Origin of the sequence: Micromonospora sp. C51, assembly GCF_018070435.1 — a bacterium.
GTDB lineage: Bacteria > Actinomycetota > Actinomycetes > Mycobacteriales > Micromonosporaceae > Micromonospora > Micromonospora sediminimaris.
In genome coordinates, this window is record NZ_JAGPXQ010000013.1 from 1 (window position 1) to 57113 (window position 57113).

General features: G+C 70.9%; 55 protein-coding genes (1 of these 55 running past the window's edge). 28 read left to right on the forward strand and 27 right to left on the reverse strand.

Features of this window, described 5'->3' with window-relative positions; translation table 11 throughout:
• Positions 1–147: 147 nt before the first annotated feature.
• Positions 148–945, reverse strand: coding sequence for an alpha/beta fold hydrolase (locus KBX50_RS15720; protein WP_210937773.1), 798 nt, complete (start codon positions 943–945; stop codon positions 148–150).
• Positions 946–1056: 111 nt separating this feature from the next.
• Here KBX50_RS15720 and KBX50_RS15725 point away from each other — a divergent pair, with 111 nt between their 5' ends.
• The 5 genes from KBX50_RS15725 (at position 1057) to KBX50_RS15745 (ending at position 4855) form a co-directional block, all read left to right on the forward strand.
• A complete protein-coding gene (locus KBX50_RS15725) occupies positions 1057–1713 on the forward strand; it encodes a helix-turn-helix transcriptional regulator (protein ID WP_210937774.1) in 657 nt (218 codons plus the stop codon).
• A gap of 2 nt (positions 1714–1715) precedes the next feature.
• On the forward strand, positions 1716–2492 hold the full coding sequence (locus KBX50_RS15730) for a hypothetical protein (protein ID WP_210937775.1): 777 nt from the start codon (positions 1716–1718) through the stop codon (positions 2490–2492).
• Between the two features lie 70 nt (positions 2493–2562).
• The gene (locus tag KBX50_RS15735) at positions 2563–2877 is read left to right on the forward strand and encodes a DUF2516 family protein (RefSeq protein ID WP_093403419.1); all 315 of its coding nucleotides are present in this window, start codon (positions 2563–2565) and stop codon (positions 2875–2877) included.
• Complete coding sequence (locus tag KBX50_RS15740) at positions 2874–3761, forward strand: alpha/beta fold hydrolase (RefSeq protein ID WP_210937776.1); 888 nt, start codon at positions 2874–2876, stop codon at positions 3759–3761. Before KBX50_RS15735 ends, KBX50_RS15740 begins: the two co-directional genes overlap by 4 nt.
• Positions 3762–3940: 179 nt before the next feature.
• The gene (locus tag KBX50_RS15745) at positions 3941–4855 is read left to right on the forward strand and encodes an SDR family oxidoreductase (RefSeq protein WP_210937777.1); all 915 of its coding nucleotides are present in this window, start codon (positions 3941–3943) and stop codon (positions 4853–4855) included.
• Between the two features lie 62 nt (positions 4856–4917).
• Here KBX50_RS15745 and KBX50_RS15750 read toward each other — a convergent pair whose 3' ends face one another.
• The 5 genes from KBX50_RS15750 to KBX50_RS15770 are packed head-to-tail and all read right to left on the reverse strand — an operon-like array spanning position 4918 to position 9556.
• Positions 4918–5919, reverse strand: a complete 1002-nt coding sequence (locus KBX50_RS15750; protein ID WP_210937778.1) for a YafY family protein — start codon at positions 5917–5919, stop codon at positions 4918–4920.
• 6 nt (positions 5920–5925) lie between these two features.
• A complete protein-coding gene (locus KBX50_RS15755) occupies positions 5926–6576 on the reverse strand; it encodes a response regulator transcription factor (protein WP_210937779.1) in 651 nt (216 codons plus the stop codon).
• Complete coding sequence (locus KBX50_RS15760; RefSeq protein WP_247673801.1) at positions 6573–7898, reverse strand: sensor histidine kinase; 1326 nt, start codon at positions 7896–7898, stop codon at positions 6573–6575. Before KBX50_RS15760 ends, KBX50_RS15755 begins: the two co-directional genes overlap by 4 nt.
• A 4-nt stretch (positions 7899–7902) precedes the next feature.
• Entirely contained in the window at positions 7903–8637 is a 735-nt protein-coding gene (locus KBX50_RS15765; protein WP_210937780.1) for an ABC transporter permease, read from the reverse strand.
• Positions 8638–8647: 10 nt separating this feature from the next.
• Positions 8648–9556: an ABC transporter ATP-binding protein gene (locus tag KBX50_RS15770; protein ID WP_210937781.1), complete on the reverse strand. Its 909-nt coding sequence runs from the start codon at positions 9554–9556 to the stop codon at positions 8648–8650.
• Between the two features lie 128 nt (positions 9557–9684).
• Between KBX50_RS15770 and KBX50_RS15775 the strand changes: the two genes are divergently transcribed.
• Together KBX50_RS15775 and KBX50_RS15780 are read left to right on the forward strand one after the other, a co-directional pair.
• On the forward strand, positions 9685–10506 hold the full coding sequence (locus KBX50_RS15775; protein ID WP_374224647.1) for an EI24 domain-containing protein: 822 nt from the start codon (positions 9685–9687) through the stop codon (positions 10504–10506).
• A 1-nt stretch (position 10507) separates the two neighbouring features.
• Positions 10508–11023: an O-acetyl-ADP-ribose deacetylase gene (locus tag KBX50_RS15780; protein ID WP_210937783.1), complete on the forward strand. Its 516-nt coding sequence runs from the start codon at positions 10508–10510 to the stop codon at positions 11021–11023.
• Here the strand turns inward: KBX50_RS15780 and KBX50_RS15785 are convergent.
• Positions 11020–11940 carry a GNAT family N-acetyltransferase gene (locus tag KBX50_RS15785; RefSeq protein ID WP_210937784.1) on the reverse strand — a complete coding sequence of 307 codons (921 nt, stop codon included), beginning with the start codon at positions 11938–11940 and terminating at the stop codon, positions 11020–11022. The genes KBX50_RS15780 and KBX50_RS15785 overlap by 4 nt on opposite strands.
• Before the next feature lie 329 nt (positions 11941–12269).
• Here KBX50_RS15785 and KBX50_RS15790 point away from each other — a divergent pair, with 329 nt between their 5' ends.
• Positions 12270–13502 (forward strand): ricin-type beta-trefoil lectin domain protein, encoded by a 1233-nt coding sequence (locus tag KBX50_RS15790; RefSeq protein ID WP_210937785.1) that lies wholly within the window; start codon positions 12270–12272, stop codon positions 13500–13502.
• Positions 13503–13639: 137 nt separating this feature from the next.
• Positions 13640–15235, forward strand: coding sequence for a hypothetical protein (locus KBX50_RS15795; protein WP_210937786.1), 1596 nt, complete (start codon positions 13640–13642; stop codon positions 15233–15235).
• Here KBX50_RS15795 and KBX50_RS15800 read toward each other — a convergent pair.
• Positions 15214–17187 (reverse strand): hypothetical protein, encoded by a 1974-nt coding sequence (locus KBX50_RS15800; RefSeq protein ID WP_210937787.1) that lies wholly within the window; start codon positions 17185–17187, stop codon positions 15214–15216. The genes KBX50_RS15795 and KBX50_RS15800 overlap by 22 nt on opposite strands.
• Positions 17188–17420: 233 nt before the next feature.
• Between KBX50_RS15800 and KBX50_RS15805 the strand changes: the two genes are divergently transcribed.
• Positions 17421–18896 (forward strand): S8 family serine peptidase, encoded by a 1476-nt coding sequence (locus KBX50_RS15805; protein ID WP_210937788.1) that lies wholly within the window; start codon positions 17421–17423, stop codon positions 18894–18896.
• A 77-nt stretch (positions 18897–18973) separates the two neighbouring features.
• On the opposite strand, the gene KBX50_RS15810 is transcribed toward KBX50_RS15805, so the two are convergent.
• The gene (locus KBX50_RS15810; protein WP_210937789.1) at positions 18974–20596 is read right to left on the reverse strand and encodes a ricin-type beta-trefoil lectin domain protein; all 1623 of its coding nucleotides are present in this window, start codon (positions 20594–20596) and stop codon (positions 18974–18976) included.
• A 385-nt stretch (positions 20597–20981) separates the two neighbouring features.
• On the opposite strand from KBX50_RS15810, the gene KBX50_RS33380 reads away from it, so the two are divergent.
• The 11 genes from KBX50_RS33380 (at position 20982) to KBX50_RS15865 (ending at position 32993) form a co-directional block, all read left to right on the forward strand.
• A complete protein-coding gene (locus tag KBX50_RS33380) occupies positions 20982–21551 on the forward strand; it encodes a sigma-70 family RNA polymerase sigma factor (protein ID WP_210937790.1) in 570 nt (189 codons plus the stop codon).
• 68 nt (positions 21552–21619) lie between these two features.
• Positions 21620–22450 carry a zf-HC2 domain-containing protein gene (locus KBX50_RS15820; RefSeq protein WP_210937791.1) on the forward strand — a complete coding sequence of 277 codons (831 nt, stop codon included), beginning with the start codon at positions 21620–21622 and terminating at the stop codon, positions 22448–22450.
• Positions 22451–22685: 235 nt separating this feature from the next.
• Entirely contained in the window at positions 22686–23240 is a 555-nt protein-coding gene (locus tag KBX50_RS15825) for a hypothetical protein (RefSeq protein WP_247673802.1), read from the forward strand.
• Positions 23237–23923, forward strand: a complete 687-nt coding sequence (locus KBX50_RS15830) for a hypothetical protein (RefSeq protein ID WP_210937792.1) — start codon at positions 23237–23239, stop codon at positions 23921–23923. The genes KBX50_RS15825 and KBX50_RS15830 overlap by 4 nt, the downstream gene beginning before the upstream one ends.
• Before the next feature lie 68 nt (positions 23924–23991).
• Entirely contained in the window at positions 23992–24342 is a 351-nt protein-coding gene (locus tag KBX50_RS15835) for a hypothetical protein (RefSeq protein WP_210937793.1), read from the forward strand.
• A 49-nt stretch (positions 24343–24391) separates the two neighbouring features.
• A complete protein-coding gene (locus KBX50_RS15840; RefSeq protein WP_210937794.1) occupies positions 24392–25135 on the forward strand; it encodes a hypothetical protein in 744 nt (247 codons plus the stop codon).
• Position 25136: 1 nt separating this feature from the next.
• On the forward strand, positions 25137–26444 hold the full coding sequence (locus KBX50_RS15845) for a hypothetical protein (RefSeq protein WP_210937795.1): 1308 nt from the start codon (positions 25137–25139) through the stop codon (positions 26442–26444).
• 45 nt (positions 26445–26489) lie between these two features.
• On the forward strand, positions 26490–27968 hold the full coding sequence (locus KBX50_RS15850; RefSeq protein ID WP_307870968.1) for an SCO6880 family protein: 1479 nt from the start codon (positions 26490–26492) through the stop codon (positions 27966–27968).
• On the forward strand, positions 27965–29761 hold the full coding sequence (locus tag KBX50_RS15855) for an ATP/GTP-binding protein (protein ID WP_307870969.1): 1797 nt from the start codon (positions 27965–27967) through the stop codon (positions 29759–29761). Before KBX50_RS15850 ends, KBX50_RS15855 begins: the two co-directional genes overlap by 4 nt.
• Complete coding sequence (locus KBX50_RS15860; protein WP_210937797.1) at positions 29758–31521, forward strand: type IV secretory system conjugative DNA transfer family protein; 1764 nt, start codon at positions 29758–29760, stop codon at positions 31519–31521. Before KBX50_RS15855 ends, KBX50_RS15860 begins: the two co-directional genes overlap by 4 nt.
• Positions 31522–31526: 5 nt before the next feature.
• Positions 31527–32993 carry a glycoside hydrolase family 19 protein gene (locus tag KBX50_RS15865; protein WP_210937798.1) on the forward strand — a complete coding sequence of 489 codons (1467 nt, stop codon included), beginning with the start codon at positions 31527–31529 and terminating at the stop codon, positions 32991–32993.
• Between the two features lie 70 nt (positions 32994–33063).
• Here the strand turns inward: KBX50_RS15865 and KBX50_RS15870 are convergent, their stop codons facing one another.
• Positions 33064–33507 carry a DUF4913 domain-containing protein gene (locus KBX50_RS15870; protein ID WP_247673803.1) on the reverse strand — a complete coding sequence of 148 codons (444 nt, stop codon included), beginning with the start codon at positions 33505–33507 and terminating at the stop codon, positions 33064–33066.
• Positions 33504–34307 carry a hypothetical protein gene (locus KBX50_RS15875; RefSeq protein WP_210937799.1) on the reverse strand — a complete coding sequence of 268 codons (804 nt, stop codon included), beginning with the start codon at positions 34305–34307 and terminating at the stop codon, positions 33504–33506. Before KBX50_RS15875 ends, KBX50_RS15870 begins: the two co-directional genes overlap by 4 nt.
• Positions 34308–34550: 243 nt before the next feature.
• Here KBX50_RS15875 and KBX50_RS15880 point away from each other — a divergent pair, with 243 nt between their 5' ends.
• Entirely contained in the window at positions 34551–35093 is a 543-nt protein-coding gene (locus KBX50_RS15880) for a sigma-70 family RNA polymerase sigma factor (RefSeq protein WP_307870970.1), read from the forward strand.
• A gap of 3 nt (positions 35094–35096) precedes the next feature.
• On the opposite strand, the gene KBX50_RS15885 is transcribed toward KBX50_RS15880, so the two are convergent.
• From KBX50_RS15885 to KBX50_RS15935, 11 genes are all read right to left on the reverse strand, one after another.
• The gene (locus tag KBX50_RS15885; RefSeq protein WP_210937800.1) at positions 35097–35606 is read right to left on the reverse strand and encodes a hypothetical protein; all 510 of its coding nucleotides are present in this window, start codon (positions 35604–35606) and stop codon (positions 35097–35099) included.
• 126 nt (positions 35607–35732) lie between these two features.
• Complete coding sequence (locus KBX50_RS15890; protein ID WP_210937801.1) at positions 35733–36401, reverse strand: response regulator transcription factor; 669 nt, start codon at positions 36399–36401, stop codon at positions 35733–35735.
• The gene (locus tag KBX50_RS15895) at positions 36389–37594 is read right to left on the reverse strand and encodes a sensor histidine kinase (protein ID WP_210937802.1); all 1206 of its coding nucleotides are present in this window, start codon (positions 37592–37594) and stop codon (positions 36389–36391) included. Before KBX50_RS15895 ends, KBX50_RS15890 begins: the two co-directional genes overlap by 13 nt.
• Before the next feature lie 9 nt (positions 37595–37603).
• The gene (locus KBX50_RS15900; protein ID WP_210937803.1) at positions 37604–38374 is read right to left on the reverse strand and encodes a hypothetical protein; all 771 of its coding nucleotides are present in this window, start codon (positions 38372–38374) and stop codon (positions 37604–37606) included.
• Between the two features lie 260 nt (positions 38375–38634).
• Positions 38635–39642, reverse strand: coding sequence for a LacI family DNA-binding transcriptional regulator (locus tag KBX50_RS15905; RefSeq protein ID WP_210937804.1), 1008 nt, complete (start codon positions 39640–39642; stop codon positions 38635–38637).
• A 19-nt stretch (positions 39643–39661) separates the two neighbouring features.
• On the reverse strand, positions 39662–41032 hold the full coding sequence (locus tag KBX50_RS15910; protein ID WP_210937805.1) for a GH1 family beta-glucosidase: 1371 nt from the start codon (positions 41030–41032) through the stop codon (positions 39662–39664).
• Entirely contained in the window at positions 41029–41862 is an 834-nt protein-coding gene (locus KBX50_RS15915; RefSeq protein ID WP_210937806.1) for a carbohydrate ABC transporter permease, read from the reverse strand. The genes KBX50_RS15910 and KBX50_RS15915 overlap by 4 nt, the downstream gene beginning before the upstream one ends.
• A complete protein-coding gene (locus KBX50_RS15920) occupies positions 41859–42023 on the reverse strand; it encodes a hypothetical protein (RefSeq protein ID WP_210937807.1) in 165 nt (54 codons plus the stop codon). Before KBX50_RS15920 ends, KBX50_RS15915 begins: the two co-directional genes overlap by 4 nt.
• Entirely contained in the window at positions 42020–43027 is a 1008-nt protein-coding gene (locus KBX50_RS15925) for a carbohydrate ABC transporter permease (RefSeq protein WP_210937808.1), read from the reverse strand. Before KBX50_RS15925 ends, KBX50_RS15920 begins: the two co-directional genes overlap by 4 nt.
• A 112-nt stretch (positions 43028–43139) precedes the next feature.
• Positions 43140–44447 carry an ABC transporter substrate-binding protein gene (locus KBX50_RS15930; protein ID WP_093403442.1) on the reverse strand — a complete coding sequence of 436 codons (1308 nt, stop codon included), beginning with the start codon at positions 44445–44447 and terminating at the stop codon, positions 43140–43142.
• Between the two features lie 228 nt (positions 44448–44675).
• Entirely contained in the window at positions 44676–45440 is a 765-nt protein-coding gene (locus KBX50_RS15935) for a maleylpyruvate isomerase family mycothiol-dependent enzyme (protein WP_210937809.1), read from the reverse strand.
• Positions 45441–45510: 70 nt separating this feature from the next.
• Between KBX50_RS15935 and KBX50_RS15940 the strand changes: the two genes are divergently transcribed.
• Positions 45511–46593, forward strand: coding sequence for a UDP-N-acetylmuramate dehydrogenase (locus KBX50_RS15940; RefSeq protein WP_210937810.1), 1083 nt, complete (start codon positions 45511–45513; stop codon positions 46591–46593).
• Positions 46594–46678: 85 nt separating this feature from the next.
• Here KBX50_RS15940 and KBX50_RS15945 read toward each other — a convergent pair whose 3' ends face one another.
• Together KBX50_RS15945 and KBX50_RS15950 are read right to left on the reverse strand one after the other, a co-directional pair.
• On the reverse strand, positions 46679–47476 hold the full coding sequence (locus KBX50_RS15945; RefSeq protein WP_210937875.1) for a class I SAM-dependent methyltransferase: 798 nt from the start codon (positions 47474–47476) through the stop codon (positions 46679–46681).
• Complete coding sequence (locus KBX50_RS15950; RefSeq protein ID WP_210937811.1) at positions 47473–48237, reverse strand: SDR family oxidoreductase; 765 nt, start codon at positions 48235–48237, stop codon at positions 47473–47475. Before KBX50_RS15950 ends, KBX50_RS15945 begins: the two co-directional genes overlap by 4 nt.
• A 184-nt stretch (positions 48238–48421) precedes the next feature.
• Between KBX50_RS15950 and mshA the strand changes: the two genes are divergently transcribed.
• The 3 genes from mshA (at position 48422) to KBX50_RS15965 (ending at position 51487) form a co-directional block, all read left to right on the forward strand.
• Complete coding sequence (gene mshA / locus KBX50_RS15955) at positions 48422–49771, forward strand: D-inositol-3-phosphate glycosyltransferase (protein WP_210937812.1); 1350 nt, start codon at positions 48422–48424, stop codon at positions 49769–49771.
• A 185-nt stretch (positions 49772–49956) separates the two neighbouring features.
• The gene (locus tag KBX50_RS15960) at positions 49957–50490 is read left to right on the forward strand and encodes a YbjN domain-containing protein (protein ID WP_093403448.1); all 534 of its coding nucleotides are present in this window, start codon (positions 49957–49959) and stop codon (positions 50488–50490) included.
• A gap of 106 nt (positions 50491–50596) precedes the next feature.
• Complete coding sequence (locus KBX50_RS15965; RefSeq protein WP_210937813.1) at positions 50597–51487, forward strand: hypothetical protein; 891 nt, start codon at positions 50597–50599, stop codon at positions 51485–51487.
• Between the two features lie 370 nt (positions 51488–51857).
• Here the strand turns inward: KBX50_RS15965 and KBX50_RS15970 are convergent, their stop codons facing one another.
• The gene (locus KBX50_RS15970) at positions 51858–53132 is read right to left on the reverse strand and encodes an MFS transporter (protein ID WP_210937876.1); all 1275 of its coding nucleotides are present in this window, start codon (positions 53130–53132) and stop codon (positions 51858–51860) included.
• A 109-nt stretch (positions 53133–53241) separates the two neighbouring features.
• Positions 53242–54549 (reverse strand): MFS transporter, encoded by a 1308-nt coding sequence (locus tag KBX50_RS15975; RefSeq protein WP_210937814.1) that lies wholly within the window; start codon positions 54547–54549, stop codon positions 53242–53244.
• A gap of 151 nt (positions 54550–54700) precedes the next feature.
• Between KBX50_RS15975 and KBX50_RS15980 the strand changes: the two genes are divergently transcribed.
• Positions 54701–55468, forward strand: coding sequence for a phosphoglyceromutase (locus KBX50_RS15980; protein ID WP_093403711.1), 768 nt, complete (start codon positions 54701–54703; stop codon positions 55466–55468).
• Positions 55469–55532: 64 nt separating this feature from the next.
• Here the strand turns inward: KBX50_RS15980 and phoU are convergent, their stop codons facing one another.
• Complete coding sequence (phoU, locus tag KBX50_RS15985) at positions 55533–56183, reverse strand: phosphate signaling complex protein PhoU (RefSeq protein WP_210937877.1); 651 nt, start codon at positions 56181–56183, stop codon at positions 55533–55535.
• 199 nt (positions 56184–56382) lie between these two features.
• Between phoU and KBX50_RS15990 the strand changes: the two genes are divergently transcribed.
• A protein-coding gene (locus KBX50_RS15990) for an ATP-binding protein (RefSeq protein ID WP_210937815.1) crosses the window boundary here: on the forward strand, positions 56383–57113 show its 5' portion. It continues 499 nt past the right edge of the window; 731 of the gene's 1230 nt are visible here — the first part of the coding sequence; its start codon is at positions 56383–56385; its stop codon lies beyond the right edge, outside the window.

Here is a 57113-nt window from a genome sequence, read left to right on the forward strand (position 1 = left end):
CCCCCACCCCACCCCCACGCCACCCCACGCCGCGGCGATCATGCAGTCGTGGCACCTGTTATGTGCCGAAAATGGACTTCGTCCAGTACCACAACTGCATGATCGGCGGACCTGCCGCGTGGGACGCGTGGGGTGGGGCGTACGGGGTCAGGGGAGGAAGGTGAGGAGTTGCTGGTTTACCTGGGTGGGGTGTTCCAGGGGGAGTAGGTGGGCGGCGTTCGGTACGTCGGGCAGGCGCACCGCGTGCGGTGCCTCGGCCGCGATCCGATCGGCCAGGTGGCGGATGTCTGGCACGTCCGCCGCTCCGGCGGCGACCAGCACGGGCATGGTCAGCTCGGCGAGTCGCCCGATGGCCGGCGGGTCGAGCTCGGCCACGTCCACGGCGCTGAGCGCCAACTCGGCGGCGAGCGCGCGTTCGTCCATCGCGGTCGCGAAGGCGACCAGCTCAGCGTCGACGTCTGCGGGCTCGCGGTCCGGACCGACCACCCAGAACCGCACTTCACCTGCGGCGGTCGCGGCGAAGTCCTCCGGATCGACGTCGCCGACCAGGTGCTCCCACAGCTCGTTCGTCTGCTCCGACCACTCGTGGCCGGAGACCGCGGCGCCGAGCAGGGCGAGCGCGCTCACCCGGTGGGGGTGGGCGAGTGCGGTGTCGATCGCCACCGCCCCACCGAAGGAGCAGCCGACCAGTGCCGCGGTGGCCAGCCCGAGAGCGTCGAGCAGGCCGACCACGTCATCGTGGTGGGCGAAGGCGCTCGGTGGCAGCTCGGACTCTCCGTACCCGCGTAGGTCGAGGGCGATCACCCGGTGCCGGGTCGCGAGTGGGGCGATCTGGTCCCGCCACATCCGGCGGTCGGCGATACCGGCGTGCAGCAGGACGACCGGCGATCCGCTGCCGGCCTCGTCGTACGCCAGCAGGGCGCCATTTACCTGGATCTTGGTCACCGCAGGACGGTACGACCGGGCGGGAGCGGCGCGCAAGCCGGCGATGAGACATCGCTAACTTCGGCTAGCACTTTGCTTGCAGCTGCTAGCAGCGCGGGCTAGCGTTGAGTCATGGCCACTCCCAAGGACCTTCCCGACGTCGGCGGGTTCATTCGTGACCTGCGGCGGAACGCGAAGATTTCGCTCCGGCAACTGGCCGAGCAGGCGGGGGTCAGCAACCCCTACCTCAGCCAGATCGAGCGCGGCCTGCGCCGCCCGAGCGCGGAGGTGCTCCAGCAACTCGCCAGCGCGCTGCGGGTCTCCACTCCGGCGATGTACCTGCGGGCCGGCCTGCTCGACGACAAGGAGGGGCAGGGTGTACTGGCCGCCATCGCCGTCGATCCGGACCTGACGATGGCCCAGAAACAGTCCCTTACCCAGATCTATGAGACATTCCGCCGGGAGAATGCGCGGCTGGCCGAAGCGACCGCGTCGGTGCCCGGCGCGAGCGGGGAGACCGGCAGCCCGGCCATGGGCGACCAAACCGGTGAATCCGGCGCGAGTGGCGAGCCCGGCTCCTCCGACGCCGAAAACGTCACCGCCCCCGACGTGGCCAATCTGGCCGCGACCGGGCCCACCACCGCGGCGGGTACCCCGACCGAGGCGGTGCTCGAATCGGTCGCCGTGACCGAGGCAGGTTCCGCTCCCGCCCCGAACAGCACCCCAGCCAGGAAGGCCGCCCGCAAGGTGGTCCGCAAGACCGCGACCGCGGTCCAGGAGGAGAAGTAACGATGACCCAGCCGAAGACCAATCGCATCCCCGCCCCGATCTACGCTGCGGCCGGCGCCGGTGAACTGGCCCTGCAGCAGCTGCGCAAACTGCCCACCGTGGTCGGTGAGCTGCGTGACCGCGTTGTCGCCGATGGTGGGCGGGTCGTCAACGAACTCGGCGGCAAGGCCGTCGTCACCGGTTTCGAACTGCGCCAGAAGGCCAACGACACGCTGCGCAACGCCAACCGGACGGCCGAGTCACTGCGGCAGAAGGCCGCCCCGACGACCGACCTGAACCGGCTGCGTGAGCACGCCGACCTGGCCAAGCTCCGCGAGGCTGCGGACCTCAACAAGCTGCGCGAGACGGCCGACCTGAACAAGCTGCGGGAAGCGGCCGACCTGGACCGGCTGCGCGAGCTGGCCAGCCGCAACGCGGCGGTCGTCGTCGCCGGCGCCCAGGCCGCCCAGGTGCGGGCGCTGGCCGCGTACGGTGCGCTGGTGGCGCGGGGCGAGCGTGTCGTGGGTGCCGGTGTGCTGGAAGCCGCCGACACGGTGAACGCCGACATCGAGGCGACCGGGACGACCACCCCGACGGCGATGGTCGAGCAGACCGCGACCGTCGAGCAGACCGCGTCGGCCGAGGTACCGAGCCCGGCGGAGGTGGCCGAGATCGTGGAGGCCAAGCCGGCCGCCGCGAAGAAGACCACCCGGGCGAAGTCGACCACCCGGCAGACCGCCGCCAAGCGGACCGACAGCCCGTCGGCGAAGTTGCCCCGGGGCACCAAGCGGAGCCAGTGAGTCAGCAGCCGGCGACCCCGGGACCGTCCCATCGCCACGGATCCGGGGTCGCCGGCATAAGCTTGCCGTCATGGCCAACGCCGCGCCGATCTTCGTCTTCGACGTCCGCTACGTGATCGAGCTGATCCTGTTCGTCTTCGCACTGATCGTGCAGGGGGTGGCTCTCGTGCACGCAGTCACGCAACGCTCCGATGCCTTCCCGGCGATCGGGACCCTGCCGAAGGGCGGCTGGATCGCGATCCTGGCGGTCACTCTCCTGCTCACCCTGCTCACCCGCTCCACCCTCAGCATCTTCGGGCTGATCGGTGTGGCGGCGGCTCTGATCTATCTGCTCGACGTCCGGGTCGGGCTACGTGACCTGGGCGACAACAGAGGGTCCTGGTGAGATCTTTCCGCTGGCCACCACCGCCGGACGGCGGGCCACGCAGCTGGGGTCCCGGCCCGGGTGCCCCACGGACCGGCCGACCGCCGTTACCCGATCCGGAAACGGAACTGGTCGCCACCCCGCACGGCGTACGTCTGGAGCGGCTGGTCACCGGCGTTGGTGACCCGGTCACCGTCTTCGCTCACGGGCTGGCCAACGGCATCGCCACCACCCGACCCTTCGGCAGCGGGGTCACCGGTCGCCGGGTCTTCTTCCAGTTCCGTGGCCACGGCCGCTCCGACGCGCCCGACGGGCCGTGGAGCTACCTCGACCTGGCCCGCGACCTGCGGGCGATCGCCGACCTCAGCGGCGCGACGCGTGCCTTCGGGGCCAGCCTGGGCGCCGGTGCGCTGTGCCGCCTGCTCGCTGAGAGCCCGGAGCGGTTCGAGCGGCTCGTTTTCTTCCTCCCCGCCGCGCTCGACCGGCCGCGCGGACCGGTCGCCCGGGCGCGGCTGACCGAGCTGCTGGCGGCCGTGGAGGGTGGGGACGCCTCGGCGGTGGCGGAAGCCGTCTCCACCGAGCTGCCGCCCGCGGTACGCAACACGCCGGCCGGCTGGGCCTATCTGCGGCAACGGCTGGACCATCTGCTGCGCGACGGCCTCGCCGCCGGGCTGGCCGACCTGCCCGAGCAGGCGCCGCTGCCCGACGCCAGCGTGCTCGCCCGGGTGACCGCGCCGGCACTGGTCATCGCCGCCGAGGGCGACGAGCTGCATCCGGTGGAGGTGGCCGAACAGCTCGCCACCACGCTGCCCCGAGCCACCCTGCACCGCTACGACCGCCCCGGTGTCCTCTGGACGGAGCGCGCCGATCTCCGCAGCCGAATCTCCGACTTCCTCAACGGCTAGCCCGTCGCGTGCTGCCGCGCGAGTTGCGGTATGTCGGGTCCTCCCGCGCGCCGGATACCCCGACATGCCGCAACTCGCGAGCCAGATTGTGGCCCTCCCGGGTCGATCAGCCGGCGCTCCTGCGACGAGTCGCGAATACCTGCCACCAGATGGCAGGTATTGCTGGCAGCGTGGGGCGCATGACGAAACCGCTGATCGGAAAGGTGGCGCTGGTCGCCGGGGCGACTCGGGGCGCCGGCCGGCAGATCGCCGTGCAACTCGGCGCCGCAGGTGCCACCGTTTACGCGACCGGCCGCAGCAGCCGCGCCGGCCGCTCCGAACTGGACCGCCCGGAAACCATCGAGGAGACCGCCGAACTGGTCACCGCCGCCGGCGGTACCGGCATCCCGGTCCGGGTCGACCACCTGGTACCCGACGAGGTGCAGGCCCTGGTCGCGCGGATCGACGCCGAGCAGGGCCAGCTTGACGTGCTGGTGAACGACGTGTGGGGTGCCGACCCACTGATCACCTGGGAGAAGCCGGTGTGGGAGCAGTCACTCGACGCCGGCTTCCGGATGCTGCGGCTGGCGGTGCACACCCACGTGATCACCAGCCACTTCGCGTTGCCCCTGCTGATCCGCCGGCCCGGCGGACTGGTGGTGGAGGTCGGTGACGGTACGAAGGCGTACAACGACGAGAACTACCGGCTGTCGGTCTTCTACGACCTGGCCAAGACCTCGGTCAACCGGCTCGCCTTCAGCTGGGCCCACGAAGTCAGGCCGCACGGTGGTACGGCGGTCGCGCTCACCCCGGGCTGGATACGCTCCGAGGCGATGCTGGAGCACTTCGGCGTCACCGAGGACAACTGGCGCGATGGCGCGGCCAAGGACCCGCACTTCCTCATCTCGGAGACTCCGGCGTTCGTGGGCCGAGCCGTCGCCGCGCTCGCCGCCGACCCGGACCGGGCACGCTGGAGCGGTCGGTCCGTCTCCGCCGGAGAACTGGCCAAGGTGTACGGCTTCACCGACGTCGACGGCTCCCAACCGGACGCCTTCCGCTACATCAGCGAGGTGGTTGACGCCGGCAGACCCGCCGACGTCACGGGTTATCGCTGATCCTCCCGCCCCGGCGTCCGCCCGTCTGAGCGGCCCGACCGGCACTCTCCCGGCCGGCCGTACTACGCCGGCCGGTCGGGAGACCGGTCGTCGGCGGTGGAGTACAGCGCGGCGGCCCTGATCGCCGCCTCGGCCAGCCGCGACCGTAGCTCCGGCGGCTCGATCACCTCCACCTCCGGCCCCAGCGCGAGCAGTTGGGTGTACGCCACCTCGACGGACTCGACGGGCAGGCGGGTGCGCACCCAGCCCTGCCCATCGGGTTCGTCCGCGGCGGCGACCGCCGTCTCGTACCCGAACGGGATCTCGGCGAGGTGACGGAGTCGGCGCAGGCCGGCGGGGCTCAGCCGGATGGTCACCTCGGCCCGCAGCATGCCGCGCAGGAACGCCTCGGCCTGGGCCCGCCAGTGGCCGGCCAGGTCGAACCCGGGATCCCGGTCGAAGCCCTCCTCGTGCTGCTCGACGGCGGTGACCCGGTCCACCCGGTAGGTGCGCATGTCCTCGCCGACCCGACCCACGAGATACCAGGTCCCGCTCTTGAGGACCAGGCCGTACGGGCAGACCCGGCGGGTGACCTCGTGCTCTCCGCGCCGGTAGCGCAGTGTCACCACCCGGTCCCGCCAGACCGCGCCGGCCAGCTCGGCCAACCACTGCGGCGGCGTGGTCTCGCGGTACCAGCCCGGCACGTCCAGGTGGAACCGCTGGCCGGTGCGCGCGGGGGCGTCGCGCAGGCTCGGCGGTAGCGCCGCGAGGAGCTTCAGTTCCGCCGCCGCGACGGCGTCGGCGAGTCCCATGTCACCGGCCGGGCCGGGCAACCCGGCCAGGAAGAGCGCCTCCGCCTCGTCCCGGGTCATCCCGGTCAGCCGGGTCCGGTAGCCGCCGAGCAGCCGGTAGCCGCCGGCCCGCCCCCGGTCGGCGTAGATCGGCACCCCGGCGGCGGAGAGCGCGAGCACGTCCCGGTAGACCGTCCGCTCGGAGACCTCCAACTCGCGAGCCAGCTCCGCCGCCGTCAGCGCCTCACGGGTCTGCAACAGCAGCAGCAGGGAGAGCAACCGTGACGCCCGCATCGACGCTCACCGGCCACCGGGGGTCAGCAACCCCCGGTCGTACGCGGTGGCCACCGCGGCGGCCCGGTCGTTGACCCCGAGCTTGGCGTAGACGTGCAGCAGGTGGGTCTTCACTGTGGCCTCGCTGATGAACAGGCGCGCGGCGGCCTCGCGGTTCGACGAGCCACGGGCCACCAGGGTGAGCACCTCCAACTCACGCTGGCTCAGCGGTTCCCCGGCCGGCTGGTGTGGCGTCCGGAGGCGGCCCATCAACCGGCCGGCCACGCTTGGTGAGAGCACCGACTCGCCTCGGGCGGCGGCCCGTACCGCCCGGACCAGTTCGTCGCGGGGCGCGTCCTTGAGCAGGTAGCCGGTGGCACCGGCCTCGATCGCCGGGAGCACGTCCGCGTCCGTGTCGTACGTGGTCAGTACCAGCACCTTCGCCGGGCTGTCCGTCGCGACGAGGCGACCGATCGCGCTCACCCCGTCCATCCCCGGCATCCGCAGGTCCATCAGCACCACGTCGGGGTGGTGCCGGGCAGCCATCGTCAGCGCCTCGGCACCGTCCGCTGCCTCGCCGACCACCTCGAACCCCGGGTCGCCGGCGAACATGCCGCGCAGTCCGTCCCGTACCACTGGATGATCATCCACGATGAGCAGGCGTACCGGATCGGTCATGCGGCGGCTCCGGGCAGGGCCGGCACGGAGGCCGAGACGGCGGTCCCGCCACCCGGTTCGGACTCCACGGCGAGCTGGCCACCGACCCGGTTGACCCGCTGCCGCATCGCGGTCAGGCCGTAGCTTCCGTCCTGATCCGGGATGGTCGACCGGTTGGCCACGTCGAATCCCGATCCGTCGTCGCGGACGTCGAGGGTGACCACGTCCGACATGTACGACAGGGTGAGCCCGACCCGGGACGCGGCGGCGTGCCGGGCCACGTTGCTCAGCGCCTCCTGCGCGGCCCGCAGCAGCGTCACCTCGATCTCCGGGTGCAGTGGGCGGGGCGTCCCGGTGGTGCTGACGCTGGCCGTCACCCCGTGCACGGCCGACCAGCGTTCACCCAGTTCGGAGAGCGCGTCTGGAAGGCGGGCCGTCTCCAGCGGCTCGGGGCGCAGCGCCCGGACCGACCGGCGGGCGTCGGTGAGGCTCTCCCGGGCCAGCGCCAGGGCGTTGTCCATGTGGCGTCGCCAGTCGGCGGAGCGGTCCCGGGTCTGCTCAGCCGCCTCCAGCTGGGTGATGATGCCGGTCAGGCCCTGGGCCAAGGTGTCGTGGATCTCCTGGGCCATCCGCTGCCGCTCGTCCAGTACGCCGGCCTCACGGGCCTGGGTGAGGAGCTGGGCGTGCAGTCCTTCGTTCTCCCGTACCGTCTCGGCGAGCTGGCGGTTGGTGGCGGCGAGTTCGGCCATCAGCCGCTTACGCCTGGCGTCCTCCCGTTCACCGACGAGGTTGAACCAGCTCACCGCACCGGCCAGGACCAGATTGACCAGCACCAACACCAGCCACAGCGGCCAGTTCGACCACGAGGACGGCAGACCGCCGCCCTGCGCGGTGGCGACCAGCACGGCTGTCGCGGCCATACCGACGAACCGCCATCGTCCGTTGAGCACGAGGAAGGCGTGCAGAAAGCCAACCCAGGCGAAGAAGCCGTACCACGGGCTCGCGGCCACCAGGACGGCGGCGAATGCGAGCAGCCCGATGTAGTAGACCGTCATCGACCGCTGCCGTCCCCGCCACTGCGGAGACAGGACGACGTACCAGGTGATCCAGCAGGCGGTCAACCCGGCGATCACCAAGGTGAGCGGCATCGGCAGTCCGCGCGGTGCCGGTGCGAAGGCGGCCAGCAGCGAGCCCACGAGCAGGCCGCCGTAGGGCAGCACCCGGTGCAGCCGCGCCTCCCGCGCCCGCCAGTGGGCCAGCCAGTCGTCGTCGGCGGGCACGGCGTCGGCGCGGCTGGCCGTCGAACCGTCCCCGCCGCAAGTCATCCCGTCCCCGCTCACCATGCGCTCACTCCCAGCGGAACAGCCTCGCCGCAGCGGCGCCGGCCACCACGGCGATCACGGCCATTATCCCCAGGTGCAGCGGGTGCGGCGCGGTGCCGGTCCAGGCGTCGAGCAGCGCCTGAACGCCGGGCGGGGTGTAGGCGCCGATGTCGGCGAGGAGATCCGGCAGCAGAAACCGGGGCAGGTACACCCCACCGAAGAACATCGTCACCATGAACAGTGGTACCGCCAGCGCCTGGGCCGCCTTGGCGGTGGGCGCGACCGCCGCCACCAGCAGCCCCACCGCGAGCAGCGCGGCCGTACCCAGGACGAGCGCCACCGCGAACCCGAGCGGGTGCTGCGGCAACGGGGTGCCGAACGCCAGTCGGGCGATCACCGCGAGGAGCACCGCGCTGGCCAGGATGCCCACCAGGGCCAGCACGAGTTGAGCGGTCAGCAGCGTCAGCGGACTTGCCGGGGTGGTGGCCAGCCGGCGCAGGATGCCGCGCTCCCGGTAGGTGGCCAGCACGGTGGGCAGGGCGTTGATGCCAACCATGGCCAGCGTGACGACCAGCAGCGAGGGGGTGAAGTACGTGACGAAGGACTGGTTGCCGAATTCCGGGCTGGGTTCCCGAAGCGACGGAATCAGCCCGAGTACCACCAGGATCAGGGTGGGCAGAGCGACGGTGAGCGTCAGCGTCGGGATGTCCCGTAGGTAGAGCTTTGCCTCAGTCCTGAGGATCTGGCCGAAGGCGTGCATGGTGTCCCCTTCAGTCGATGAACCGGCGCCCGGTCAGCTCGACGAACGCGTCGTCCAGCGTGGCCTGCTCCAGCCGTAGTTCGGCGGCGGTGATCTGGTGCCGGGCGAGCACCGAGGTGACCGCGTGCAGCACATCGCCGGTGCCGGTCACCACGATCTGGCTGCCGCTGCGCGTCACGGCCGTGACCTGCGGCAGGTCGGTCAGCAGCCGGTCGTCCAGTGGGGTGGACGGGCGGAACCGGATGCGCTGCTCGGGTGCCACGGCCGAAACCAGCCCGGCCGGGGTGTCCAGGGCCACCACCCGCCCCTTGTCGATCACTGCGAGGCGGTCGCAGAGCCGCTCGGCCTCCTCCATGAAGTGGGTGACCAGCAGGATGGTCACGCCGCGATCCCGGACCCGCTCGATCAGACCCCAGGTGTCCCGGCGTGCCTGCGGGTCCAACCCGGTGGTCAACTCGTCCAGGATGGCGATCCGCGGGTTGCCGACCAGCGCCAACGCGATGGAGAGCCGCTGCTTCTGACCACCGGAGAGCTTCTCGTACGGGGTGTTCCGCTTTTCGTCGAGGCCCAACTCGCCGATGAGCTGCGTCGGGTCGGCCGGCTCGCGGTAGAACGACGCGTAGAGCTCCAGCGCCTCGGCCACCCGGAGCCGGTCGGGCAACTGGCTCTCCTGAAGTTGCACCCCCACCAGTTGGCGCAGCCGGTTGGCGTCCCGGCGAGGGTTGAGCCCGAGGACCGACACCTCGCCCCCGTCTGGGACGCGCAGCCCAGCGACACACTCCACAGTGGTGGTCTTGCCGGCACCGTTCGGGCCGAGGACGCCGAAGATCTCGCCGGCCTCGACGTCGAAGGACACGTCCGCCACCGCCACCGTCTCGCCGTACCGCTTGTGCAGGCTGGTCACCTCGATGACCGGCATGGCAGCCGCCTCTCGCCGTCGGTTCCGGGTACCGCTCAAGCGTCGCGGGAGGCGGCCGGCGACGAATCGACCGGCTGTAGGTGACCTTGGTCAGCTCCGGTTGATTCCGGCGATCCGTCAACCGGTGGATGCGCCGACGAGTGACTACGCTCCTGGACGTGCACGCATCCGAGCTTCCCTCCACCGCCGTGGGCGCGGGCCGCCGCTTCGTCGGCGGGGCCACGCTGCTCCTGCGGGGCGTCGGTCTGTACGTACGCAGCCCAGGTCTGATGCTGCTCGGCATCGTCCCGGCGCTGATCTCCGGGGCGATCTTCGCGACCGCGTACGCGCTCCTGGTCTTCTTCGTCGACGACCTGGCCGCCGCGGCCACCCCGTTCGCCGACGGCTGGGCGACGACGCCGCGCAGCGTGGTCCGGGTGATCGCCGGCCTGGCCTTCCTCGGTCTCGGTGGCCTGCTCACCGTCCTCACCTTCACGGCGGTCACCCTGGTCATCGGCGATCCCTTCTACGAGAAGATCTCCGAGCGGGTCGAGCGGCGCTACGGCGGTACGCCGGACGAGGTCGAGGTCCCGTTCTGGCCGTCGCTGCGTCGCAGCGCCGCCGACTCGCTCCGGCTGGTCGCCCTGGCGGCGTTGTTCGGCGTGCCGTTGTTCGCCGCCGGTTTCATTCCGGTGGTCGGGCAGACCGTGGTGCCGGTCATCGGCGCGGCCGTGGGCGGCTGGCTGCTCGCCGTGGAGCTGACCGGCGCGCCCTTCTCCCGGCGCGGCAAGCGACTGCCGCACCGGCGCGCGGCACTGAAGGTGGACCGACCCACCTCACTCGGCTTCGGAGTCGCGGTCTTCGTCTGCTTCCTGATCCCACTCGGCGCGGTACTGCTGATGCCGGCCGCGGTGGCCGGCGCCACCCTGCTGGCCCGCCGCTCCCTCGGCCAACCCATCACGGAGGGCTGACATGCACATCGCCCTGGTAGCGGGGGACATCACCACCGAACAGGTGGACGTGGTGGTGAACGCGGCGAACTCGTCCCTGCTGGGCGGCGGGGGAGTCGACGGCGCGATCCACCGCCGGGGCGGGCCGGCGATTCTCGCTGAGTGCCGCGCGCTGCGCGCCTCGCGCTACGGGCGGGGCCTGCCGACCGGACAGGCGGTGGCCACCACGGCAGGTGACCTGCCGGCGCGTTGGGTGGTGCACACCGTCGGCCCGGTCTGGTCGGACACCGAGGACCGTGCCGCACTGCTGCGCGGCTGCTACACCAACAGCCTCGTTGTCGCGGACGAGCTGGGCGCGGCAAGCATCGCCTTCCCGCTGATCTCCGCCGGGGTCTACGGCTGGCCGGTCGAGGACGCCGTCCGTCAGGCCCTGTCGGTGCTGCGCGCGGCGACGCCGACGAACATCACCGAGGCCCGGCTGGTGCTCTTCGGCGCCGACACCCACGCGATCGCCGAGCGGGTGTACGCAGAGCGTTAGTGCATCTCGCGTACGCAGGACCACTGGCTGGCCACCCGCCGGTAGCCGAGCCGTTCGTTGACCGCCAACATCGGCGCGTTCGCCGCGTCGTTCCCGGTGTACGCGACGGTGACGCCGCGCGCCGCCGCCCGGTGTAGCGCGGCCAACTTCGCCAACCGGGCCAGCCCTCGGCCACGGAAGTCCGGCACGGTACCGGTGTAGTCCGACCACATCCGCGCGCCGTCCCGCTTCACCAGGCTGATCGCCACCAACTCGCCGTCGACCTCGGCGCCCATGCTGGCCTCCCGGTCCAGCCCGACGTTGTCCCAGGTGTCGGCACACCAGGTGGCGTAGCTGATGGCGTCGGACGGCACGTCTCCCGGTTCGTCGGCGCTGGCCAGCACCTCCACCCGGTGGACCTGGCGACTGTCGACCTCGGCCAGCGGGACCAGCCGGACGTCCTCCGGGGCCGCCGGCAGCGGCGGCAGCGCGCGCAGCTCCAGGGCCGAGAAGCGCTCCTGGCGACTCGGGGTGAAGCCGTGCCGCCGAGCGAACGGCAGCGCCTCCGGCAGCGCGCGTCCACGTAGCCGGGCCAGGTCGAGCGGCGCGAGGTGCTCCAGCGCCCGGCCCAGCAGCGCCCCGCCGATCCCACGTCGCCGTTGATCCGGGTGCACGTGCAGCAGGGACACCTCGCCGACGGCTGCGCTGGTGTTGGTGTTGCGGGACGCCGACACCCAACCGATGACCTGCCCGTCGACCTCGGCGACGAAACCGCACCAATGCTGCCCCGCCGGTGGCGTCGAGATCAGTTGCCGGGTGGACGCGACCCCACGGATCAGGAAGGGAAACACGAGCGTACGCAGCGTCACCACGGCTGGGGCGTCGTCGGTGTGCGCAGGACGGATCAGCGCGGACGACCGCCTTCTGGAGTTCGGCATGCGCGGCAGATTAGCCGCTGTGACTCTCGTGCCGCCTCGACTTTCGCCCGAGGGCCGATGTTCCTGCCGCACTGCCGGCAGGCCGTGGCCTTCCTGTTCGGCGGCTCGGCTGAACGTGGCGCTTCGCGGCAGCGTTGTGGGACGGGCACCCCTGCGTGCCCGAGGGCGGACCGTGCCGGGAAGGCGGACTTGAGGTGAGGACCTGCCGATACCTGGTTTTTCCAATCCGGACCGGGCGTGGGTGAACCAGCGACGGCCCCGCACCGTCATGCGCGTGCCGTACCCGCGCGGACGGGCGCGTGCGGCTGACCGGCCATTGGAGGGGCTACATGACTGTGGGTACTGGTTCGTTCTCGTTCCGCCGAATGTGGACGAGCACCCGAGCGGCGTTGGTCGTCGTGACGGTGCTCGCCGCGGGACTGATCGTCGTGATGTCGAGTAGTTCCGACGCCGTCGCGGGTGAACGCGTCACGTTCGTCAACCGAACCGGGGAGACGTTGTGGGTTGGCGCGGGCGAGAGCGGTGACGGCTCGCGTCGGATCACCGGGCTGCCGGTCCTGCGCCCAGGGGAGTCGAAGAGCATCGTGATTCCGGACAGTGGACAGCCGGGTCACTGGCGGGGCAGGTTCTTCGCCCGGCAACGGTGCAGCGGAGATCCCGGTAGCACGTTCAAGTGCCTCGTCGGCGACTGCGGTCCCTACCTGGACCACTGCGTCCGGGGAGCGGAACCGGTGAGCCTGGCCGAGTTCAACTTCGACCAGAACAATCCCGCGGCGCCCTGGTACAACGTCAGCTATGTCGACGCGCTGTCGGTGGTGATCACCATCGAAGCGCCCGGTGCGCCGAATCCGGCACTCGCGGGGAGCTGCGTCAGGTCGGCCTGCGGGGGCGGACAGATGCTCGCCGCCTGCCCCGAGGCGCACGCCGTACGTGACCCCCGTCGGGGCGACCGGATCAACTGCGTCAACCCCAACCGGGACGCGGAGAGCGCGTACACCGCCGCGCTACGTCCCTTCGGCCCCCGGGCATATCTGTGGTCGACCCACGACAAGGTGCCGGGCAACGAGACCGTTTTCAACTGCCCCGGGTGCGCCGACTTCACTGTCACCTTCCGCAGCTCCGGGGCGGCCGCCCCGGGGGCCCCGCCGGTGGAGCGGGTCGACGCCCCGGACTCCTCGACCTTCGCCCTGCGCGGATTCGCGAACAAGTGCGTCGACGTGCCGGGCGGCGTCTCGGCCGACGGCTCGCAGATGCAGCTCTGGAGGTGCAACGGCACCGGGGCACAGCGGTTCACCCGTGGACCGAACGGCTCCCTGGTGGCGCTCGACAAGTGCATGGATGTCGCCTGGGCGGCGCGGGACAACGGAACCAAGGTGCAGCTCGCGCACTGCAACGGCGGACCGGCGCAGATCTGGGTCGTCGAGCGGGGCATGGTGCGCAATCCACACTCCGGTAAGTGCCTCGACGTACGCGATTGGAATGCCGACGACGGCGCCCCGTTGCAGATCTGGGAGTGCAACCCCGGACAGGACAACCAGACCTGGCGGGCCATCCGACGCTGACCGTCGCGGCGGGCCGGGCTGTCCGACGGCCCGCCGCCAAGGTTCCTCCGCGTAGCCGAAGTCGACAGGCCACGCGGTGCGCGACAGAACGGACCGGGAACGAAGGGGTACGAATGGAGTCAGGGCGCTGCCGACCGGTGGCGAAGTACTTGCTGGCGCTACCGTGGCTGCTGGCCGTCCTGCTCGTGCCCCTTGGCCCGGCAGGCCCGGCCACTGCGGCGCCCGAGGAGACCGGTAGGTACTACGTCGTCGGGCCGCCGGTCAACGGTCAACGGGAGTACCTGTACAGCATCGCTCTGGTCACCCTCGGCAACGGGAACCGGTTTCGCGAGATCATCGATCTCAACCGGGGGCGCAAGCAGCCGGACGGCGGTACCTTCACCGACGGCGTCGAGCTGGGCCCCGGTTGGGTCCTCGTGTTGCCACGGGACGCGGACGGGCCGGGCGTGCGGAAGGGCGCGCTTCCGGCGATCGGCCCCCCGACGCCCCGATCGTCGCCGAGCACCGCGGCACCGTCACCGAAAACGGCGGCACCGTCGCCCTCGCCGAGCGTCACGCCACCACCACCCCCGAGCGCGGTCCCGCCGTCGACGGACAGCCCGGCCACCATCGCCATCGCCCCTCCGCCGGAGTCCGGCTCGGGGCCGCTGAGTCCCAACCTGATCCGGACCGGCGCGGCCGTGCTCGCGGTGCTCCTCGCGGTCTTCGCGCTCCTGGTTCTGCCCCGGCGCCGGCAGCAACTGCGTTCGGTCGGTCTCGACGACGGACCGTGGCCGCCGGAGCGGCATCACACACCGACCCCGGCGGAGCTTGCCGCCCTGGCTACCGACACCCCGACGGCGGCGCCCTCCGCCCCGGCAGAATCGTCCCAGCCATCCCCCGCTGCGGATCCGGCTCCGCCACCCCCGCCGCCGTCCGCCCCGCCGCCACCCGCTCCGCCGTCGGTGGAGCCTGGCCCGTCACCCGCCTCGCCGCCTCCCGTGTCAGCGCCGCCGCCCGCCGTGCCAGGCCCCTGGGTGCCGACCACGCCGCAGGTAGAGCCTGGCCTGTCGCCGTCCGTCCCGCCGCCCGACTGGCCTCCGCTCGCCGGTACGTCGCCGACGGCGGTACCGCCCCGACCGGTGGCTACGGAAGGGCCGGCCGACGCGGCGGCCGACGGTGGGGCGGCGGACCGGGTCGACCTGCCCCGGCCGACGCTGCCGGTCGACGGTGACGTGCCGTACGTCCGGACTGAGGTGCGCACCGAGGTCGGCTCGGTCATGGTGCGCCTGATCGGCGTCACGACCGGTCCGAGTACCCCCGCCTACGTCTGGCTCGCCGACGGCGAACCGGCGCCCGAAGCAGCGGTGCCGCTGGTGCTGGGACGCCGGGGGTCGTGGCGACTCCAGGTCGACCTCGGCCGGGCACCCGACGTCTTCACCCTGGTGGGCGACCTGGACGAGTGCCGACGGCTGGCCGCCGCCTACGCCCGACAGTTGCGCACGGGCGGGATCGGGGTCGGGGTCGTCGGTGACGCCCTCGGTGCCGAGAGCGTCGACGGGTGCCGTCGCCTGGACGGGCTCCCGGAGCCGGGTGACCTGGACTCCGACCGGTACGTCGTGATCATCGCCGGCCTGCCGAATGGGGCCGGGATCCGGGGGCTCGCCGCCGCCACCGGCGGTCGCTGCGTACCAGTGGTGATCGGTCCGGTCCCGGACGGCCGGTGGTCCGCTCAGCTCGGCGCGGGAGTCTGAAGCTGAGGCACCACGGAGGGCAGCGGGCCCGTCGGCGGTCCGGCCACGCGGAGCCAGGCGTCCGCCTCGGCCCGGTACACCCGGCGTACCCGGACCCGTGGATAGGAACGGCTGCTGAGGACCAGTTCCACCTGCGCGGCCCGTAGCGGTTCCGCCTGGGATCGGACCTGGGCGAGCGGGGCGAGCAGCTCGGCTGTCGACATGACGTCGATCGCGCGCACCCTCGGCACCTGGAGTTCCAGCAGCAGCCGACCCGGCTGGACCGGGGGCTGACGTCGGTGCAGCCGCAGCCAGTTGCGCGGCAGTCGAAGACGTTGCGCCGGCAGGAGCGCGTACGCCCGGCGGGTGCCGAAGGCCGGCCAGCGTCGTACCTCGTGGGGCAGGCCGGCGATCGAGCGGGCCCGGGATCCGCAGCGGATCCGCAGCGGCTCGCCCTCGCAGTCACCGGTCGGCGTCAGGCGGCCGGTGTGGTCGACATCGAAGGTGTCCACCGCGAAGGTCCGGTCCAGCCGCGCGGCCGGTAGGAGATACGCCTCGCGGAGGCCACGCAGGTGCTGCAGGCGTGCGGGCAGCGCAGCCCGGAGCACCGCCATCGGGATCGCACCGCCCGGCTCCACCCGGACCCGCACCAGCCGACTGCCGTCCGGCACCGACCTGGGATCCAGGAAGGCGAGCAGGAAGAGTTCGGCGCCGGGCAGGCCGTCGGTGATCGACCGAGCGTCGACCGGGGCGGCGACGAATGCTTCGAACTGTTCGGCGTTGACCTGCTGCGCCGCCGACAGCCATGCCGGGCCGTACGTCGCCCGGCGGTTCTCGGCGGCCAGCGCGGGCCGGGGGAGTGGCAGCACCGGAACGGTGGACGGCGGCTGCGCTGTCCCTGGCGGTTCGACAGCCGGTAGCGCCTCTGTCTCCGATGGTCCGGTGTCCGATGCGGTCGAGCTGGCGGGGGCAGCGCCGATGACGTCGGCTGAGATCGGCACCAGCAGGCCGGTCGAGGACGCGTGCAGCGTTGGTGGGCCGAGCGCGAACCGGGGCCGGAACGGCTGCCACTCGGCGGGCTTTCCCGCCTGGTCGAGGGCGCGCAGATCCTGCCGGCCGTCCACCAGCTCCGCGCTGCCACCTGGCGGGGGTGTCCAGACGGTGGCACCGGTGGTCTCGGCCAGCTCCTGCGCCTGCCGACCGAGCCGCTGCTGCTCGTCCGGATCGGACGGCCAGGTGAGCCAGAGCCGCAGCTCACTGCCGTAGAGCGGCAGATCACCCAGCAGCGCGGCGAGCTGGCCGCCGTCGTACACCCGCTGGGTACCGCCGTAGTCGCCGACCAGGAAACCGCCGGAGCGGGCGGTCACCGCGATGGTCACCAACCCTTCCGATCCCGCGCCGAGCCGGTGCGCGGTGGCCCGTCGGGTGACGAAATCGGCCCGGGTGGCCAGGACAACCCCACCCCGGAGCGGCAGGCCCACCACGCCGGTGCGCGGACGCACCAGACCGTGGTCGAGGGTGAACCAACCGGGTAGCGGGGTGGCCAGGTCGGGTGGCTGGATCACGAGCCAGTCCCGGACCTGGCGGGTGGTCCGGTCCAGCGGTATCGCGTGCCGTGGTCCGTCCCCGACCTGCCGGTCGTGGTGCCGGATCACCGCGCCGTCGGGGCTGACCAGGACGTCGTGGGCGAGTAGCCCGGCGACCTCGCTGAACAGATCCGTGTGCCGGGCCCCGTCCTGGGTCAGGATCCGTACGTCGTTCGCGGTCTCGCCGGAGCGCCGGACCAGGTCGGTGATGGCCGACGCGGTCAGCGGCCGGTCGGGCTGGTCCGGCACCACCAGACCACCGTGTACGCCCGGCTCCAGCCAGAGATCGAACAGCCCGGTGATCCGGCGGTGTCGGCGGGGGTCGAAGCGGTGTGTGGCCATCGGCTTGTCGAAGCCTGCGGCTGTCGTCCTGGTTATGGCGTACACGCGCTCTCACCACCGTCCGTTCGGCTCGACTCCCGCCGCCAGGCCCCTCGGCCTGCCCCGTCTCCAGATGGGCCGATGCGCGGCCTCCGCCTCCACGACGAGGATCGCCGGGTGCTGGTTCAGCTCAACTCGAACGTTTTCTGCCGATCGGATTGAACGGATCCGGCGCTGATCCGCTGTAGAGGGTGTCGGCCGCGCCAATCGGCCGCAGGCTACTGAAGGAGGACAGATCAGTGCTGGCGAACGTTGGACGCCTGCTCGCGGGCGTGGCGGTTGCCTGCTGCCTGGTCGTGGCCATGGCCGGTCCGTCGACGGCTCAGAAGGCCCCGCCGGACCCGCAGGCATACGTCAAGTACTACGTCGTCGCCGCGACGTACCAGGGGCAGCCGGAGAACCTCGCAGAGATCGCGAACCGGTTTCTCGGCAGCGGTGAGCGATCCGCGGAGATCTACAACCTGAACGCCGGGCGGGTGCAGCCGGACGGGGCGAGCCTGACCGACCCGGCCCGACTCAACCGTGGTTGGTATCTGGTGCTGCCGTGGGACGCCGCCGGCGAGGGGGTCAAGTACGGGCAGGTGCCGTCCGGCACGAAACCGACCAGGAGGCCGGCACCCACCGGCACCGCGAAACCGTCCGGAAGCCCTCGGCCCAGCGCCTCTCCCAGTGCCAGCCCGTCCCCGACCGGCACGAAAGGGCCGGGCTGCACCGCCGTGGCTGCGTCGAGCAGCCGCTCGGACTGGGCCCAACTGCGGATGGCGGCCGATGGAGCGTGGGACCTCAGCCGGGGAAACGGGGTGATGGTGGCGGTGGTCGACTCCGGGGTGGACGGCGATCTCGAACAGCTCAGTGGCCGGGTCGCGGTCGGTGCCGACGTGACCGTCGGCAACGGGCGCGGCGACACCGACTGCCACGGAACCGGCACCGCGATGGCGAGCATCATCGCCGCGGACTCCAGCGCCGAGCGAACCCCGGCCGGCCTCGCGCCGGACGCCACGATCCTGCCGGTACGAGTGGTCGGTGCCTCCGGCAAGAGCCGGGCGACGGACGCGGCGAACGCCATCGAGGTGGCGGTGAGCGCGGGTGCGACGGTGGTGGCCCTGGGCTCGCATGTGGATCTGGCCGATCCGGCGGTTGTCGCCTCGCTCACCACGGCGCTCAACCACGACGTGCTCGTGGTGGCCGGTGCGCCGACCCGGCCCGTCACGCTCCCGGCCGCCGGTGAGTCGTCCGCCACCGGCGCGCTGCTGCTGGTCGGTGGGGTCGGCGCCGACAACCAGTTCGTCGAGGAGTACCAGCCGAACACCGTGGAGGTGGTGGCTCCCGGTGCGGACGTGACGAGCGTCGGACCGGGTGACGCGGGACCGCTGAGCTACACGGGTACCCGTTTCGCCGTCGCCTTCGCGGCCGGTCAGGCGGCGCTCGTCCGGGCCGGCTACCCGGAGCTGAACGCCGTCCAGGTCGAGCAGCGGATCCATGGCACCGCCGACGCGGTGGGTGGCGATTCCCCCGACGACCGGTACGGAGCGGGGATGATCAACCCGGCTGCCTCAGTCGCCCGACCGATCGAGGACGAGCGTCCGGTCGGGGTCGGCGCGGACAGTGGCGGTGGCGGTGGCGGGCTCGGTGCGCTGGTCCTGCTCGGCCTGGCACTCATCGGCGGTGGCGCCTTTCTGACGCTTCAGCTCCGTCGCCGTCGCGCCCTCGGCTGACCGGCACCTGAAGAACGGACGGCAACGGGGTACGGGCACCTCGCCCGTACCCCGTCGCGTTGCCCTCGGACCGAGGGCTACCGCTTACGCCAGGTCTGCTCGGCGTTGCCGACGTAGATCCACAGCTCAAGTGGCTTGTCGGCGTTCTTGACCGTCATGTCGACGTCGACGGACTTGCCGTTGAGCTTGCTGATGATGCCGCCCTTGCTGTTGAACTGCCAGGACTGTGCCGCGTTGCCACTACAGACGGCGACCTGGATGGCGGTGCCGTCCGTGGAGCCGGCCCAGGCGATGTCCATGCAGAGCCCACGGGCCCGGATCGTGCCGTCCTTGCGGAACTCCCACCACTGGGCCGGATCCTCCGTGCAGGGCTTCAACAACAGCCGAGTCCCGTCACCCGTCTTGCCGGAGCTGATGCATCGTCCGGTACGCGGGTGGAAGATTTGCTTCATCCCGGACGGCCGGACCGGCTTCGGTGCCGCAGTGGCCGGCTTCGGTGCGGCGGTGGTCGGTTTCGGCTCGCTGGCCGGGGGCTTCGGGCCGCCGGTCGGCGAGGTCGGCTTGATGGTCGCTGTGGCCGACTTGCTCTCCTTCGGCTTGGGAGCCGTGGTCGTCGGTGCCGGCGGGACCGGCGTGGGGCGGCCGAGCCGGGTGTCGAGCACGTAGAGGTCGGTGAGTGCCTTCACCGCACGCAGGAACGTCTCGGTCGGCTGGTCGAGCGTGCCGGCGGTCTGCCGTACGGCGGTCGGGCCGTTGCGGTAGGCCGCCAGCGCCAGCAGGTAAGGGTCACCATCGAGACCGGACAGCTCCGAGACCAGACCACACATCGCGACACCAACGGTCGGCACCGCCACGGCCGGATCCCAGGCCGAGCCATCGGCCGGCCCGTACGCTTGCCACACCTCCGGAAGGAACTGTGCGACGCCCCGCTGCCCGGTCGGTCCCAGCAGGTTCGCGTCGAAACCGGAGACCGCCATCAGTTGGGCGGCCACCATCGGCGGCGTCACCTGCTCGCAGACCGATCCCGCCGCCACGACCAGGGGCACGTACTCGGCGGGCACCCCCTTCGCGTCATTGGCAGGCGGGGCCGTCGGAGTGGGGTCGCCACTGCCGCCGAACTGCCGGAGCTTGCCGTAGTACCCGGCATAACCACTGACCCGGTCGACGTACTCGACGGCGCCGGCGGGCACCCCCTTCGCCTCGGTGACCGTGGACAGGCCGGTGTGGAAGGCGGCCACCGAGAGGCGCCACGGGTCATCATTGATGCCGGCCAGCCGCAGTTGACCGCTGTAGTCGCACATCTGGTGGGCCAGCGCCAGGATGCTCGCGGAGATGTCCGAGCGTCGGGCGTCCGGCCACGGCTTCCACGTTTTCCAGTCCTCGTCGTCGAGGCCGGCGATGCCCCGGCCGCCGGAGGTGGTCTGCCGCTCGCGGTTGTTCAGGCCCGACTCGGCCATGAGCTGTCCGGCGATTCGCGCCGGGTCGAGCATCGGGCAGGAGTGGGCGGCGGCGGCGATCGCTGTCATCTGCTGCTGGCTCACCGGGTCACCGACGAGCGTGTCGTCGCGTGCCGAGGCGACGCTCCAGTTGATGGTGGCGAGGACGGCGGAGAGCACCGCCAGCGCGGCCAGGACGGCCGCGAGCACCTTGCGCGGCATACGGCCGAATTTGAACTTGTCGGGTACGAGGTCGGTTGTCACGGGGCCATCCCTTTCGGCGTGGCGACACCTGTCGTGACGGATTTCCACCACCTCGCGTTCAGGTCCAGCGCGGATTTCTCCGCAGATGTTTGGGCTGCGACTGAACCGGCTGGGCCGCGTGGCCGTCAATCGGGCTGCACTTGGCTTGCCGTCGGTGACGACACGGCCGCTCGGGAGACCGTCGACAAAGGAGGATCATGACGCTGGCCAGGAACGATCGGGGGGTTGTGGCGCCGGAGCGAGGTCGATCGCTGGGCACTCCACCGACCTTCGATCCGCAGCCCCACAGTGGTGCGGCTATGCTGCGTTTCAGGGCCGTGGGGGCGAGGACGCGTCGCGTCGACCCGGCCGGCAGGATGCGATCCGTCCGTCAGGGAGGCGGTCTGTGTCGGCGGTGCCCAACGAGTCCGTTGGACCGTGTCTATCGGACAGTCCCACCGTCGAGCCGTCCGCCGCCGCGGTACTGCTGAACCAGGTGGTCGAGGAGTACCGCCGCCCTCTGCACCGTTTCCTCACCCGGTTGCTGCTCGGGCAGCAGGAGCTTGCCGAGGATCTGGTGCAGGAGACGTTCCTGCGTGCCTGGCGGCACGCGGAGACACTCGCCGCCGACCCGTCGAAGATCGCGCCGTGGCTCTACACGGTCGCCCGGCACGTGGCAATTGACGCGATGCGGGCCCGGCAGGCCCGGCCGCCGGAGGTCAGCCTGCCGGATCTCAACCGGGTGCCGACCAGCGACGACGAGATGGACCGGGTGGTGAACGTCCACGCGGTGCGGCTCGCGCTGACGAAGATCAGCCCGGAGCATCGTGCGGTGCTCCACGAGATGTACTACCGGAGCGCCTCGGTCGCCGAGGCGGCGGTGCGTCTGGGAATACCCGAGGGTACGGTGAAGTCCAGAGCCTTCTACGCGGTGCGTGCCCTACATGCCGCGCTCGGCTCTTCCGAGTCGTCCTGATGCCAGGCCGTCCCGGGCCCCAGACCAGTGAACACCGCGTGGTGCCGACCCGTTGAGGAGAGGGCTGGATGCGCGCAGGCGGGGATCACGCCACGGCCGAGCAGGAGAGGCTTGCCCTCTACCTGATGGGGGCCTTGGACGACGCTGAGCGCGAGTCGTTCGAGGAGCACCTCGCTGGCTGCTGGCAGTGCCTCGACGAGGCGGCCGTGATCGGTCCTCCGATCGCCGGGCTGGCCGGGCTGAACGACGACGACTGGGCGCTGCCCGGCGCTGGTCCGGTGGTGCCGGCACCGTCGCCCGCTGCGGATCCTGTGCTGCCAGCCCCGCCGGATGTCCACCACACCCCGCCCGGCCCCGACAGTGCTCCCACGTCCACCGCTGACACCGCTCCGATCGGTCCGGCCCGTAGCCGCCCGGCCGACAGCCGTCCTCCCGGCCGGCGTGCGACGAACTCGCGTCCGGGGGCGACGGCCACCTCGCGGCGCCGTCGCCGGGCCCTCTGGACCGGCGCGGTCGCGCTGGTCTTGGCCCTGGCCGGCGGCGTCGTGGCGGTCAACGAGTGGGCGACGTCCCCCGATCCGGTGCTGACCGCCTCCGGGGAGGCACCCGGTTACGGCGCCAGCCTCTCCGTCGCCATCACGGTTGGGGACCAGGGCAGCGCCACGATCCGGATCACCGTCACCGGACTGCGACAGGGCCTGCGGTACCGCCTCTTCGCGGTGACCCGCGACGGTGCCACGCACGTGGTGCGGGACTGGACCGCCACCTCCGGTCCGCAGGAGGTGGCCGGTGAGACGTCCCTGCCGGTGGCCGAGCTGTCCTTCATCACGGTCGGGCTGGTCGACGGCTCCGCGATCGTGACCGCACCGATCGCCCAGGGGCCAGCCTCTCCCCGCTGACGCTCACCCCTGCCTTCGCGCCCCGGGTGACACACCGCTCCTGGCCCACCTCGGCTCGACGGAGCACCTCGCCCAGACCCGCCGTCGACGGCTGCGCCGCCGTCGCGAGTGGGATCGGGAAAAACTTCCAACTCTTCCTGAACCGACCGGCCGGTAGCGCCGTTAAGCGGCCGTCGCCACTGCCGCATCGGTAGCCGGTGACCGCAGTTGGCGAGCAGGAAGGGAGGCGAGGCAGATGGGCAGCGGATCCGTAGCGTTCCGGGCGTCGGGGGTTCCGGTCGCGAGATCGACGCTGGACGAGCCGATCGGCCTGCGGGCGTACGACAGCGGTCCGGCCGGCCGGCGCGACGCCCTCGCCGACGACGGGATCGGGTGGATCGGCGCGCACGGCGGCGCCGGTGCGAGCACTCTCACCCGCCTGTTGGGTGGCACCGACATCGGCTGCCGCTGGCCGGACCCGGCCCTTGCCGAACCAGCCCAGGTCATGGTGGTCGGGCGGACGAACCTGGACGGGTTGCGGGCGGTCTCGCGAGCGTTGAACGCCTTGCGCGAGGGCCGGCACCCGGCCGGAATGCGACTGGTCGGTGTGGTGTTGATCGCCGACGCTCCCGGCCGGCTTCCGCCGACGTTGCTCAGCCGGATCCGGCTGCTGCGCTCGATCGCCCCGGTGCACCGGCTGCCATGGGTCCCGTCGTACCGGGTGGGTGAGGAGCCGAAGCACCTGCCCCGGCAACTGGCCCGTCTGTCGACAGTGGTCGGCGCCTACGCCGAGCGGCGGAGGCGGCCGTGACCAGGGCTGTCCGGAGCGCGTTGGCCGTCGTCATCGCCCTGTTGGGGCTGGTCACGCTGGCACCCTCGGCGGCGATGGCGGCTGAGGACAGCTACACCGTGAGGATCCATGGCGGCGATGCCGTCTACATCTACACCCTCTGCCTGAAGACCACCACCACCATGGCGAGACCGCGCGGCAACGGCAGCGACCGCATCTGCAGCGGCAAGAAGAACTCGACGAACGGTTCCTTCGACCTGACCGCCCCGTACCAGACCGGCGACACCGTGAAGATGGACGTCGAGATGCACACCGGCCTCGCCGGGGAGTCGGTGACCAAGGACGACATCGAGATCACCGGGGCGACCACCTGCACGATCTCGGGTGTGGTGCACGCCGGGAAGTTCGAGTGTGACACCCCGATCAACAGCCTCCAGTTCTCTCCGCCGGCGATCGAGGAATACACGATCAACAGCAACGAGGAGCAAGCGGTCTCGAAGCTGCTCGATTTCCTGGCGTGGCTGGTGAGTGCTGCCGCCGTGGCCGGCGTGCTGATCACCGGGACGACGCTGGCGTCGCAGCTGCGGCGCGGTGCCCTCGAAGAGCGGACCGAGTACATGAAACACGTCGCCTTCGTCCTAGCGGCGTGCCTGATCGCGACAAGCGCCGGCCCGCTCATCGCGTGGCTCGACCTCACCGGCTGATGCATGACCAGGCCGAATTCCGGCCCGAGTGGAAGAACTCGATCCTCCCGAACTCCAAGGAGACCCACATGATCCTCTCTGACCTCTACTACCACGCGATCGTGCGGATCCCTGCCGTGCTCCGAGCGCCCGGCAATCTGGGGGTCGAGGTGCCGAAGCCGGATACCGACGGCGAACTACCGGAAGGTCTCGAAGATCAGGTCACCCAGGTGCTGGGCCTGATCTCCTGGGGCGGGACGGCGGCCGGTGTCGTCGGGATCCTGATCACCGGCGCGGTCATGGCCATCTCGCACAAGCGCGGCGAGAGTTCGGAGCACATGAGCCGCCTCGGCATGGTGCTGGGCGGCTGCATCCTGGTCGCCATGGCTGGGCCGATCGTCACCTGGATCTTCCCCGACGGAGAGGGCGGCGGCAACTGAGCCGTCCACCGACCGCAGGCCAGAGCCTCCGTTCAACAGGGTGGGTGTGATGAGACTGAGATACGCCATCGACGACGTAGGGGACGACGAGAAGCCGTTCTGGCAACACCGCCGATGGCAGTTGTCGGCCGCCTTTCTCGCTCTCGCGCTCTGCACCGGTACGGTCGCCGCGCTCGGTGGCGGCCGGGACGCCGACTCCAGCGCCGCGGCCGCAGCCGGGCCGGTGATCGGGTCCCTCGACCCCGACGGATCAAGGCCGCAGGACTGCCGCACCGACGACTCGGCGCAGCGGCTTCCGGACGAGGCGCCCCGGGACATCACCTGGCGACCCCTGAACGGGGCGGACACTCCGATTTCCGCTGCTGCCGGGCCGTTGAAGACCACCGGTCCGCTGCTGTGGTGTTTCGCGCACACTCCGATGGGGGCGGTCATGGCCGCGCACACCATCTCCCGCCAGATGAGCGGCCCGGACTGGCGTACGGTCAGCGACCAGCAACTCGTACCCGGTCTGGGGCGGGACTACTTCGACGCGATGCGTGCGTCGATGCCGGAGACCGGGCCGGTGCAGACCGCGAACGCACTGGCGGGGTTCCTGGTGTTGAAGTATTCGCCGACCAGCGCCACCGTCCGGGTTCTGGTCCGGCAGGCGAACGTGGTCTACGTGTCCCTCGACTACATCGTCGACTGGAACGGGGTGGACTGGCGGCTGCGGCCGCTGAACTCCGGTGGCCTGTACAGCCGGGTCAACCCCGTCGTCTCCCTCGTCGGCTTCGTCCTGTGGAACGAGGTGTGAGGTGGAGTGCGCTACCGGTGACGCCGTCTACATCGGCACGATCGGTCAGGTGGTCGGCTTCTTCGAGCGAGGCATCGACGGCATCCTCAGCGACATCGCCAGCGCCATTCTGGGCGCGGCGGTCGAACTCTTCGCCAACCTCGGTGACATCCCCACCATCGGCGACGAGACGCTCAACGACAGCATCCAGCTCCAGACCAACTGGTTGGTCGTCACGATCGCGGTCGCGTCGCTGTTGGTGGCGGCCTTCCGGATGGCGCTGGAGCGTAAGGGGCAACCGCTCGTCGTGGCGCTGATGGGCCTGGTCCGCATGGTGCTCACGGTGAGTGCCGCGTGGTGGGTGGCCAACTGGCTCGCCAGCGAGGCGGACTCCTACTCCGACCACCTCTACGAAGAGGGCATCAAGGCGCAGCTCAAGCTGATCGCCAACTGCGGCACGGACGGCCTCACCGCGTTCCTGTTGATCATCATCGGCCTGCTCCTGCTGATCGCCGGCTGCATCCACGTCATCCTGATGTACATCCGGCTCGGCGTGATGGTGCTGCTCACCGGGACGCTACCGCTGGCAGCGGCGGCCTCGATGTCCGAGTGGGGCGGGGGCTGGTGGCGCAAGCACATCGCCTGGATGGTCGCCTGGCTGGCCTTCAAACCGGTGGTGGGGCTGATCATGTACTCGGGGGCGGCCATGATCGGCGCCACTGACGAGATGGGCAGCGAGGACGGCGCGAAACACTACAAGCTGGCCGGAGCCGCGGTGCTGTTGATGGCCGCCGTCGCCCTGCCCGCCCTGATGCGACTGGTCGTACCGGCGATGGCTGCTCTTGGTGCGCGCGACGGCGTGGGCGCGGGCGTCGCCGCCGGTGCTGCGGGTGCGGGTGCGGTAGCGAGTGGAGCGAAGAAGATCGCCGGCGGTGGGGCCTCGGCCGCTTCCGCCGGTCGGCCCCGAGGACCGAGCGGAGGCGGCTCACCGGCGGGCAGCGCCGCTGGTGGCGGCAATGCCTCCGGCGGCTCCGGAGGAAGGCCGTCCGGTGGCTCTGGTACGGGCGGGTCCGGTGGCGGCGGCTCCGGCGGGCGTGGCTCGGGTGCGAGCGGGCCCGGTGGTGGCGGGTCTGGTGGCGGTGGGTCCGGTGGTGGCGGGTCTGGCGCGACCGGGTCCGGCGCGGCACCCAGCGGAGGGTCGAGGGCCGGGCGGATCACCCGGGGCGCCGTCGGCGTGGCGGCCTCGACGGTGCAGAGCGGCGCTCAGGTCGCGGTCAGTACCCACAAGCACGCCCGCAACATCGCCAGCGGCGCGCTCCCCGACCGTTAAGCAGCCAGCAGGAAGAGGACCATCGTGAGTACGACAGTTGAATCCGTGAAGACGCCGACGTACGGCAACTGGCGTCGGCCCCGCAAGGCCGGGCTGGGATCGCTGGGCCTGGTCGGGACCGTCGGCCTGTTCGGCGGGCTGGTACTGGTCCTGATCTCCTCAATGGTCTCCCTGAACGCGGCCCTGGTGGTGGGGCTGCCGTTCGCGGTGCTGCTGGCACCCCTGGCGATCCGTACTCAGGACGGCCGCAACGTCTACGACATGGCGGCCGTCCGGATCGGCTGGCTGCGCCGCAGGTCCAAGGGCCAGCACCTGTACGCCGCCGGGCCTCTCTCGACCCGGCCGGGTGGTCGGTTCCGGCCCCCCGGCCTGCTGAGTCGGGTGACCATGCTGGAGGGACGCGACCCGTACGACCGCCCCTTCGGTGTGCTCTACCACCGCAACCGCAACCAGTACACCTTGGTGCTCGCCTGCGAGCCGGATGGTGGTTCACTCGTCGACCCGGATCAGGTCGACACCTGGGTGGCGCTCTGGGGCGAGTGGTTGTCCCGGCTGTCGCACGAGCCGGGACTGCGGGGTGCCTCCGTGGTCATCGAGACCGCACCGGACCCGGGCACCCGGCTCGCCACCGAGGTGCTGGGTCGCATCGCTCCGAACGCTCCGCCCGCCGCACGTGCCGTGATGGAGGAGGTGGTGCAGACGTATCCGGACGCGTCGTCGGAGATGAACACCTTTCTCACCCTCACCTACTCGGCTCCCGGTGGTGCCCGACGTGACCACGACACGATGCGCGCCGACCTGGCGCTGCGGCTGCCGGGCGTGCTCGGTGGGCTGGTCGCGGCGGGTGGCGGCTCGGCGGAGCCGCTGTCGGCCGAGCGGATCGCCGAGGTGGTCCGCGTCGCGTACGACCCGGCCGTCGCCGCAGAGGTGCTCGACGTGCGCGCCCAACACGGCGGCACCGGACTTGAGTGGGCCGACGCGGGCCCGGCCGCCACCGTCGAGACGGTCACCCACTACCAGCACGACTCCGGGATCTCCCGTAGCTGGCTGCTGACCCTGGCACCGCGCGGCACGGTGCGCTCCGGGGTGCTGCGCAGCCTGCTGGACCCGGCACTGGGCATCCGCCGCAAACGGGTGGCCCTGGTCTACCGGCCGATCGACCCGGCGACCTCCGCCAAGATCGTCGAATCGGATCGCCGATCCGCCCAGTTCATGGCGAACTCCACCCGTGGCCTGGTTCGGGCGCGCGCGATCTCCGAAATCGAGGCCGCCGAGCAGACCGCGGCGGAGGAGGCGTCCGGTGCGGGCCTGGTGGAGTTCTCGATGCTGGTGACGCTGACCGTCGACTCGGTCGCCGACGTACGCGACGCGGACGTGACGATGCGCAACCTGCTCGGCGCCACCCGCATCGCGATGCGTCCGGCCGACCGGATGCAGGCCGCCGCGTTCTCCTGCGCACTTCCGGTCGGGATCCTGCCCTGGGAGCAGACGATGGTGCCGCACGAGTTGAAGGAGGCGCTGTGACGCCTATCTCGGCCCGGCTGCTGGATCTCGGTAAGGGTTGGCCCCGCAACGCCTCCGGACCGGTGACGGCCCTGTCCGACCTGGTGGTGCCGGCAGTCGAGGAGCAGCACCGGGAATCCGACGAGACCGGCCGGAAGACTCCCCGGGCGTTGCGACGGGCGCGTCGGCGGCAGGCCCAGCAGGAGGCGGCGGAGCGGCGCTACCTACACCGGCTGGCCAGGGCTAACGCGGACGACAGCGTGCCGCACCGCGGCTCGTACGCCCTCGGTGGTGGCCGGGTGGGCGCGTTGGATCCGCCTACCATGTGGCGGGCCACCACCGTGCAGGCCTGCGGGTTGTGGCCCTTCGCCTCCGGCTCCGGCGCGCCGATGACGGGGGTGCCACTCGGCCAGCACATCAACACCGGCGCGACGGTCTGCGGCGACCCGCTCAACTGGTTCACCCGGGCTCGCTACATCTCCAACCCGTCGCTGTTCATGCTCGGGATGCCCGGCCTCGGCAAGTCGACGCTGATCAACCGGATGCTGATCGGGCTGAGCGCCCAGGGTGTGGTGCCGCTGGTCCTCGGTGACCTGAAACCCGACTACGCCGACACCGTCCGGGCCCTTGGCGGGCAGGTCATCTCCATCGCCCGTGGAATCGGTGGCCTGAACATCCTTGATCCGGGCGCCATGGGTGCCGCCGCCGCGAAGATCGGTGGTCAGGCGGGTAACGCCCTGGCCGCCGAGACCCACGGCCGGGTGCTCAACATGGTCGCCGCGCTGCTCACCATCGTCCGGGGTGTGCCGATCTCCGACCACGAGCAGTCGGTGCTCTCGGCCTGCCTGCGGCACCTGCGCGAGCGTACGCCGCAGGGGCAGACGTTTCGGCTGCCCCAACTGCTCAACGTGCTGGAGGAGGGGCCGCCCCGGGTACGGCAGGTCACCCTGGACCGTGGCCAGGAGTCGCGCTACCGCGACGCCGTCGACCCGCTGCACCGGTCGTTGCTGGGTATCCTCGACGGCCCGTTGGGGGACACCTTCGCCTCGGAGACGTCGACCAGGATCGACCCGGACGCCACCGCCGTCTGCATCGACATCTCCCGAATCGGTGAGGCGGACGGGCAGCTGACCGCCGCGGCGATGCTCGCGGCCTGGTCGGACGGTCTGGGTACGGTGGCCGCCGCACACGCCCTGGCCGACGCGGGGTTGGCGCCCCGGCGCTGGTTCTTCACAGTTCTCGACGAGCTGTGGCGACCGTTGCGCGCGGCCTCGGGCATCGTCGACCGGATCGACGCTCTCACCCGGTTGAACCGGTCGCTCGGTCTCGCCGACGCGAAGATCACCCACACGTTGAAGGACGCCGAGGCGCTCGGGTCGGAGGCGGACAAGGCCAAGGCCCGGGGTTTCGTCGAGCGTGCCGGCATGGTGGCCTGCGCCGGCCTGCCCCGAGCCGAGATGGAGGATCTCGGCCGGGTGGTGGGACTGTCCCGGCGTGAGATCGAGCTGGTCTCGTCCTGGTCGTCACCGCCGGGCTGGGCCCAGGACGGCGGAAACGAGGAACCACCCGGCCGAGGCCGTTTCCTGATCAAGGTCGGCGGCCGTCCCGGTATCCCGATCCGGGTCGCTATCACTGACACCGAACGTCACCTGCACGACACGAACACCCGCTGGATCGCCAACGGTGAGGCTGAACGGCTGCTGGCCGAACGGGCCGCCGTGGTGCGCGCGGCGACCGGCGGCGACCTGCCCGACCTCGGGGCCGTTACCACCGGTCAGGGCGACCGGCGACATGACGAGCCGGGGCGTCGGTGAGCCGCCCGGGTGGGGTCGGCGGCGATTACCTGCCGTGGCTGATCCCCGGAGTCGCGCTGCTCAACCTGGTGATCTTCGTACTGCTGTGGCTCGGTGGCACCCTCGCCGCGGTGCTCACCGGGCACGGCTGGCAGGCACCGCCGTTCACGATGGAGGTCTATCTCAGCCTGCTCGGCGGTGCCACCGAGGAGGTCTGGCCGGGCCTGCCGTCTCACCTTGCCTACGGCGGGGCGATCACGCTCGTCCTGCTCGGGTCCGCGCCGACGGCCGGCCTCATCCGTGGGCTCGTCCGGCACCTCCGGCAACCTCGTGGTCTCGCCCGGGCCGCTGAACTCAGCGCCCTGACGGGCAAGGGGATCGAGGCCCGCGCCCGTCAGTTGCGTCCCGGACTGAAGGGCGTCTCCCGGCTACACCCGGACGACACCGGCAACCTGCTCGGTGACCTCGTGCCGGCCGGACCGGAGCTGCGCTCCTCCTACGAGGACGTCGAGCTGGACCTGATGGCGCCGCGCTCCGGCAAGTCCACCGGCATCGCCGTGCCACGCGTCCTACGGGCTCCCGGAGCGGTCCTGTTGACGTCGAACAAGTCCGACGTGTTCACCGTCACCCGGCAGGAGCGGTCGAAGGTCGGCCGGGTCTGGACCTTCGACCCGCAGGGCATCGCGTACGCCGAGCGCGAGATGTGGTGGGACATGCTCAGCGGCTGCGACACCATCGAGGGGGCCCGGCGGCTGGCCGGGCACTTCGTCAGCTCGGTGAACGACGATTCGTCCAAGAAGGACTTCTGGATCGCGGCGGCCCAGAACACGCTTACCGCGCTCTTCCTCGCCGCCTCCCGCAGTGGCGCATCCGTCAACGAGATGCTGGCCTGGCTCGCCGACCCCGCCGACCGTACGCCGATCGACCTGCTCCGCGACCTTGAGATGACGACCATGGCGGACCAGTTGCAGGGCACCGTGCGCGGTGCCGTGGAGACCCGCGACGGTATCTACGAGACCGCCCGGCAGTGCGTCGCCTGCCTGCTCGATCCGCAGATCGTGGCCTGGGTGAGCCCTGACCCGCAGCTGCCGCAGTTCATCCCGGCGGAACACGTCCTCGGTCGGGACACTCTCTACCTCCTGTCCAAGGACGGTGGCGGTTCCGCCGCCGGGGTGATCGCCGGGCTGGCGGACGCTGTTGTCCGGGCCGGTGTGGTCGCTGCCGAACGGATGGGCGGGCGGCTGGATCCACCGCTGACGGCGATCCTCGACGAGGCGGCGAACGTCTGCCGCATCTCCGACCTGCCCGATCTCTACAGCCACCTCGGCTCCCGGGGCATCAGCGTGGTGACCCTGTTGCAGAGCTACCGGCAGGGCGTCCGGGTCTGGGGCGAGGTGGGGATGGACGCGCTCTGGAGCGCGGCCACCATCAAACTGCTCGGTGCCGGACTGGACGACGCCGATTTCGTCGACAAGGTCGCCAAGCTGGTCGGCCAGCACGATGTCCGGACCCCGAGCTACTCCCGTTCCCGGGACGGGTCGTCGCGATCGGTGTCGTACCGGCAGGAGCAGGTGCTGCCGGCGGACAAGATCCGGGCCCTGCCGAAGGGCACCGCCCTGCTGCTGGCAACCGGAATCCGACCGGCCCTGATCCGGCTACGCCCCTGGTACCGGGAGCCAAGTGCCGCGCCGATCGCGGTGGCGGCGAAGGCCGAGGTGCAGGCCATCACCGAACGTGCCGCCGCGAGGTGGCGCCGCCGCGAGTCCCGTCAGGTCGGCTGACCGCCATGGCGCTCGGGAAGGTGCGGGCGGCCGGTCAGGCGACGAAATCCCTGACCAAGTTCGACTCGGCGCAGCTGCTCTGGCTGGTCATCTCGGTGGTAGGGATGTTCCCGCTGGTGGTGCTGGCGACGTTGGCGCTGATTGTCCTGCTGGTCATCTTCGCGATGGCCGGCGGGTCACAGATGACCTCATCCGCACCCGACTCCGCCGACGGCAGCGAGTCGGCCACCAGTACCAACGCGCTCATTGAGTTGGCGGGCGGAGACGGCCGGGGCACCTTCGACGCGACGGAGGTGCCGGACCAGGACCTGGTCGCACCGATCAAGGCCGCCGCCAGGAAGTGCGACCTGCTCACACCCGTGATCATCGCGGCCCAGATCGACCACGCGTCCGGGTTCGACGCGGAACGGGAAGGCCCACAGGGGAGGAAGGGACTCTCCCAGCTGACGCCCGAAGTGTTCGAGGAGTACGGCGAGGACGACGACGACAGCGGCGATGCGTCAGCGCTCGACGCGGAGGACTCGATCCACGCCCACGCCCGCTACTTCTGTCATCTGGCTGGGGAGACCAGGAAGCTGCTGACGGAACGCGAGGTGGTCGGCGACCAGCTGACCCTGACCCTGATGGCCTGGGACATCGGTCTCGAAGGTGTCAAGGCGCAGGGCGGCATGCCCGTCCTCGCCCTGGGCAGCTACCCGTTCCAGATTCGCGGGCTCTTCGCGACGTACACCGATGACGACGAACCTGACGCCGACGCCGACGCGGACGCGGACGCCTCGGAACCGGAGCCGGACGCGACCGCCTCGTCCGGACCGGAGGAGCCGGCGAGCGCCCCGGACGCCGACGGGGAGACGCCGCTCACCGCGTCGGACTTTGCTGCCATGTTTCCCGGCCGGAACTCCTTCTACAGTTACGCCGGGCTCACCGACGCGATGCGCAAGTTCCCCGCCTTCGCGAGCACCGGAGACACGCAGACCCGCAAGCGGGAACTGGCCGCCTTCCTGGCCAACATCGACCACGAGTCCGGTGGGCTGGTGCACGTCGAGGAGATAAACCGGGCCGCCTGGGGAAACTACTGCGACAGCGGCCAGCCCTACGGGTGCCCGGCCGGACAGACGGCCTACCACGGGCGCGGGCCGATCCAGCTCAGCTGGAACACCAACTACAAGGCCGCGGGCGACGCGCTCGGGCTGGACCTGCTCAACCAGCCCGATCTGGTGAAGACCGACTCATCGGTGGCGTGGCAGACCGCGCTGTGGTTCTGGATGACCCAGCCCGGCGCCGGCACGACGACCGCGCATTCCGCGATCACCGGCGGCGGGGGATTCGGTGAGACGATCAGGACCATCAACGGTGCGCTGGAATGCGGTGGCGGAAACCCGGCGCAGGTGCGGGCAAGGGTCGAGGCGTACCAGCGCTTCGCCGCCAGGCTGAACGTCGACCCTGGGGCAGACAACACGCTGACCTGCTAGCGCAGCCGATGCAGGGGACGAGGACTGCGGCGACCGGCTGACCGGTCGCCGCAGTCTCCTCACCGAATCGTCAGGAGTCGAGGCTGAACGTCTCCACGGTGGGCGACGTCTTGGCTCGATGCGCTCCGGCCTTGCAGCCGGCAAAGGGCCCAGCCGGGTCCCGAAGGGTGGCCAGCACCGGGCCCAGGTAGTCCCGATGCCAGTTGGCCGGGCCCAGCGGCCCGCCGGGGTGGCCGGTCAGCTCCTGCCAGGTCAGCCAGAGGGCGTGGAGTTGAGCCACCGCCTCGGCATGATTCCACCAGCGCGGGCACCAGGGCAGGGACGAGGTGGCCTCCCGTCCGTACGTCGGCAACAGGACGTGCTCGACCCAGATGCAGAGGTGGGTCAGGGCGTCGTCGTACTCCTCGCCGTCGAGGTGGTAGATGAAGCGCGGCGCGGGCGGAGGCGGCGGTGCCGGCGGGCGTACGGTCATCGCCGCCGGCTGCGCCCGGTGTCGCTCGGCCACCTCCGTCATTTCCGGCCCTTGCTCTTCTGCTGCCCGCTCGACCCGGCCAGGTTGTTCCCGTAGGCGGACATCCGGGTGGACGACGTGCCCACCACCGGCCCGATCCGCTGCACCTCGCCGCCGTGCTGGTGCCGGACGCTGGCCTCCTGCGAGATGGCGCGGAGTTGGTTGCCGACGGGACCGTCGGCGAGCCGGGCCTGACGCAGCGAACCCAACAGGTCACCGGAGACCGACTCGTTGTGCACGTGCGGGTTCGCCTGGGCATAGTCGACCCGGCCGTTCACGTAGTCGGTCCAGGCCTGGTCCCGGGCGATGGGCCGGTCCCGAGGGACTGCGTTCCGCACCTCGTCCCAGTTCTCGTGGATGGTCTGGGTCTGTCGTTGGTACGAGGCCTGTAGCTCGGCGCTCTCCACGTCGTCGCCGGGCAGGTGCATGTTGGTTGCCCGCAGGTCGCGGTCGTCGGGATGCTGGTACGTCCGGTCGGCGAATTCGTGGTCACCGACCTCGTGGTCGAGACTGCCCGCTGCCGTCAGGCCCGGCTGTCCCGGCTGGGCATAGGGATAGCTGGGGTCGTAGGTGACCTCGTTGGGCTGGCCGTGCGGGGTAGCGTGCCACTGCGCGGACTGCCCGTCGTTGGCCTCCGAGAACTGGACCCGGTCCAGGTTCTGCGCCGTCCGGTCACGCAGTTCGGCCTCGTCCGAGTCCGAACTCGACTGCGGTGACTGCCGTCGCCCGCCGTTCAGCTCGCGAACCCGCTGCTCATAGCTGATTCGGCTCATCTTGATGTCTCGCGGATCATTCCTGCCCACCGTGCTGCCTCCGTCGTGGTAGCTACCGGATGCCCGAAGAACCGGACGACCGCCTGACGGACCGGTGGCCTGGGCGGTTCAACGTGAAGGCGCAGAACTTTCCGGCGATCGGATCGTCAGCGTCGCGCCGATCGGCGTCTGGGCCCCACTGGGTCCTTCGCCTCAGGTGCCGGCCGGGCAGCGGTCACTAGCCTCCGTCCGGGGTGCCCGGGCAGACCGTCCGGGCCGGGGGAGAGAACAGCTGTGGACATCGAGACATGCCCGTCGACCGACGCCGACGCCGTACGCAGGATGCGGGCCATCTTCGCCGCGAACGCGCACCCGCTCTACACGTTCCTGTTGCGCTTGACCCGCGGGCAGCGTGAGCTCGCCGAGGACCTGCTCCAGGAGACCATGCTGCGGGCCTGGCGCCGGCTTACCGAACTTCCGACTGAGGCGGACACCGTCCGTCGGTGGCTCTTCATCGTCGCCCGGCACCTGGTGATCGACGCCGCCCGGGCCCGCGCCGCCCGACCGACCGAGATCTACGGGGTCGACGTGGCGTGGCTGCCGTCAGCTGAGAACGCCTTCGACGAGATCGTCGACCGGTTCGCGCTGGCCGACGCGCTCCGCCAGCTCACCCCCGAACATCGCGCGGTGCTTGTCGAGCTGTACTACGGTGGCGCCTCGGTCGCCGAGACGGCCAACCGGATCGGCATTCCGGAGGGGACGGTGCGGTCGCGATCGTTCTACGCCCTGCGGGCTGCGCGGGGAGTCCTCGACCGGGTCGATGAACTGGTGTCCTGACCGTCACCGGTGGCCGGCGGGGTCCGTACGGGTCAGCGCGGTCGCGACGGTCCGCCGCCCGCCGCGCAACTGCCAGCTCGCTGCGGCGACCGCCACCGGTGAGAGCCAGCCCAGGCCGGCGGCCACCGCGCGGACGGCAGCGCGCAGATCGGCGGCCTCGAACTGGCCGTACACCAGACAGCCACGCACCGGGTCGCGGAGCAGCGCCGTGATCGTGGGGCATTCGGTGGCAGCGGTCATGATGATCACTCGGGACTGTCGGGCCAGCGTCCGGACCAGCTCCCGGTAGTCAGGCGTGGCGATTCGGTCGTCCAGCAGGATCACGGCGGGACGCAGCCGTTGCGTCAGGGTCGTCGCCGTGCCGCCGTCGTCGGTACGGGCGACGACCCGGATCCGTTCGCCGGCCGCGAGGACCGCGCCCAGCGCGGCTCCTTCCGCTGGAACCGGATGGGCGATCAGCGCGGTGACCCGCTCCGGGTCGCGGCCGGTGTGGCTCCTTGGCTGTTCCCTCATCGGCCGGTCGCCGATCGCTCGCTCATGGCTACCCCATCCGGGCGGTGTGGCCGGGCGGCAGGGCCCGTCGTCCATACGACGGCGGATCACGCCATGGCGTTCAGCCGGCGGAGACCGGTCGGGCGACTACTGGCGGCCCGTCCACCGCACGACTGCTTCCGTCCGGTTGGTGGCGTGCAGCTTGGTGAAGATGTTCGCGAGGTGGTTCTTCACCGTCTTCTCGGTCAGCAGCAGGCGACGGGCGATCGCCGCGTTGGCGTGCCCGGCGCAGAGCAACGCCATCACCTCCTGCTCGCGCGGGGTCAGACCGAATGCCGCCCGCCGGGCCTGAGCGTGCTGCGTCCGTTCCGCGTCCTCCTCCTCGCGGGCGGCCTGCTCGCGGAGCACCGAAATGGTGACCGAAGCGCTGCGCGGCGAGAGCCAGCCCTGTCCGCCGGCCACTGCCCGGACGGCGCGCAGCAGTTCGGCCGGATCGAACTCACCGTGCACCAGATAGCCGCGGGCACCGCCGCGTAGCATCCCGGCGATCAGCTCGTCAGCGTCGTCGCTGGTCAGGACGAGGATGCGAGAGTGCTCCGTGAGCTGGCTGACCACGCTGAGGCCGTCGGCGATCGGCATTCGGTGGTCCAGCAGGGTCACGTCCGGACGGAGGCGCGCCGCCATGGTCACCGCGCTCCGTCCGTCGGGTGCCTCACCGACCACGGTGATGTCCTCGGCGCTGGAGAGATAGCCGCGCAGGGCCATCCGGACGATGGGGTTGTCATCCACGAGCATGACTTCGATCACGGTCGCCATCCACTGGACGGGGTCGTGGTGACACCGGCGGCGGCCGGAAGTGGTACCCGCGCGACCACCCGAGTGCCCGTGCCGACGTGCGAGTCGAGCCGCAGCGTGCCACCGACCGCTTGGGCGCGCTCGGCCATCCCGATGATGCCGAAGCTGCCCATGGTGGACAGCGTGGTCAGCTCGCTGGGCGGCGCGAAACCCACACCGTCGTCGGAGATGGTCAACTCCACCTGCCCTTCCCGTTCGCGCAGACTCACCCGGACCAGGGTGGCCCCGGCGTGCCGGGCGACGTTCTCCAACGCCTCGGCCGTGATCTGGGTCAACTCGTACCGAGCTGCCGGCGTCGGCTCCTCGACATCGGCGGCGTCGAGCTGCATCGGGACACCGGTCCGCTCTGTCCAGTTCCGACACAGCTCGCGCAGATGCTCGGCGAGCGGCCGGTCCAGCGGATCCCGGCGCAGTCCGGTGAGCAACTCACGGGCTTCCCGAATCGCGGTGTCAGCCCCGGCGGAGACCGTGCTGGCGAGTTCCTCGGCCAGGTCGGGCTGGCGGCGCAACAGGGTCGGCAGGGCGATGGCGGCGAACGAGACACCGCGCAGTGTCTTCGCTACCGAGTCGTGCAGCTCACGTGCCAACCGCGCCCGCTCGGAGGCCGCCGCCGAGTGGTAGGCGCTGGCCACTGCCGCGACGGTGGCGTCGAGGTAGCGGGTCAGCGCCGCGGTCACCACGGCGGCGCCGTACCCGCAGACGATGTTCGTCATCGGAAATGCCAGCACGAACGGTGCGGTGACGGAGTCCGCCGGTGGATCGGCACGGAGCAGTTGCGTCGCCACGGCCAGTCCGAGGCCGGCGGCGGCGATCCAGAGCGGTAGTGCGCGATTTCCCAGTAGCGCGCCGGTCAGCGCGGAGAAACCCGCGGCGTAGCAGAAAAAGGCGACGCTGCCCTGGCTGAGCACCAGTACCGCGACCATGATGGCCGCGTCGACGACCAGAAAACCCAACCGCCACATGATGACGCTCGGCCATCGGCTCAACACGGTGATCTGCACGGTGGTGGCGATGGTGACGAGGGAGAGGGTGCCGACGGTGTGCCAGGGGTCGTCGGCGAGTCGGATGCCAACGCCGACCGCCGCCAGTGTCAGCGCCAGCCTGCCGAGCAACATGGCCCGACAGAGCGCTACGTACGCGACGAATCGGTTCATCGGGCGGGATCAGCTGATGGTGATCTTGTCGATGTCGGGGGCTGGGCCGGTGTCGTTGTAGAAGGCCATGCTGATCCGCCCGGCCGGGACATCGGCGGTGTACCGGAACGTGCGGGGGGTGCTCCAGTCGGTCCCGGTGAGGCGGTGGACGGTCGGTACCGCGCCGTTGATCGAGATCATCAGGCTGCGGTCCCCTTTGAGCTGGTACGTGACGGTCACCGTGCGGCTGCCGGCGGCGGTCGTCGTGAGGTTGGCCGTCAGCCTGCCGACGTAGCGGACCCGGGCGCCACCCTCGCAGGTGGGGCAGGTGGCGATGCCGGCCCCTTCGCTGAGCACGTTGCCGGGATCCTCGGCCTCCACGCTGACCGGGCTGAACGATGGCGGCTTGGTGGTGCGGTCGGGGGTGGCGGACGGCCGTGGTGGCGGTGCCGGCGTCGCCTGCCGGCCCGGCTGGCTCGCGGCCAGGTCGCGGCCGGGCGCCCTCGGCTCCGCTGCCGTTCCGGTGCTCTGCCTGGTTGGGCCCGGCGAGGACGCGATGACACTGGGAGCGGCGGACGGCGCAGCCGACGCCGTCGGGGCAGCCGGGACGGCAGCCCCTTCCGGCCGCTGCTCGTCGGTTGCCACTAGCGAGGGAACCGCGATCGCGGTCAGGGCTATCGCACCGGCCAGTGTGCTGATTCCGGTCAGCTGCCAGACCCGGGTCGAGCGACTCGGCTGTGGCGCGCCACCTGGAAGGCGTGGGTTCGGGCCAACCACGTTGGACACTGCTTCGGTGGGCACCGTTCGACTCCCCCACGGATCGAGCCACGAACCCTGCGCATGACGCGCCCTACCGTACTTACCGGAAATGGGCCCGGACAAACTCCGGGCCGGCGACCGGACCGGTGACGACGCTGACGACAGAGTGGATCCACCGTGGTCAACGAGGCCCGACGCCGATGCCAGGCTCGTGTTCGGACCGTCCCTGTCGAGTCGGCGGGGTGAGGCGTAATGCGGACGAAATGCCGAACATCACAGCCCCGGATCGACCGTCACGGACCTCAGGCAGATTCGCGGATGATCAGCTCGGTGGGCAGGATGAGCGCCGGCTCAACCTCTTCGCCAGCGGCGAGGCGCAGCAGCAGCCGGGTGCCCTGCCGACCCAGTTCCACTATCGGTTGCCGGACGGTGGTCAACGGCGGATCGGTGTACGCGGCGGTCTCGATGTCGTCGAAGCCGATCACCGCCACGTCCTCGGGTACCCGACGTCCGGCCTCGCGCAGCGTACGCAGGGCGGCGTGGGCCATCAGGTCCGACGCGGCGAAGACGGCGTCCAGATCGGGGTGGGCGGCGAGCAGCTCGCGCATCGCCGCCGCTCCGGACTCGCGGGTGAAGTCGCCGACCGCCACCATCTCGGGCAGCCCGGCGGCGGCGACGGTGTCCCGGTAGCCAGCCAGCCGCTCGATGCCGGCGACCATGTCCTGCGGCCCGGCGATGGTGGCGATCCGACGTCGGCCGCTGTCGATCAGGTGCCTTACCGCCCGGGTGACCCCGCCGACCTGGTCGACGTCGATGTACGGCACGTCCGCCCCGTCGAGTGGCCGGCCGCTGCACACCACCGGGATGCCCAGCGCGGCCAGTCGGGCGGGCAGCGGATCTGCCCCGTGCAGCGAGGCGAACAGCACCCCGTCGACGTGTCGACCGGTGGTGTACCGGGCGACCCGTTCATGCCCGGCCGGCGACCCGGCCAACATCAGCACCAGCTGTTTGTCCGCGGCCTCCAACTCCTGGGCGGCGCCGCGGATGATCCCGGGAAAAACCTGGTCGTCGGAGAAGACCCGGGTGGCCTCCTCCGGCATCACCAGGGCGATCGAGTCGGTCCGCTGGGTGACGAGGGTACGTGCGGCCAGGTTCGGCACGTACCCCAGCTCGGCGACCGCCTGGCGGACCGCTTCCTGGATCGGCTCGGCGACCGTGGTTGAACCGTTGACCACCCGGGAAACGGTGGCCCGGGACACCCCGGCCCGTCGTGCCACCGCTTCCAGCGTGGGCCGTTGCGCCCCCGTCATCGGAGAAACCACCACCTCGTCACAGCCCGTTCCGGGAGATCACCTCCTGGTACCACCGGGCGCTGGACTTCGGTGTACGCCGCTGAGTGAGGTAGTCGACGTGCACGATGCCGAATCGCTTACGGTACCCCTCGGCCCACTCGAAGTTGTCAAGCAATGACCATACGAGATAGCCGCGCAGGTCGACGCCCCGGGCGATGGCCTCGTGCGCGGCGCGCAGGTGGCCATCGAGGTAGGCGATCCGGTCCGAGTCCTGGAGAGGGGTCGTCGGGTCGGCGGTCTTGTCCGGGAAAGCCGCACCGTTCTCGGTGATCAGCAGCGGCACCGCCGGGTAGTCGGTGGCGATGCGCTCCAGCAGCCGGGTCAGTCCGGCCGGTTCGATCATCCAGCCCATGTCGGTGAGCGGCCCCACCGGAGCCAGGAACTGCACCTGTCCCTCGGTGCCGGGGTACGCCCCGCCACCACCGGCACCGTCCGTCCGTCCGGCGACGTAGGTGGGCGCGTAGTAGTTGATCCCGAGCAGGTCGATCGGCGCCGCGATGATCTTCTCGTCGTTGTCCTGCACGAAGGTGGGTTCGACGATCCGCGCGACATGCTCCCGGATGTCGTCCGGGTACCCGCCGACCAGCAGCGGATCGAGGAAGATCCGGTTGTGCAGGCCGTCGACCAGGCGTGCGGCGGCGGCGTCCGCCGCGCTGTGGGGATCGGCCGGGCGCACGTCGGCGGGATTGAGCGTGACACCGACCCGGCCGGCACCGGCCGCGCGCAACGCCTGGGTGGCCAGGCCGTGCGCCAGCAGCAGATGGTGTACGGCGCTGAAGGCCGCGCCCGGATCCTGCACCCCGGGGGCGTGCACGCCGTTGCCGTAGCCGAGGTACGCCGAGCACCACGGCTCGTTGAGCGTGGTCCAGGTACCGACCCGGTCGCCGAGGCGGGCGTACAACGCGGAGGCGTAGGTGGCGAAGTGCTCGGCGGTGTCCCGGCTGGTCCAACCGCCGCGATCCTGAAGGGTCTGCGGCAGGTCCCAGTGGTAGAGCGTGATGATCGGATCGATGCCCCGGCCCAGCAGCGCGTCCGTCAGCCGGTCGTAGAAGTCCAGGCCGCGCGGGTTGACCGGGCCGCTGCCGTCGGGCTGGATGCGGGGCCAGGAAACCGAGAAGCGGTACGCCTGCAACCCCAGCTCCGCCATCAGCGCGACGTCGTCGGCGTACCGGTGGTAGTGGTCGCAGGCGACGTCACCGGTGTGGCCGGCGTGCACCTTGCCCGGCGTACGGCTGAAGGTGTCCCAGATCGACTCGCCGCGCCCGTCGTCGCGGGTCGCCCCCTCGATCTGGTACGCCGCAGTGGCCGCACCCCAGAGAAAGTTGTCCGGAAAACTCAACTCAGTCACGCCTTGACCGCACCTTCCATGATCCCGCCGATGATCTGGCGGCCGAACAGGACGAATACCAGCAGCAGGGGCAGCGTGGCGATGGCCGTGCCGGTGAAGACCTGGGACATGTCCTGGTAGTAGCCGTCAGACAGGGCCCGCAACGATAGCTGCACGGTGGGATTCTCCGGGTCGTTGAGCACCGCGTACGGCCAGAGGAAGTCGTTCCAGGTGGTCATGAAGGTGAGCAGGCCGAGCACGGCGGCGGCCGGTCGCAGCGCCGGTACCACCACGTTCCAGTAAATGCGGGCGGTACCGCAACCGTCCACCCGGGCTGCCTCGATCAGCTCGCTGCTGACCGCCTGCCCGGCGTACTGCCGCATCATGAACACCCCGAAACCGGTGACCAGTGCGGGCATGATCACCGCCGGCAGCCGGTCGTTCAGGTTCAACTTCGTCATCAGGATGTACAACGGAATCACGCCCAGTTGGGTGGGCACCATCATCGTGGCAATGATGATCATCAGCAGTGCGCTGCTGCCCCGGAACCGCAGCTTGGCGAAGGCGAACCCGGCGAGGGTGGAGAAGAACACCACGGAGACGGTGACCGTGATCGCGACGATCGCCGAGTTGATCAGGCCGGTCAGGAAGTAGGCGTCGGTGTTGGCGAACAGCCGGGAGATGTTGGCGCCCAGGTTGCCGCCGGGGGTCACCGGCGGTGGCAGCTGGCCCATCGCATCGCTGGACCGGCTGGCCACCACGAACATCCAGTAGATCGGGAAGACCGACAGGACCCCGGCGGCAACGAGTGCGAAGTACGTGAGCGGGCTCGCCCGCCACAGCCTGCTCATCGCGCCACCTCGCTGCGCTCGGCGTCCCGATGAGCTTCACCAGCACTGAGCCGAATTGTTCGCTCGCTGCGCTCGCTCACCGGCGCCACCTCGCTGCGCTCGGCGTCCCGACGAGCCACCACGGCACCGTGCTTAATGATTCGCTCGCTGTGCTCGCTCATCGGGAGCCTCCCTTCCGCTTGCCGGTGTCCGGCCGGGCGCCGGCGCCGAGCCGGCGGATGATCAGGACGTTGATCGCCGCGACGATGGCGATCAGGGCGAAGAGCAGCCAGGCGACAGCCGACCCGTAGCCGAAGTTGTAGTACGGCGCGAAGGCGTTCTCGAACATGTACATGGTCATCGTCTGCGACTCGCGCAGCGGCCCGCCCCGGATCGCGTTGGTGCCGGAGTGGAACAGCCGAGGCTCGGTGAACAGTTGCAGCCCGCCGATGGTGGAGATGATGACGCAGAAGATGATCGTCGGCTTGAGCAGCGGCACGGTGATGGTCCAGAACTGCCGGGCCCGGTTCGCGCCGTCGATCGCCGCCGCCTCGTAGAGGTCGCGGGGGATGGCCTGCATGGCGGCCAGGAAGATCAGCGCGTTGTAGCCGGTCCAGCGCCAGTCGACCATCGTCGAGATGGCCACCCAGGAGGCGAACCGGTTGGACTTCCACTCGATGCCGTCGACGCCGACTAGGTCGAGCAGCCAGTTGACCATGCCGAACTCGCGGCCGAACAGCACCCCGAACACGATCGCCACGGCGGCCGTGGACGTCACGTTGGGCACCAGGACCGCCATCCGCCAACCGGTACGCATCCGGAGCTGCCGGTTGAGCAGGTTCGCCAGCCAGAGCGCGGCGAGCAGCTGGGGGAGCGTGCTGATGACGAAGATGCCGAGGGTGTTGACCACCGAGTGCCAGAAGTCGCTGTCTGCCAGCAGCCGGGTGTAGTTCTCCGCGCCGATGAAGGTGGGATTGCTGCCCAACAGGTCCCAGCCGTGCAGGGAGACCCAGAAGGTGTACGCCAGCGGCCAGGCCCCGAAGATCGCAAAGATCACGAAGAACGGGGCGATGTAGAGGTAGGGCGAGTACTTCGCGTCGATCCGGCTCAGCCGGCCGGCCCGGGACGGGCGGGTGTCCCGCGGCGCCGGTCCGGCCGGCGGTCGCGCGTCGAGCTGCAACGCCATGACCCGTTGACTCCTTTCCACGCCCCCGCCCCGCGCCGGCCCAGGGCGAGCCGCCGTACGCGTACGACGCGGCGGACCTGGACCGGCGGCGGGGATGGGGCCGTCGGGCCGGTTACTTGGCGGCGGCCTTCTTGGCGTTGTTGATCGCGTCCTGCCAGCCCTGGTCGGGGCTACGCTGGCCCAGCTCGACGGTGCGGACCGCGTTCTCCACCTCGGTGCGGACGGCCTGGTTCTTCGGGCCCATGTAGACCGGCTTCAGGGTCTTCGCGCCCTCGCCGAAGATTTTGCCGACCGGCGCGTCGGAGAAGTACGCGTTGGTGGCCTCGGTGATGGCGGGGTCGTCCAGCGCCTGCGGCGAGGACGGCAGCGGGCCCTTGGCCTTGAAGGCGCCGATGTGACCCTCGGCGCTGGTCAGGAACTTGACCAGCTTGACCGCCTCGTCTTGGTGCTTGCTCTGCTGCGGCACGGCCAGGTGCGAGCCGCCCCAGTTGCCGCCGTTGCCCGGCACCCGGGCGATGTCCCACTTGCCCTTGGCCTCCGGCCCGGCGTTGCCCTCGATCACGCCGGTCATCCAGGCGGGGCAGGCGATGGTGGCGAACTTGGCCTGCTTGAAGGCGGAGACCCACTCCTCGGACCAGGAACCGTACTTGCCGGACAGGCCGGCGTTGACGATGTTCATGGTGATGTCCCAGGCCTGCTTGACCGCCGGGTTGGTGTCCACCACCAGGTTGTCGCTGGTGTCGTAGTAGTGGTAGCCCTGCGCGTTGCCGGCCGTCTGGAGCACGATGGTGTTGAAGGTGTTGGTGGCCGCGTCCAGGAACGACGCGCCGGTGTTGGCGGCCTTGAACTTCTCGCCGGTGGCGATGTAGTCCTCCCAGGTCGGCCAGAGCGCGGAGACCTGCTCACGGTCGGTCGGCAGGCCGGCCTTCTCGAACAGGTCGGTGCGGTAGCACATGGCCATGCCGCCCACGTCGGTGCCGAGCCCGATCAGTTTTTGGCCGTCGGCGGTGAGCCCCTGGTTCCACTTCCACTCCAGGAAGTTGCCCTTGAGGTCGGCGGCACCGTGGTCGAGCAGGTTCACGAAGTTGTCCGGGTTGGCCTTGTACTCGACCATCAGGCCCTCTTCGATGGCCACGACGTCACCGGCGCCCTTGCCCGCGGCAAGCCACTGGGTCAGCTTCGGCGAGTACTCGTCGAGGTTGCCGCCGGTGCCCCGCTCGACGATCTTGATGTTCGGGTTGGCGTCCATGTACTGCTGGTAGAGCTGCTCGTAGCCGAACTGCCCGAAGACGTCGACGGTGAGCGTTATCTTGCCGTCCCCGGCGGCCTCGTCGCCGCCGCCGCAGCCGCTGGTGACGAGCAGGACGCCGGTGGCGGCCAGAGCGACCGCCGCGAGGCGGTGACGCGGGAATGTGCCCATTGTCTGATGACCCCTCTCAGGTCGGGGTGGTGGTAGAAGGTTCTGAGAGCGCTCTCTCGTAGCCTGCGGTCCGCCCCGGGACCGTGTCAAGAGAGCGCTCTCTCAGCCCCCATCACAGAATGGCCACAACCGGCCCGCCGTCCACCCGCGCCGATTGATCATGAGGTTGGCGGCAACTGAGGAGATCAACTCTGCCGCCAACCTCATGATCAACGAGGTTGGGAGGGGTCAGCCGGTGCGTACGCCGTCGAGCAGGGTGCGGTCACCGGAGACGGTGAGGGTGTCGAAGCTGACTCGCCCCCAGAGCGCCAGCAGCAGGTCGCTGGCGGTGCCGGTGACCTGAACCCGGGCGTGGTGGTCGTCGTGGTCGAGGATGGTGCCGGTGTCGAGCAGGGCCACCCCCTCACCGCGCAGCCGCAGATACCACTCCTGGTCGGCGTCGGTGGCGGTCAACCGGACCACGCCCGCCCACGGGCCGCCCGACCTGCGCCGGCCCGCTGGCAGCCAGGTGTCCAGCACCTCGCTCACCCCGTCGGCCGCGAGCTTGGCCTCGACCGGCTCACCCGCGGCGATGGCGAGCTGGGCGTCCCAGCGGTGCACCGCCGTCTCATGGGCCATCCGGCGTGGCCAGAAGCCCGCCTTCTTCGGCTGCGGAGCCCAGTTCCAGGCCGGCGCCTCCGGGTCGAGGGAGTCGAAGAGCGCCATCAGTTCGTCGTACGCCTGCTGCCACTGCTGCACGGCGGTGACGTCCGCCGCCGGCTCGACCGGCTGTGACCTGCCCTGCTGTGGTGCCGACGGATCGCCCGAGCCGGCCACGGCGTGCACCCATCGGTAGACGCCGGCGAGATGGCGGGTCAGGTCGGTCACGGTCCAACCGGGGCAGGACAGCACAGGTGTCTCGGGCGGCGCCTCGGCTACCGCGGCGGCGAACGCCGGGCCCTCCGTCCGGAGCGCGCCGATCCAGAAATCCTTGGTGCCGTGCAATCTGCTCATCGCCATCCTCCCGGGGGTGACCGGGCCACCAGTGGGTGCCACGGCTACCCCTCAGCCTAGGGTGAGAGGCGTGTCTGACGTCTACGCCCAGCCGACAGCCGCCGCGCAACCCGCCAGCACGGACGATCTGGCGCAATACACGACATTGTGCCTGGGAGGGCCCGCCGGCCGGGTGGTCAGCGCCACAAACGCCGACGAGATCGTCAGCCGGGTACGCGAGGCGGGCGCCGAGATCCTCCTGATCGCCGGTGGTAGCAACGTGGTGATCGGTGACGGTGGCTTCCCCGGCACGGTGGTGCTCGTCCGCTCCCGGGGGCTGCGGGTACTCACCGAGGACGAGCAGACCGTGACGGTACGGGTCGAGGCCGGCGAGCCGTGGGATGACCTGGTCGCCGCGACGGTACGCAACGGCTGGTCGGGGCTGGAGTGCCTCTCCGGCATTCCCGGCTCGACCGGTGCCACGCCGATCCAGAACGTCGGGGCGTACGGGCAGGAGGTCGCCGAGACCATCACCGCCGTGCAGGTCTACGACCGGACGGCCGGCACGGTCGGGCAGGTCGAGGCCGTCGACTGCGGCTTCGCCTACCGGTCCAGCATCTTCAAGTACAACGAGCGCTGGGTGGTGCTCTCCGTGGACTTCCGGCTGGCCCGCTCGCCGCTGTCCGGTCCGGTGCGCTACGCGGAGCTGGCCCGGGCGCTCGGCGTCGAGGTCGGTGACCGCGTGCCGCTGGCTCAGGCCCGGTCCACGGTGCTGGGACTACGCGCGGGCAAGGGCATGGTGCTCGACGCGGGCGACCCCGACACCCGCTCCGTCGGCTCGTTCTTCACCAACCCGGTCCTCGACGCCGCCGCGTACGAACAGTTGCGGCAGCGGGCCAACGGGCTGGGTGAGCCGCCGGCGTGGCCCGGTGTCGGCGGCGTGGTCAAGGTCAGCGCCGCCTGGCTGATCGACAAGGCCGGTTTCGGCAAGGGGTATCCCGGTCCCGAGGGCACGGCCATCTCCACCAAGCACACCCTCGCCCTCACCAACCCCACCGGCACCGCCAGCGCTCAGGCCCTGCTCACCCTGGCCCGCGAGATCCGCGACGGCGTCCAGTCCCGCTTCGGCGTGACCCTGCACCCCGAACCCGTCCTCATCAACTGCACCCTCTGACAAAGTTGATCAAGAAGTTTGCGTCGGCTTTCGCGGGCGATCTGGACGAAAACTTCTTGGTCAACTCCGTGTCCGCCGGGCTCGTTCAGCTGGGGGATACTGCGGGCCAGGGGACGGTGAGGCGGCCGTGGCGCCAGTGGCCGGGGCGGCCGAGGACGGGCCAGCCCTGGGCGCGGACGGCCGACACGGTGTGCAACCAACGTTGGCGCGGGCCGAAGGGGGCGTAGCCGGCGGCGGTACGCCAGGCGTCGTCCAGGGCCCGGATCAGGTCGTGGATCCGCTCGCCCGGCACGTTGCGGTGGATCAGCGCCTTCGGCAGCCGTTCGGCCAGTTCGGCCGGAGTGCGCAGGGTCGCCAGCCGGGCGGCCAGGGTCAGCGAGCGCGGCCCGTCGACATCGAGCAGCACCCACCCCCCGAGGCGTCCCAACTCGTCGCAGGTCCCCTCCACCAGCAGCCCGCCGGGCGCCAGCCCGGCGCACATCGTGGCCCACGCGTCGGCCACCTCGCTCTCGTCGTACTGGCGCAGCACGTTCAACGCGCGGACCAGGGTGGGACGCAGACCGGCCAGCTCGAAGCCGCCACGGGCGAAGGTGAGCCCGGGTGGGTCGGCGGCGGGCTGCGCGTCGGCGACGCGTACCGGATCGATCTCCAGCCCGACCACCCGCACGTCCGGGCGGACCCGGGCGGCGAGCCGGTCCCGCAGCTCCACCGCGGTCACCGGGGTCGCGCCGTAGCCGAGGTCCACCACCAGCGGGTCTGGCGCGGCGCGCAGCGGATCAGCGCAGGTCTCCACGATCCAGTTGTCGACCCGGCGGAGCCGGTTGGGATTCGTGGTCCCCCGGGTCGCCGCGCCGAGCGGCCGGGACGCCGGCGTCACCGTCAGCCCGTCCGGTGCACCTTGTGCTGGGCGGCCTGGGCCAGCGGCCGGACCACGAGACGGTCCACGTTGACGTGCTGTGGTCTGGTGGCGCACCAGGCGATGCAGTCGGCGACGTCCTCGGCGAGCAGCGGCTCCGCGACGCCGGCGTAGACCGCCTCCGCCCGCTCGACATCCCCGTTGAAGCGGGTCAACGAGAACTCGTCGGTCTTCACCATGCCCGGGTCGATTTCGATCACCCGCACCGGGCGCCCACACAACTCCAGCCGCAACGTGCCCGCGATCGCGGTCTGCGCGTGCTTGGCCGCGGTGTAGCCGCCCCCACCCTCGTAAACGGTGAAGCCGGCGGTCGACGAGACGACGACGACGGTACCGGACCCGGAACTCTCCAGCGCTGGCAACAGCGCCTGGGTGACCCGCAGCGTGCCGAGCACGTTGACGTCGTACATCCACTGCCAGTCACCGATCGCGCCGGACTCCACCGGATCCAGCCCGCGTGCTCCACCCGCGTTGTTCACCAGAAGGGTCACCGGCCCGCCGGCCTGCTGTGCGGCCCGGGCGAGGTCGGCCACCGACTCGTCGGAGGTGACGTCACAGCGCACTGCGGTGGCGGAACCGCCGGCTGCGCTGATCTCCGCGACCAGTTCGGCCAGGCGGTCGGTACGCCGTGCCGCGGCGAGCACGTGGAACCCCTCGCCCGCGAGCCGCCGGGCGGTGGCGGCGCCGATCCCGCTGGATGCTCCGGTGACGATCGCGACACGACTCATCCGGCCATTCTCGCCCCCCGCCATCGGATGGCGGGCGGCACGGTCGCCATGAGGTCGGTCACGCCCGAAGGCCTGCCCGACGTATTACCCGTCGCCGATCGGGAAGATGACATCCGGCGTGGAGTGTTGACGCAGGAGCGCCGGTCGTGCGGGGACGGCATCAACCGTGGCAAAGGGAGCGGAAGTGGCGGAAGAGCACACCGGTGTCGGTCGTCAGCGAGGTTCCCTGCCGTGGCCGCGTCCCCGGCGGATCGCGACACTGTCGGTACACACCTCACCGTTGCACCAGCCGGGCACGGGGGATGCGGGCGGCATGAACGTCTACATTCTGGAGGTGTCCCGGCGACTGGCCGAGGCGAACGTCGAGGTCGAGATCTTCACCCGGGCCACCTCGGGCGACCTGCCGCCGGTGGTGGAGGTGGCCCCAGGAGTGCACGTCCGGCACGTGATGGCCGGCCCGCTGGAGGGCCTGACCAAGGAGGAACTGCCCGGCCAGCTCTGCGCGTTCACCGCGGGCGTGCTGCGCGCCGAGGCGGCCCGCCCGCCGGGCCACTACGACCTCATCCACTCCCACTACTGGCTCTCCGGGCAGGTCGGCTGGCTGGCCAAGGACCGCTGGGGGGTGCCGTTGGTGCACACCGCGCACACCCTCGCCAAGGTGAAGAACGCGCAGCTCGCCGTCGGTGACCGACCGGAGCCGAAGGCGCGGGTGATCGGTGAGGAGCAGGTGGTCGCGGAGGCGGACCGGCTGGTGGCGAACACCCGGGTCGAGGCGCGGGACCTGATCGGCCGGTACGACGCGGACCCCACCCGGGTGACGGTGGTCGAGCCCGGGGTGGATCTGGAGCGGTTCCGTCCCGCTGCCGGCGACCGGGACACGGCGACCACGGCTGCCCGGGTTCGGCTGGGCCTGCCGACCCGAGGTCATCTGGTCGCCTTCGTCGGGCGGATCCAGCCGCTGAAGGCGCCCGACGTCCTCATCCGCGCGATCGCCGCCCTTCGTGCGCGGGATCCCGAGCTGGCCCGTGAGGTGGCGGTGGTGATCTGCGGCGGGCCCAGCGGCACCGGGCTGGACCGGCCCACCGCGCTTATCGAACTGGCCGCCTCGCTCGGCGTCACCGACCGAGTGCACTTCCTGCCGCCGCGCACCGGAGTGGAACTGCCCCTGCTGTACCAGGCGGCCGACCTGGTCGCGGTGCCGTCGTACAACGAATCCTTCGGCCTGGTCGCACTGGAGGCCCAGGCCTGCGGTACGCCCGTGGTGGCCGCCGCCGTCGGCGGACTGGTCACCGCGGTACGTGACCAGGTCAGCGGGGTGCTGGTGCGCGGACACGACCCGGCGGACTGGGCGGGTACGCTGGCCCGCCTGTTGCCCGACCGGGCCCGACGGGCGGAGTTGTCCGCCGGTGCCGCCCGGCATGCCCGAGCCTTCTCCTGGCATCGCACGGCCGCCGGCCTGCTCAGCGTCTACGGTGAGGCGATCGCCGACAACCGGGCCGGCCTCACCGCAGAACTCACCGCCTCCTGCTGTTGACCGCAGGACGGGCTGTTGACCGCAGGACGGGCTCGGCCCACCGGTCCGGTCCCTCCGGGCAACACAGGTAGGCGCGGCCTCGGTCCACCCGGCGTTGCACCGGAGTTCGCCCGGCTGCGCCGGACCTGCACGGCGACTGCCCGGCAGCCGGGCGATGCGGTGGTGATCGTCGTAGAGTTGGCCGGATGAGCGACCTCGGTGCACTGATCGAGTCCGTCTGCGCGGAGCGGGACCTCGCCTGCGAGTCCACCGGCCCGGGGTCGTACGCGGTGACCCTGCCCGGTACGCACAAGCTCAAGACGATCTGCAACCTGATCGTCGGTGAGCACGCGCTGCGGATCGAGGCGTTCGTGATGCGTCAGCCGGACGAGCGGCGCGAGGAGCTGTGGGCCTGGTTGTTGCAGCGCAACGCCAAGATGTACGCCGTGTCGTTCTCCATCGACGCGGTCGGTGACGTCTACCTCACCGGCCGGGTCAACCCGGACGGTGTCGACGCCGACGAGTTGGATCGGCTGCTCGGCGCGGTACTGACCTACGCCGACGAGTCCTTCGACACGATGCTGGAGATCGGCTTCGGCAGCTCGATCCGCCGCGAGTGGGAGTGGCGGGTGAAGCGCGGTGAGTCGACCGCCAACCTGGCCGCCTTCGCGCACCTGTTCGAGCCCTCGGAGGCCGCCCGGTCGGCTCCACCGGCAGCCGGAAACTCGGACGCCTCTTGACGGCAGTCGGAGGTTCGGACCGCTCCTGACGGGTAAGCCGCTGCGCGCGGTGCGGCGTTGGGACCCGCCGCGCCGAGACGGCGAGTGGCGAGGAGCGTGAGCATCCATGGCTCAGCGAAGCAGCTCGGGTCGCGGCGGGACCGCGACCAGGACCAAGCGGCAGGGCGGCAACCAGACCCCGAACACGCCACGGATCTCCGAGTCGGAGATCTCCCGCATGCGGGTGGACGACATTCGGGGACAACTGCGGCGGCACGGAGTCTCCGGCATCTCGGCCCTGCGTAAGCCGGAACTGGTGAAGACACTGGCGAAGACGCTGCGATCCAGCGGTGCCGGGCGCCGCAGCAGCGGCCCGGCCGGCCGGGCCGGCGCCACGAAGGCGTCCGGCACGAAACAGGCGGCTTCCGGCCGGACCAAGGCGGCGCCGGGACGGGCCAAGGCGGCGCCGGGACGGGCCAAGGCGGCGCCGGCGAAACGGGCTGTTCCGGCGCGCAAGGCGACCGGCGCGGCGGGAGCGCGAAAATCGGCCCCGCGCAAATCCGCCGCGAGCGGCACGACGGCTACCCGCGCCCGTAAGGCGGTACCCACCCGCCGTCCGGCGGAGGCCCGCCCGGCCCGTGGTGGCGCGGCCCGGACCGGTCGGTCGACGTCGCGGTCGGTCCGGTCGTCGCAGCTGATCTCCTCGCTCCAGGACCGGCCGGAGCGCCCCGGCCGCAGCCTGGTGACCACCAACCATGACGTCATTCGGCGGTGGGCCCGGGAGCGGGGCGCCAAGCCGGCGACGATCAGCGGTACCGAGCGTGCGGGTCGGGCCGGGGTGCTGACGTTCAACATTCCGGGTTACCGGGAGAGCAGCCGGATCCGCGAGATCACCTGGGACGAGTGGTTCCACACCTTCGACCTGCGCCGGCTGAACCTGATCTATCAGGAGCAGATGCGGGACGGCCGGCAGAGCAACTTTTTCCGGACCGAATCACCCGATCGTGAGGACGGGTGAAAGGTTTGCGGGAATAGTCCTCGGGTACCCGCAGTTGGCCTTGACCGAGGGCCTGAGCGTCGTCTCGAAGGGGATCGCGCTGTGACGGGCGAGACAGCCGCTCAGGTTGAATCGCGAGGTCTGGCCGCACTAGCTTTATTGCACCGCGTCACGCTCGGTACCGTTCGGGGGAGCGGCGGATCGATCAGATCTGTGCAGCCGGGCGAGACGCGGGGGACGGGTGGACCGACACCGTTGGGGGACGGTGGCCCACCTGTTTGGACCGGCGGCGCGAGCGGGCGTCGCTTACGGGGGTGAGTGCCGCCCGCCGCCGCCGGTCGTACGACGTGAAATGCCCGGCACGACTTCGTGCCGGGCATGACGCGTGTGCTCAGGAATGCCCGGCCAGCGACGGCTCGGCCCGTTCCCGCTGACGACGCAGGGTGGCCACGCGTCGCTCCCGCGCCGGCCCGGCGAGCAGGTGCGCACCAGCGGCCAACAGACCCAGTGCGCCGACCAGCAGCCAGTGCCCGTCGCCCCACCGTTGCAGGCTGAAGCCGCCGAGCGTCGGCGCGATGAAGGACGCTGCGGGGAAGGCCAGATAGAAAACCGACTGGTAGCGGGCCCGCAGCGCCGGTGGCGCCAGGTCCGCGTTGATCTGTGCGTTGGGTGGCGCGGCCAGCATCGAGCCGACCGTCCAGACCAGGCAGGCGCCCAGGTAGAACACGAGGTCGTCGGCGACCGCGAGCGCGCCGAAGCCGACGGCGAGCAGCGCCGTCGACAGGGCCAGCACGTGGGCCTTCCGGTGGCGGTCGATGAGCCGGGGTACGAACAACTGCCCGAGCACGATCAGGACGCCGCCGAGGGCCACCACCGCGCCGTACGACGACGGCCCCAACCCGTCGTCGCGCATGGCCAACGGCATGATCGTCGACGCCTGCATGGTCAGTACGGCGAGGACGAAGGTCAGCCCGACGAAGACCAGGAAGTGCCGGTCGGTAAGCGCGGTGTGCAGCCCGGGTCGACGCGGGCGGCGGGTGCCGGCGGCCGGACTCGCCCGCATCTGCCGACGGGCCAGCGTCTCCGGGACCTTCCAGGCGATGAGCGCGGCGGTCGCCACCGTGGCGACCGCGTCGACCAGGAAGAGGGCCACGTAGCTTGCCTCGGCCAGCAGACCGGCCAGCAGCGACGCGACGGCCATGCCGAGGTTGAACGCCCAGAACTGCAGGTTGAAGGCGCGGGACCGGCGATGCTCCGGTACCACGTCGACGATCGCGGCCACGAAGGCCGGGCTCGGCATGGAGTGCGTAACCCCGACCAGCAGGGCGAGTGCCGCGATCATGCCCAGGTGCTGGCTGAGGGCCAGCGCGACCATCAGGGCGGCGGTGACCAGGTGAGCTGCCACCAGGGTCGAGCGTCGACCCCAGCGGTCGGCCAGGACCCCACCGAGCAGCACCCCGACCGCACCACCCGCGCCGTACCCGCCGACCACCACGCCGGCCAGTGACTCGCTGGCGCCCCGGGCCGCGGTCAGGTAGAGCGACAAGAAGAGCATCGCGAACGCCCCGGCCCGGTTGATCAGCAGGCCGACCCAGAGGTACCAGAAGGTCGTGGGCAGGCCACCCGCGGTGTCGGTCAGCCAGCGACGAAGCGCCCCGGTCGCCACCGGGTCGTGCTGCTGCTGTTCGGCCGGCGCCCCGACCTTCCCGATCTGTTCGGACACCTAACAGATCTTGCCCGGGCTGATCGGCGGGCGAGACGCGGGGTGGCGGGGTTCACCCCCGGGAGGTGGCCACCGGCTCGGCCGCCTGCGGGGCGGCGGGCTGCGGTGCGGTCGACTGCACCGTCACCACCGGGGCCGCGCCAGCGGTACGCAACGCGAGGGCACGCCGTTCCCGCGCGGGCCCGGAGAGCAGGTGGCCCACCGCCATCACCAGGCCGATCGCTGCACAGCCCGCCCAGAGGGTCGCGTTGCCGGCCTGCTCCCGTACCAGTCCGCCGAGGATCGGCGCCGCCGCTCCGGCCAGCTGCCAGGAGAGCGAGAAGACGCCCTGGTAGCGACCACGCAGCTCGGTGGGGGAGAGTTCGGCGATGAGGGTGGCGTTGGACGGCGAGTTGAGCATCTCGCCGAGCGTCCAGATCAGCACCGTCAGCCCGTAGAACCAGGCGACCTCGGCGAACGCGGTCAGCCCGAAGCCCACGCCCATCACCACCGCGGCCAGGGCGAGCACGTGTGAGCGGTTGCGCCCTCTGATCAGCCGGGGCACGAAGAGTTGACCGGCCACGATCAGCACGCCGTTGAGTGCGATCACCGATCCGTACGTGGCGGGGCTCAGGCCCGAGTCGGCCATCGCGATCGGCAGCATCGAGATGTGCTGGAGGAAGACGAGCGCCCCGAGGAGATTCAGGGCGACGAAACCGAGGAACACCCGGTCGGTCAGGAGGGTCCGCAGGGCTCCGGCCGGTACGCCGCCGCGCGGCATGCCGACGGTGACGGTCCGGGTCTCCTTGACCTTCACGAAGATGATCAGCGCGGTGACCACCGTGGTGGCCGCGTTGACCACGAAGAGCAGCAGGTAACCGGCCTGCGCGGCGAACCCGGCGAGCACCGCGGCGCAGGCGAACCCGAGGTTGATCGCCCAGTAGTTGAGCGAGAAGGCGCGCAGCCGGTCCCGCTCCGGCACCACGTCGATCATCATGGCGCCGAACGCGGGGCGGGCCGCCTCGGCGAAGAGGCCGAGCAGCAACGCCCCTGCCGCGACCGTCCACAGGTCACGGGCGAAGCCCATGGCGAGCATCATGGTCGCGGCGCCGAGGTGGGCGGTGAGCAGGGTCGGCCGGCGACCCCACCGGTCGGTCAGGGTGCCGCCGGCGGTGGTGCCGACCGCACCGCCGACGCCCCAGGCACCGAGCACCAGCCCGGCCTGCGAGGCGGAGAAGCCGCGTTCCTGGGTCAGGTAGATGGCGAGGAAGACCAGGACGAACGAGCCGAGTCGATTGATCAGCGTGCCCGTCCAGAGGTACCAGAAGGTCCTCGGTAGCCCACCTGTGGTGTCCCGGAACCAACCCCGCATCGCGCGCACGCCCGCGCCCCCGTTTCCGTAATGCCTGGTGATCTGTTGGATCCTTACCAACCTAGTGGCGCGCCGGAATCAAGGTCACCTGGATTTCCACGTGGTGGTCGTCACCACCCTTCCCGCGCGGGCCATTGCGGGTTGCGGCAGGATGATCGGCATGACAGCTAGCGAGGGGCCCACCGTCGGGACGCTGGTCCTGCTGCGGCACGGCGAGAGCGACTGGAACGCCAAGAACCTCTTCACCGGCTGGGTCGACGTCGACCTGACCGCGAAGGGGGAGGACGAGGCGCGCCGCGGCGGCGAGCTGCTGCGCGAGCACGGCCTGCTGCCGGACGTGGTGCACACAAGCGTGATGCGCCGCGCCATCCGGACCGCCGAGTTGGCGCTGAACGCCGCCGACCGGCACTGGATCGCGGTGCGTCGGTCGTGGCGGCTGAACGAGCGCCACTACGGGGCGTTGCAGGGCAAGAACAAGAAGCAGACCCTGGATGAGTACGGCGAGGAGCAGTTCATGCTCTGGCGCCGGTCGTACGACACCCCACCGCCGCCGATCGAGGACGACGACGAGTGGTCGCAGGTGGGTGATCCGCGTTACGCGCTGCTGCCGACCGAACTGATGCCGCGTACCGAGTGCCTCAAGGACGTCGTCGAGCGGATGCTGCCGTACTGGTACGACTCGATCGTGCCGGACATCCTGGCCGGCCGTACGGTGCTGGTGGCCGCGCACGGCAACTCGTTGCGGGCGCTGGTCAAGCACCTGGACCAGATCAGTGACGAGGCCATCGCGAAGCTCAACATCCCCACCGGAATTCCGCTGCGCTACGACCTGGACCCGCTGCTGCGTCCGCAGACGCTGGGCGGCACCTACCTCGACCCGGAGGCCGCCAAGGCGGCCGCCGCCGCCGTCGCCAACCAGGGTCGCTGAGCCGACCGAGGACTTCGAGACGGACCCGAGGGGCCCCGGCGCTGGCCGGGGCCCCTCGCCGTGCTCAGGGAGAGGTCACGGGTTCGCCGGTGATCAGGTAGACCACGTGTTCGGCGCTGTTGACCGCGTGGTCGGCGAAGCGCTCGTAGAAGCGACCGAGCAGGGTGGCGTCGATCGCGGTCTCCACCCCGTACGGCCAGTCCGCGCCGAGCAGCACCCCGAACAGCCCCTTGTGCAGCTCGTCCATCGCGTCGTCGTCGCTGTCCAGTTCCGCGGCGAGGTCGGCGTCGGGGCGGGCCAGCACCGAGGCGATCTTCTCGGCCATCCGGTCGGCGATGCCCGCCATGTCCGTGAAGACCGGGCGCAGCTCCGCCGGAACGGCCGGCGACGGGTGCCGGCGCAGCGCGGTCTTGGCCACGTGGTCGGCCAGGTCGCCCATCCGCTCCAGATCGGCGGCCACGTGCAGCGCAGTGATCATGGCGCGTAGGTCCGAGGCGACCGGTGCCTGGCGGGCCAGCAGGTCGCAGACGCGCTCCTCCACCTGGCGGTACAGCCCGTCGATCTCCGCGTCCCGCTCGATCACGGACTCGGCCGCCCGACGGTCGGCGGTGAGCAGGGCCCGGGTCGCCTGCCGCAGTGCCGCCCGAACTCCCTCGGCCATCTCGACCAGCAGCTGGCTGACGGCCTCAAGCTCGGCCCGGAACTCGTCGCGCATTGTCATGTCCTGTCCGTCGGTGCCGGCGAGCCCGCCGGCGGGATTTGCGCAGGTACGCCGTCAAGCTATGACTCCCGGGCGGATCGGAGGTGAACGCCGATGAACTACGCCGGACGCGCGAGTGAACTTTCCCGGAAGTGAGAGTGCTTCGTCCTGTTCTGGGCGATAGCCAGGTTAACAATGACCATACGATCGCCGAGTGACGTGGGCGGTGACGGTGGGCGTGGCTGCGGCCCTGGTGGTCGGGGTGGCCGTCGGCCTGTGGTTGTCCCGGTTCGGTAAGGGGAGGCTCGCGATCGTCGACGAAGTGCAGGTCGGGCTCGGCCGCCGCGCGATCGATTCGCTGCGCGCGGGGGTCGTGGTGCTCGACGCAGACGATGTGCCCGTGCTGGTCAATCCGGCGGCACGGGCGATGGGGCTGCTGCGGACCGGTGGGCGGCCAGGTTCGATCATGGCGCATCCGCTGATTCGTACCCTGGCGGGGCAGGTGCGGCGCACCGGCGTGCGGCGCGAGATCGAGCTCGACCTGCCCCGAGGCCGCGACAATGCCGGGGAGAACCCGCTCGGCGTGCACCTGCGAGCGATGGGGCTGGGCAACGGCTACATCGCGGTGGAGGCGGCCGACGTGACCGAGTCGCACCGGTTGGCCCGGGTGCGCCGAGACTTCGTGGCCAATGTCAGCCACGAACTGAAGACCCCTATCGGCGCGTTGCAACTGCTCGCCGAGGCGCTGCTGGACGCCACCGAGCCGGCCGACGAGGGGCGCCCGGACCTCTCCGAGGACCTGATCGCGGCCCGGCGGTTCGCCGAACGCATCCAACACGAGTCGACCCGGTTGGGTCGGTTGGTGCAGGAGTTGCTGGAGCTGACCCGACTCCAGGGGGCCGAACCGCAGCCGGCTCCGGAGCCGGTCGGGGTGGACTGGGTGAT

Coding starts and splice junctions, on each gene's coding strand:
- KBX50_RS15725 (WP_210937774.1), top strand. CDS start 1,057: ATGGCCACTCCCAAGGACCTTCCCGACGTCGGCGGGTTCATTCGTGAC.
- KBX50_RS15730 (WP_210937775.1), top strand. CDS start 1,716: ATGACCCAGCCGAAGACCAATCGCATCCCCGCCCCGATCTACGCTGCG.
- KBX50_RS15735 (WP_093403419.1), top strand. CDS start 2,563: ATGGCCAACGCCGCGCCGATCTTCGTCTTCGACGTCCGCTACGTGATC.
- KBX50_RS15745 (WP_210937777.1), top strand. CDS start 3,941: ATGACGAAACCGCTGATCGGAAAGGTGGCGCTGGTCGCCGGGGCGACT.
- KBX50_RS15750 (WP_210937778.1), bottom strand. CDS start 5,919: ATGCGGGCGTCACGGTTGCTCTCCCTGCTGCTGCTGTTGCAGACCCGT.
- KBX50_RS15755 (WP_210937779.1), bottom strand. CDS start 6,576: ATGACCGATCCGGTACGCCTGCTCATCGTGGATGATCATCCAGTGGTA.
- KBX50_RS15760 (WP_247673801.1), bottom strand. CDS start 7,898: ATGGTGAGCGGGGACGGGATGACTTGCGGCGGGGACGGTTCGACGGCC.
- KBX50_RS15765 (WP_210937780.1), bottom strand. CDS start 8,637: ATGCACGCCTTCGGCCAGATCCTCAGGACTGAGGCAAAGCTCTACCTA.
- KBX50_RS15770 (WP_210937781.1), bottom strand. CDS start 9,556: ATGCCGGTCATCGAGGTGACCAGCCTGCACAAGCGGTACGGCGAGACG.
- KBX50_RS15775 (WP_374224647.1), top strand. CDS start 9,685: ATGCGCCGACGAGTGACTACGCTCCTGGACGTGCACGCATCCGAGCTT.
- KBX50_RS15780 (WP_210937783.1), top strand. CDS start 10,508: ATGCACATCGCCCTGGTAGCGGGGGACATCACCACCGAACAGGTGGAC.
- KBX50_RS15785 (WP_210937784.1), bottom strand. CDS start 11,940: ATGCCGAACTCCAGAAGGCGGTCGTCCGCGCTGATCCGTCCTGCGCAC.
- KBX50_RS15790 (WP_210937785.1), top strand. CDS start 12,270: ATGACTGTGGGTACTGGTTCGTTCTCGTTCCGCCGAATGTGGACGAGC.
- KBX50_RS15820 (WP_210937791.1), top strand. CDS start 21,620: ATGCGCGCAGGCGGGGATCACGCCACGGCCGAGCAGGAGAGGCTTGCC.
- KBX50_RS15825 (WP_247673802.1), top strand. CDS start 22,686: ATGGGCAGCGGATCCGTAGCGTTCCGGGCGTCGGGGGTTCCGGTCGCG.
- KBX50_RS15835 (WP_210937793.1), top strand. CDS start 23,992: ATGATCCTCTCTGACCTCTACTACCACGCGATCGTGCGGATCCCTGCC.
- KBX50_RS15840 (WP_210937794.1), top strand. CDS start 24,392: ATGAGACTGAGATACGCCATCGACGACGTAGGGGACGACGAGAAGCCG.
- KBX50_RS15865 (WP_210937798.1), top strand. CDS start 31,527: ATGGCGCTCGGGAAGGTGCGGGCGGCCGGTCAGGCGACGAAATCCCTG.
- KBX50_RS15870 (WP_247673803.1), bottom strand. CDS start 33,507: ATGACGGAGGTGGCCGAGCGACACCGGGCGCAGCCGGCGGCGATGACC.
- KBX50_RS15885 (WP_210937800.1), bottom strand. CDS start 35,606: ATGAGGGAACAGCCAAGGAGCCACACCGGCCGCGACCCGGAGCGGGTC.
- KBX50_RS15890 (WP_210937801.1), bottom strand. CDS start 36,401: ATGGCGACCGTGATCGAAGTCATGCTCGTGGATGACAACCCCATCGTC.
- KBX50_RS15895 (WP_210937802.1), bottom strand. CDS start 37,594: ATGAACCGATTCGTCGCGTACGTAGCGCTCTGTCGGGCCATGTTGCTC.
- KBX50_RS15905 (WP_210937804.1), bottom strand. CDS start 39,642: ATGACGGGGGCGCAACGGCCCACGCTGGAAGCGGTGGCACGACGGGCC.
- KBX50_RS15915 (WP_210937806.1), bottom strand. CDS start 41,862: ATGAGCAGGCTGTGGCGGGCGAGCCCGCTCACGTACTTCGCACTCGTT.
- KBX50_RS15920 (WP_210937807.1), bottom strand. CDS start 42,023: ATGAGCGAGCACAGCGAGCGAATCATTAAGCACGGTGCCGTGGTGGCT.
- KBX50_RS15925 (WP_210937808.1), bottom strand. CDS start 43,027: ATGGCGTTGCAGCTCGACGCGCGACCGCCGGCCGGACCGGCGCCGCGG.
- KBX50_RS15930 (WP_093403442.1), bottom strand. CDS start 44,447: ATGGGCACATTCCCGCGTCACCGCCTCGCGGCGGTCGCTCTGGCCGCC.
- KBX50_RS15935 (WP_210937809.1), bottom strand. CDS start 45,440: ATGAGCAGATTGCACGGCACCAAGGATTTCTGGATCGGCGCGCTCCGG.
- KBX50_RS15950 (WP_210937811.1), bottom strand. CDS start 48,237: ATGAGTCGTGTCGCGATCGTCACCGGAGCATCCAGCGGGATCGGCGCC.
- KBX50_RS15960 (WP_093403448.1), top strand. CDS start 49,957: ATGAGCGACCTCGGTGCACTGATCGAGTCCGTCTGCGCGGAGCGGGAC.
- KBX50_RS15965 (WP_210937813.1), top strand. CDS start 50,597: ATGGCTCAGCGAAGCAGCTCGGGTCGCGGCGGGACCGCGACCAGGACC.
- KBX50_RS15980 (WP_093403711.1), top strand. CDS start 54,701: ATGACAGCTAGCGAGGGGCCCACCGTCGGGACGCTGGTCCTGCTGCGG.
- phoU (WP_210937877.1), bottom strand. CDS start 56,183: ATGCGCGACGAGTTCCGGGCCGAGCTTGAGGCCGTCAGCCAGCTGCTG.